37 protein-coding genes (2 of these 37 cut by a window edge) are annotated in these 57,671 nt (G+C 60.1%); 18 read left to right on the top strand and 19 right to left on the bottom strand.

From position 1 onward, the window contains the following. A protein-coding gene (gene sbcB, locus ACZ9BB_RS01940; protein ID WP_476212311.1) for an exodeoxyribonuclease I crosses the window boundary here: on the bottom strand, positions 1-400 show its start. The gene continues 1,031 nt to the left of window position 1, outside the view; 400 of the gene's 1,431 nt are visible here — the first part of the coding sequence; it begins with the start codon at positions 398-400; its stop codon lies off the left edge, out of view. Positions 401-582: 182 nt separating this feature from the next. On the opposite strand from sbcB, the gene ACZ9BB_RS01935 reads away from it, so the two are divergent. The 6 genes from ACZ9BB_RS01935 (at position 583) to ACZ9BB_RS01910 (ending at position 7,472) form a co-directional block, all read left to right on the top strand. Further along, the gene (locus ACZ9BB_RS01935) at positions 583-1,308 is read left to right on the top strand and encodes an RDD family protein (RefSeq protein ID WP_476212310.1); all 726 of its coding nucleotides are present in this window, start codon (positions 583-585) and stop codon (positions 1,306-1,308) included. Then, the gene (locus tag ACZ9BB_RS01930; protein ID WP_476212309.1) at positions 1,305-2,282 is read left to right on the top strand and encodes a stage II sporulation protein M; all 978 of its coding nucleotides are present in this window, start codon (positions 1,305-1,307) and stop codon (positions 2,280-2,282) included. Before ACZ9BB_RS01935 ends, ACZ9BB_RS01930 begins: the two co-directional genes overlap by 4 nt. After that, positions 2,269-3,813, top strand: coding sequence for a DUF4129 domain-containing protein (locus ACZ9BB_RS01925; RefSeq protein WP_476212308.1), 1,545 nt, complete (start codon positions 2,269-2,271; stop codon positions 3,811-3,813). The genes ACZ9BB_RS01930 and ACZ9BB_RS01925 overlap by 14 nt, the downstream gene beginning before the upstream one ends. Continuing rightward, complete coding sequence (locus ACZ9BB_RS01920) at positions 3,810-4,973, top strand: DUF4350 domain-containing protein (RefSeq protein ID WP_476212307.1); 1,164 nt, start codon at positions 3,810-3,812, stop codon at positions 4,971-4,973. Before ACZ9BB_RS01925 ends, ACZ9BB_RS01920 begins: the two co-directional genes overlap by 4 nt. Continuing rightward, on the top strand, positions 4,970-5,971 hold the full coding sequence (locus tag ACZ9BB_RS01915; protein WP_476212306.1) for an AAA family ATPase: 1,002 nt from the start codon (positions 4,970-4,972) through the stop codon (positions 5,969-5,971). The genes ACZ9BB_RS01920 and ACZ9BB_RS01915 overlap by 4 nt, the downstream gene beginning before the upstream one ends. A 169-nt stretch (positions 5,972-6,140) precedes the next feature. After that, complete coding sequence (locus tag ACZ9BB_RS01910) at positions 6,141-7,472, top strand: DUF58 domain-containing protein (RefSeq protein ID WP_476212305.1); 1,332 nt, start codon at positions 6,141-6,143, stop codon at positions 7,470-7,472. Between the two features lie 75 nt (positions 7,473-7,547). Here the strand turns inward: ACZ9BB_RS01910 and ACZ9BB_RS01905 are convergent, their stop codons facing one another. The 4 genes from ACZ9BB_RS01905 to ACZ9BB_RS01890 all read right to left on the bottom strand — a co-directional run bounded on the left by ACZ9BB_RS01905 (position 7,548) and on the right by ACZ9BB_RS01890 (position 21,850). Then, positions 7,548-11,891, bottom strand: coding sequence for an Ig-like domain-containing protein (locus tag ACZ9BB_RS01905; protein WP_476212304.1), 4,344 nt, complete (start codon positions 11,889-11,891; stop codon positions 7,548-7,550). Beyond that, entirely contained in the window at positions 11,888-13,036 is a 1,149-nt protein-coding gene (locus ACZ9BB_RS01900) for a Tc toxin subunit A-related protein (RefSeq protein ID WP_476218169.1), read from the bottom strand. The genes ACZ9BB_RS01905 and ACZ9BB_RS01900 overlap by 4 nt, the downstream gene beginning before the upstream one ends. A gap of 1,303 nt (positions 13,037-14,339) precedes the next feature. Then, positions 14,340-17,597 carry a Tc toxin subunit A gene (locus tag ACZ9BB_RS01895; protein WP_476212303.1) on the bottom strand — a complete coding sequence of 1,086 codons (3,258 nt, stop codon included), beginning with the start codon at positions 17,595-17,597 and terminating at the stop codon, positions 14,340-14,342. 152 nt (positions 17,598-17,749) lie between these two features. Beyond that, positions 17,750-21,850 (bottom strand): hypothetical protein, encoded by a 4,101-nt coding sequence (locus ACZ9BB_RS01890; RefSeq protein ID WP_476212302.1) that lies wholly within the window; start codon positions 21,848-21,850, stop codon positions 17,750-17,752. Between the two features lie 463 nt (positions 21,851-22,313). Here ACZ9BB_RS01890 and ACZ9BB_RS01885 point away from each other — a divergent pair, with 463 nt between their 5' ends. Then, a complete protein-coding gene (locus tag ACZ9BB_RS01885; RefSeq protein ID WP_476212301.1) occupies positions 22,314-22,685 on the top strand; it encodes a DUF6124 family protein in 372 nt (123 codons plus the stop codon). Positions 22,686-22,761: 76 nt separating this feature from the next. Here ACZ9BB_RS01885 and ACZ9BB_RS01880 read toward each other — a convergent pair whose 3' ends face one another. Together ACZ9BB_RS01880 and ACZ9BB_RS01875 are read right to left on the bottom strand one after the other, a co-directional pair. Then, positions 22,762-23,121, bottom strand: coding sequence for a PilZ domain-containing protein (locus ACZ9BB_RS01880; RefSeq protein WP_192343845.1), 360 nt, complete (start codon positions 23,119-23,121; stop codon positions 22,762-22,764). 222 nt (positions 23,122-23,343) lie between these two features. Further along, positions 23,344-23,733 (bottom strand): tetratricopeptide repeat protein, encoded by a 390-nt coding sequence (locus tag ACZ9BB_RS01875; RefSeq protein WP_476212300.1) that lies wholly within the window; start codon positions 23,731-23,733, stop codon positions 23,344-23,346. A 170-nt stretch (positions 23,734-23,903) separates the two neighbouring features. Here ACZ9BB_RS01875 and pyk point away from each other — a divergent pair, with 170 nt between their 5' ends. Beyond that, entirely contained in the window at positions 23,904-25,355 is a 1,452-nt protein-coding gene (gene pyk, locus ACZ9BB_RS01870) for a pyruvate kinase (protein ID WP_476212299.1), read from the top strand. Between the two features lie 124 nt (positions 25,356-25,479). Here the strand turns inward: pyk and ACZ9BB_RS01865 are convergent, their stop codons facing one another. From ACZ9BB_RS01865 to ACZ9BB_RS01855, 3 genes are all read right to left on the bottom strand, one after another. Beyond that, positions 25,480-26,229, bottom strand: coding sequence for an enoyl-CoA hydratase-related protein (locus tag ACZ9BB_RS01865; protein ID WP_476212298.1), 750 nt, complete (start codon positions 26,227-26,229; stop codon positions 25,480-25,482). Between the two features lie 195 nt (positions 26,230-26,424). After that, complete coding sequence (locus tag ACZ9BB_RS01860) at positions 26,425-27,360, bottom strand: iron-sulfur-binding ferredoxin reductase (RefSeq protein WP_476212297.1); 936 nt, start codon at positions 27,358-27,360, stop codon at positions 26,425-26,427. After that, positions 27,353-28,459, bottom strand: coding sequence for a GGDEF domain-containing protein (locus tag ACZ9BB_RS01855; protein ID WP_476212296.1), 1,107 nt, complete (start codon positions 28,457-28,459; stop codon positions 27,353-27,355). The genes ACZ9BB_RS01860 and ACZ9BB_RS01855 overlap by 8 nt, the downstream gene beginning before the upstream one ends. Before the next feature lie 488 nt (positions 28,460-28,947). Here ACZ9BB_RS01855 and ACZ9BB_RS01850 point away from each other — a divergent pair, with 488 nt between their 5' ends. From ACZ9BB_RS01850 to ACZ9BB_RS01820, 7 genes are all read left to right on the top strand, one after another. Next, positions 28,948-30,471, top strand: a complete 1,524-nt coding sequence (locus ACZ9BB_RS01850; RefSeq protein WP_095632211.1) for a fumarate hydratase — start codon at positions 28,948-28,950, stop codon at positions 30,469-30,471. A gap of 329 nt (positions 30,472-30,800) precedes the next feature. Then, positions 30,801-35,336 (top strand): SpvB/TcaC N-terminal domain-containing protein, encoded by a 4,536-nt coding sequence (locus ACZ9BB_RS01845; protein ID WP_476212295.1) that lies wholly within the window; start codon positions 30,801-30,803, stop codon positions 35,334-35,336. After that, positions 35,333-38,116: an RHS repeat-associated core domain-containing protein gene (locus ACZ9BB_RS01840; protein WP_476212294.1), complete on the top strand. Its 2,784-nt coding sequence runs from the start codon at positions 35,333-35,335 to the stop codon at positions 38,114-38,116. The genes ACZ9BB_RS01845 and ACZ9BB_RS01840 overlap by 4 nt, the downstream gene beginning before the upstream one ends. 94 nt (positions 38,117-38,210) lie before the next feature. Continuing rightward, a complete protein-coding gene (locus tag ACZ9BB_RS01835) occupies positions 38,211-40,976 on the top strand; it encodes an RHS repeat domain-containing protein (protein WP_476212293.1) in 2,766 nt (921 codons plus the stop codon). An 85-nt stretch (positions 40,977-41,061) separates the two neighbouring features. Then, complete coding sequence (locus ACZ9BB_RS01830) at positions 41,062-42,822, top strand: sensor histidine kinase (RefSeq protein WP_476212292.1); 1,761 nt, start codon at positions 41,062-41,064, stop codon at positions 42,820-42,822. Continuing rightward, positions 42,822-44,156 (top strand): sigma-54-dependent transcriptional regulator, encoded by a 1,335-nt coding sequence (locus tag ACZ9BB_RS01825; RefSeq protein ID WP_476212291.1) that lies wholly within the window; start codon positions 42,822-42,824, stop codon positions 44,154-44,156. Before ACZ9BB_RS01830 ends, ACZ9BB_RS01825 begins: the two co-directional genes overlap by 1 nt. A gap of 191 nt (positions 44,157-44,347) precedes the next feature. Further along, on the top strand, positions 44,348-45,667 hold the full coding sequence (locus ACZ9BB_RS01820) for an MFS transporter (protein ID WP_476212290.1): 1,320 nt from the start codon (positions 44,348-44,350) through the stop codon (positions 45,665-45,667). Between the two features lie 77 nt (positions 45,668-45,744). Here ACZ9BB_RS01820 and ACZ9BB_RS01815 read toward each other — a convergent pair whose 3' ends face one another. Further along, complete coding sequence (locus tag ACZ9BB_RS01815) at positions 45,745-46,500, bottom strand: COG4705 family protein (protein ID WP_476212289.1); 756 nt, start codon at positions 46,498-46,500, stop codon at positions 45,745-45,747. A gap of 214 nt (positions 46,501-46,714) precedes the next feature. On the opposite strand from ACZ9BB_RS01815, the gene ACZ9BB_RS01810 reads away from it, so the two are divergent. Beyond that, entirely contained in the window at positions 46,715-47,344 is a 630-nt protein-coding gene (locus ACZ9BB_RS01810; RefSeq protein ID WP_476212288.1) for a flavin reductase family protein, read from the top strand. On the opposite strand, the gene ACZ9BB_RS01805 is transcribed toward ACZ9BB_RS01810, so the two are convergent. Beyond that, positions 47,345-47,575: a hypothetical protein gene (locus ACZ9BB_RS01805; protein WP_007938844.1), complete on the bottom strand. Its 231-nt coding sequence runs from the start codon at positions 47,573-47,575 to the stop codon at positions 47,345-47,347. 41 nt (positions 47,576-47,616) lie between these two features. Beyond that, positions 47,617-47,970: a putative quinol monooxygenase gene (locus ACZ9BB_RS01800; protein WP_476212287.1), complete on the bottom strand. Its 354-nt coding sequence runs from the start codon at positions 47,968-47,970 to the stop codon at positions 47,617-47,619. Positions 47,971-48,306: 336 nt separating this feature from the next. Between ACZ9BB_RS01800 and ACZ9BB_RS01795 the strand changes: the two genes are divergently transcribed. After that, a complete protein-coding gene (locus ACZ9BB_RS01795) occupies positions 48,307-49,236 on the top strand; it encodes an AraC family transcriptional regulator (protein ID WP_476212286.1) in 930 nt (309 codons plus the stop codon). 49 nt (positions 49,237-49,285) lie between these two features. Here ACZ9BB_RS01795 and ACZ9BB_RS01790 read toward each other — a convergent pair whose 3' ends face one another. The 6 genes from ACZ9BB_RS01790 to ACZ9BB_RS01765 all read right to left on the bottom strand — a co-directional run bounded on the left by ACZ9BB_RS01790 (position 49,286) and on the right by ACZ9BB_RS01765 (position 56,720). After that, complete coding sequence (locus ACZ9BB_RS01790) at positions 49,286-50,341, bottom strand: ABC transporter ATP-binding protein (protein ID WP_476212285.1); 1,056 nt, start codon at positions 50,339-50,341, stop codon at positions 49,286-49,288. Positions 50,342-50,358: 17 nt separating this feature from the next. Next, complete coding sequence (locus tag ACZ9BB_RS01785; protein WP_476212284.1) at positions 50,359-51,207, bottom strand: ABC transporter permease; 849 nt, start codon at positions 51,205-51,207, stop codon at positions 50,359-50,361. Then, on the bottom strand, positions 51,204-52,112 hold the full coding sequence (locus ACZ9BB_RS01780; protein ID WP_476212283.1) for an ABC transporter permease: 909 nt from the start codon (positions 52,110-52,112) through the stop codon (positions 51,204-51,206). Before ACZ9BB_RS01780 ends, ACZ9BB_RS01785 begins: the two co-directional genes overlap by 4 nt. A 203-nt stretch (positions 52,113-52,315) precedes the next feature. Then, the gene (locus ACZ9BB_RS01775) at positions 52,316-53,419 is read right to left on the bottom strand and encodes an extracellular solute-binding protein (RefSeq protein WP_476212282.1); all 1,104 of its coding nucleotides are present in this window, start codon (positions 53,417-53,419) and stop codon (positions 52,316-52,318) included. Positions 53,420-53,637: 218 nt separating this feature from the next. Next, positions 53,638-55,086 (bottom strand): aldehyde dehydrogenase family protein, encoded by a 1,449-nt coding sequence (locus tag ACZ9BB_RS01770; RefSeq protein ID WP_476212281.1) that lies wholly within the window; start codon positions 55,084-55,086, stop codon positions 53,638-53,640. Then, complete coding sequence (locus tag ACZ9BB_RS01765; RefSeq protein WP_476212280.1) at positions 55,083-56,720, bottom strand: 5-guanidino-2-oxopentanoate decarboxylase; 1,638 nt, start codon at positions 56,718-56,720, stop codon at positions 55,083-55,085. The genes ACZ9BB_RS01770 and ACZ9BB_RS01765 overlap by 4 nt, the downstream gene beginning before the upstream one ends. A 159-nt stretch (positions 56,721-56,879) precedes the next feature. Here ACZ9BB_RS01765 and ACZ9BB_RS01760 point away from each other — a divergent pair, with 159 nt between their 5' ends. Continuing rightward, positions 56,880-57,671 carry the 5' portion of a LysR substrate-binding domain-containing protein gene (locus ACZ9BB_RS01760; RefSeq protein ID WP_476212279.1) on the top strand. Its footprint extends 90 nt past the window's final position, so the window shows 792 of its 882 coding nt (coding positions 1-792); its start codon is at positions 56,880-56,882; its stop codon lies beyond the right edge, outside the window.

Here is a 57,671-nt window from a genome sequence, read left to right as displayed (position 1 = left end):
CCACATCGATCAGGTCCCAGCGGCTGTTGCCGCCCTGCCACTCCCGCGCATAAGGGTCGAAAAAGTTTCGATACAGGCTGTAACGGGTCATCTCGTCGTCGAAACGCAACGTGTTGTACCCCGCCCCACAGGTGCCAGGCGCAGCGAGTTGGGCATGCACCCGGGTCATGAAGTCGGCTTCGCTCAAACCTTGCTCGGCCAGACGGCCGGGCGTAATACCGGTGATCGCGCAGGCCGCCGGATGAGGCAGGATGTCGTCACTGGGCTGGCAGTAGAGGTTGACCGGCTCGTCGATTTCATTGAGCTCGAAGTCGGTGCGAATCCCCGCCACTTGCAGCGGGCGGTCGCAACGCGGGTTGATGCCAGTGGTTTCGTAGTCGTACCAGAAGATCGAGGTCACGGGTTGTTCCTGAACTGAAGACCGGCGAAGTCTAGGCGCACACACGCTGCCCCGACCAGAAATCTTGTCATTCAATCATCTCTGGTCGCACACCGTGCAATACATAGTTATGTCGTTTTTCCCCAAGAGGCTGCTAGCATCGGGCGGACATCGAATCCGGACCAGGTCAATCAAGGTTGCCCATGCTCGAGACCACAGCACTGCCAGGGAAAGCAACGCTGGACCCGCCACTGGACACGCGGTATCACGTCGAAACGCCCGAAGGCATCGACTTGCCATTGCGCCCGGCCGGGTTGCTGGTACGTGCGTTGGCGTTCGCCATCGACCTGGGCTTGCGCGGGTTGATCCTGGGCCTGCTGTTTATGGTGTTGGCGTTTCTCGGAAAACTCGGCGCAGGGCTTGGCTCGATTCTGCTATTCGTGGTGAGCTGGTGGTACATGGTGCTGTTCGAGCTGCTCAATCAGGGCCGCTCACCGGGTAAGCAATGGATGGGGTTACGCGTGGTACATGACGATGGCACGCCAGTCGGCTGGTCCGCGTCCTTGCTGCGCAACCTGCTGCGATTTGTCGACATGCTGCCATTCGGCTACTTCCTCGGTGCCATCAGTTGCCTGCAACACCCCACCTTCAAGCGCCTCGGCGACCTGGCCGCCGGCACACTGGTGATCTATCGCGAACAACCGCTCACCCGGCCGCAACTGCCCGACGTCCCGCCGCGGCGCGCTGCCTTCGCGCTGACGCTGACCGAGCAACGCGCCATCCTCGGGTTTGCCGAGCGCCAGGGTGAACTCTCCGAGGCGCGCGTCGAAGAACTCGCCTCGATACTCGCGCAACCGTTGCAGGTATCGAAGCCGCAGGCGGTGGCCGAACTCAACGGCATCGCCCGTGGACTGTTGGGCCCGATATGAAGCAAAGCCTTTTCGAAAATCGCCACAGCGCCGAATGGGAGCAGTTTGCACGCCTGCTTGAACGGCTGGAGCGCGGTCGGGATATCTCACCCAGCGCCAGTTTCCCCAGCGAATATCGACGGCTCTGCCAGCATCTGGCCCTGGCTCGGGAACGTGGTTACAGCAGTTTCCTGATCGACTCATTGCAGCAACAAGTGTTGCGCGGGCATCAACAGCTTTATCGACATCGCAGTCGACTGGGGGCCAACATGCTGGGGTTCATCCTGGCCGGCTTCCCGCGACTGGTGCGCGAGCAATGGTGTTTCGTACTCGCTGCCAGCCTGATGTTTTTTGCCAGCCTGATCGGCTTCGGGTTGCTGGTGTATCTGTTCCCGGACCTGGTCTACAACCTGATCCCGGCCGAGCAAGTCAGTGAGATGCAAAGCATGTACGACCCCGTCGCCGGTCATTTGGGACGTTCGGCAGAACGAGCAGCCAGTGAAGACTGGGTGATGTTCAGCTACTACATCATGCACAACATCGGCATCGCCTTTCAGACCTTCGCCAGCGGTTTGCTGTTTGGCCTGGGCAGCGCGTTTTTCCTGTTCTTCAACGGCTTTATGATCGGTGCGGTGGCCGGGCATCTGACGCATATCGGCTATGGGCAAACCTTCTGGTCGTTCGTGATCGGCCACGGCGCCTTCGAACTGAGCGCCATTGCCCTGGCCGGTGCCGCTGGCCTGAAACTGGGCTGGGCCCTGATCGCGCCCGGACGTCTGCCCCGCGCCGAGGCCCTGCTACTGGCGGCGCGCAAAAGCGTATTGCTGATTTGTGGCGTCATGCTGTTTCTGCTGATTGCCGCGTTTATCGAAGCCTACTGGTCATCACGGACCGGGCTCACGCCGCTGACCAAATACCTGGTTGGCGCGGCGCTCTGGGTGTTGATGGCGACTTACCTGCTGTTTGCCGGACGGGCTCGCCATGCGCCTGAGTGACGCCAGTGTGGTGATTCGCCCGCGCACAAGTTGGGAAGCCATGGACCTGGGGGTGCTGCTGAGCCAGCGCCATCGGCGCTTGCTGATGACCAGTTGGGCCATTGTGACCTTGCCGATCTTCGCCCTGCTCACCCTGATGCTGTGGGATTCGCCATCCCTCGCCCTGTTCCTGTTCTGGTGGCTCAAACCGGCATTCGACCGGCTGCCGCTGTACATCCTGTCCAAAGCCATGTTCGGCGAAACGCCCACGCTCAAACAGGCCCTGCGCCAATGGCCGCGCCTGCTCAAGCCGCAACTGCTGGCCAGCCTGACCTGGCGTCGCCTGAGTCTGAGCCGCAGTTTTCTGATGCCGGTGGTGCAACTCGAAGGCCTGGAAGGTGACGCACGACAGCAACGCCTGCGGGTGCTGTTGCAGCGCAATGCCGGTGCCGCGCAGTGGCTGACGATCATCGGCGTGCATCTGGAAAGCGCGTTGTGGATCGGCTTGATGGTGCTGTTCTACGTGCTTTTGCCGCAACAGGTCGAACTCGACTGGAGCTGGCAGACCTTGATTGCGGCTGCCGTGCAGGACTGGCGCTGGCTGGAACACCTGACCAATGCTTTTTACGCTTTGGTGCTGGTGGCCTGGGAACCGATCTATGTGGCCTGCGGTTTCAGCCTGTACCTGAACCGGCGCACGCAGCTGGAGGCATGGGACATCGAGCTGGTCTTTCGTCGATTGCGCCAACGCTTGAGCAACACAGTCGTCACACTGCTGCTGGCCGCGATCCTGCTGGTGCCAACGGCGCAAAGCGTCTGGGCCGCCGAACCGGTCATGTCACCGGACAGTCCACGTCTGTTGGAGCAACCCCTGACCAGCCAGGCCTCCCGGGACAGCATCAAGGCCATCCTCGAGCAACCGCCGTTCAAGAACAAGGAAACGGTGACCCGCTATCGGTTTGGCGAAGACCAACCCGCCGCCAATAGCGCGGACGATGGTAAAACGCCCGCATGGTTGAAGGCGTTGTTCGGCTTGCTGGACAACCAACGTTTCAGCGTTCTGGCCAGCCTGATCGAAGTGTTGCTGTGGGGCACGGTGATCGGCGCAATTGGATTGTTGATCTGGCATTACCGCGACTGGCTGCAGACCTTCGTCAGCCGCCGCCCAGGGTTAAAGCGCAAAGTTGCGCGGCCGTTGCCGCAGCAGGCGTTTGGCCTGGACCTCAACCGCGAAACCCTGCCCGCCGACATCGCGGCCAGCGCCGAGAGCCTCTGGCAGACCAACCCGCGCGAAGCCCTCGGGTTGCTCTATCGCGCCCTGCTCAGCCACTTGCTGCACGACTTCAACATGGCGCTCAAGCCCGCCGACACCGAAGGCGAGGTTCTTCAGCGCGTCGAACAATTGCAGCAACCGGCCTTGCTGGCCTTCAGTAGAAACCTCACGGGGCACTGGCAAAACATGGCCTACGGGCATCGCCTGCCTCCCGCGCATTTGCAACAGGAACTCTGTGACGGCTGGCGCGCGTTGTTCGGCCCGGGAGCAGCCCGTTGAACCGCAGGGCATGGCTGGCGGCCGGCGTGTTCATCGTCGTGTTCCTGGGCGCGTTGGGTGTTTACCTGTACGTCAAGACCGCGCCCTATCAGGTAGAAATCGATCACGGCCCGTCCCCCGAAGCCCAGGCCAACCCCTATCTGGCAGCCGAGCATTTTCTGCGCAAACAGGGCCTGACTGTCAGCCACGCCAACAGCCTCGATATCCTGCCGACGCTCGAGCCTCATCAGCACAGTCTGTTGTTGCTCGGCGACCGCTCGAACATGTCGCCGCGACAGGTGGATCAGGTGTTGAACTGGACCCGGGCCGGTGGACGTCTTTTGTTCGTCGCCGAAGCCCTGTGGGATGAAAAGACCGGCCAGAGCAATGACCTGCTGCTCGACCGGGTGCAGTTGCACCAGTCCCTGAGCAAAGACCTCAAGGATCCGCCACCCGATCTCATCGACGACCCCTACCCCAAACTGACCAAGCTCTATCTGGAAAATGAAGAGGCACCGGCCTACGCCAGCTTCGATACCGAGTTCCATCTCGACGACCCGAAAAACCTCGCCCAGGCCTGGGCCAACAGCGGCAAGGCCACGCACATGATGCAACTGAGTCACGGGCTCGGTTCAATCACTGTGGTCACCGACGCCGACCTCTGGAAAACCCCGGCCATCGACCAGTACGACAACGCCTGGCTGCTGTGGTACCTGACCGCCGACACGGACGTGACCCTGCTGTTCAATACCGATCACGACAGCCTGCTGACCTTGCTGTGGCGCAACTTTCCACAAGCACTGGTTGCCCTGATCGCCTTGATCGCCTTGGGGTTCTGGCACGTCGGCGTGCGCAACGGCCCATTGCTCGAACCTGCCCCAAGAGCGCGTCGTCAACTTCAGGAACACCTGCGTGCCAGCGCCGATTTCATGCTACGTCGCAACGGCCAGCACAGCCTGTTGCAAGCCTTGCAGCAAGACATCCTGCGTCGTGTCCGCCACCGTCATCCCGGTTTTGAACAACTCGGCGTTGCCGAACAATGGCTGGTGCTCGCACGCCTGAGTGGCCAACCCACACGCGCCATCAGCCAGGCCATGAGCCCGAGGCCGAAACAGCGGCTGTCCAGCGCTGAATTCAGCCGTCAGGTCGCCCACCTGCAAACCTTGAGGAACGCCTTATGAGTGAACAGATCGAGCCCGGCATACAAACCCATGCCGCCCAGCAGCGCCAGCGTGCCAGCCAGTTGGCCCAGGCGGTAAGGACAGAATTGCAAAAAGCGTTGATCGGCCAGAACAGCGTGATCGACGACGTTCTCACCGCCCTGATCGCCGGTGGCCACGTGCTGCTCGAAGGCGTGCCGGGGTTGGGCAAGACGTTGCTGGTGCGCGCCCTCGCTCGCTGCTTCGGCGGTGAGTTCGCGCGCATCCAGTTCACCCCGGACCTGATGCCCAGCGATGTCACCGGGCACGCGGTGTACGACTTGCAAACCGAGCAATTCAAACTGCGCAAAGGCCCGCTGTTCACCAACCTGCTGCTGGCCGACGAGATCAACCGCGCCCCGGCGAAAACCCAGGCGGCGCTGCTCGAAGCCATGCAGGAACGCCAGGTCACCCTCGAAGGCCGCGCCCTGCCCATCGCGCAACCGTTCATGGTGCTCGCCACGCAAAACCCCATCGAACAGGAAGGCACTTACCCGTTGCCGGAAGCCGAGCTCGACCGCTTCATGCTCAAGGTGCGCATGGACTACCCCGATGCCGAGCAGGAACTGAACATGGTGCGCCAGGTTAGCCGCTCGACCCGCGCCGACATGCTCGACGTGCAACCGTTGCGCACCGTGTTGCAAGCCAAGGACGTGCTGGCCTTGCAACGCATTGCCAGTGATCTGCCCATGGACGATCAGGTACTCGATTACGCCGTGCGCCTGGCCCGCACCACCCGAACCTGGCCGGGGTTGACCCTCGGCGCCGGGCCACGCGCTTCAATCGCGCTGGTACGTTGCGCCCGCGCCCGGGCCTTGTTGCGCGGTGGCGAATTTGTGATTCCCGATGACATCAAGGGTTGCGCGCTGTCGGTGTTGCGCCACCGTGTGCGAATTGCCCCGGAACTGGACATCGAAGGGCTGGAAGTCGATCAGGTACTCAAACAACTGCTCGATCAAGTGCCGGCGCCGCGGCTGTGACCGATACTCCCGTGGCGAGGGGGCTTGCCCCCGTTGGAGTGCGAAGCACTCCCAAAAACCTTCAAGCCGTTTTACGACTGCTTCGCAGCCGAACGCGGGCAAGCCCGCTCGCCACAGAGGTACTGTTCCAGACTTTTGAATGCAATCCTTGCCAGAGAGCCGCGACACGATGAAACCCACGCGCCTGCTACTGATCTGGCTCGCGGCCCTGCTGGCCATCGGCATCGTGCTGGGCACGTTGCGAGCCTTGGACATCGCCATTCCATCCAGCCTGTTATCGATCAACTGGGGATTGCTCCTGGCGCTGCTGGCCCTGGCGATACTCGACGCCGTCCGCCTCAAACGACTGCCCTCGCCTCGTGTGCAACGGCAGATGCCCGGCAGTCTGGCGCTTGGTCGATGGGGCGAAGTACGGCTGGAGGTCGAGCATGATCTTGCCCAGCCCTTGAGCATTCAGCTCTTCGACCACGTGCCGGGCGGCCTGAGTTTCGAAAACCTGCCACTGCCAGTCGAGCTGCAACCCGGCCAGCGCAGCCACATAGGCTATCGGCTACGCCCCCTCAAACGCGGCCATTTCACCTTTGCACACTGCGAAATCCGCCTGCCAAGTCCGTTGGGTCTGTGGCTCGACAAACGCATTCTGAACCTGACTCACCACACCCGCGTCTACCCCGACTTCGCCCACCTCTACGGCGGCCAACTGTTGGCGGTGGACAACTGGCTCAGTCAACTCGGCGTACGTCAGCGTCAACGTCGTGGTCTGGGTCTGGAATTTCACCAGTTACGGGAATTCAGAGAAGGCGACAGCCTGCGTCAGATCGACTGGAAAGCCACCGCGCGCCAACGCACGCCAATTGCCCGGGAGTACCAGGACGAACGCGATCAACAGATCATGTTCCTGCTCGACTGCGGCCGGCGCATGCGCAGCCAGGACGGTGAACTGTCGCATTTCGACCATGCACTCAACGCCTGCCTGCTGCTCAGTTACGTCGCGCTACGTCAAGGTGACGCGGTGGGCCTGTGTACCTTCGCCGGCGACTCGCCACGCTACCTCGCTCCGGTCAAGGGCACAGACCAGCTCAACGTGTTGCTCAACACCGTCTACGACCTGGCCAGCACACAACGCCCTGTCGATTACCCAGCCGCCATCAACCAGCTGCTGGCCCGACAAAAACGCCGGGCACTGGTGGTACTGGTCACCAACCTGCGAGACGAAGACGACGAAGAACTGCTCACCGCCGTCAAACGCCTGGGCCGTCAACATCGAGTGCTGGTGGTCAGCCTGCGCGAAGAGGTGCTCGACCACTTGCGCCACGCCCCCGTGCAAACCTTGCCTGAAGCCCTGACGTATTGCGGCACGGTGGATTATTTGAACGCGCGAGCCGAACTCCATGAGCAGTTGAGCGCTCATGGAGTGCCGGTGCTGGATGCCCAGCCCAGTGAACTGGGCACGGCGTTGGTGACGCAGTATTTGAGTTGGAAGCGGGCTGGGGTGTTTTAGAGAGACTTCATGACAAAACACCAGAGACTCAGCTCATCACCGCCATCTTCGATCACAGCCTCATTCACGAAACCATCATTGACTCACTGGCCAAGGGCGATTCATAGCGATCAGGTCACAGTATTTTTCACTGAGAACATTGCCCTGCGGATCCCTCACCTGAGCACGAATACGTGTCTCTCCAGCGGCGAGAGGCCCAAAGTTTTTGCTAGTCAAACCATCCAGATTGGTGTGTGTCGCCGGTGCCGCCGAATTTCCATTTCTAAACCAAAACACTTCTATTCCTTGCGCAGGCTGCTGAGTAAATTTGGAAGCAACAATGGCTCGAACCGTTGGATAACCCCCAATAGGGTAATAATTTCCGCCCGAAGGATTTAGCTCCGTTATCTCGCCATGCCACGCTTCCATGATGGTGACCCGTGCAACGGAACTCGGGTTACTGCTCTCCAGCGTGGCAGTAAGGTCGTAGGTTCCAAGCTTGTCAGGCTTGAACGTGACGCTTGCGATTCCATTTTTATCGGATGACGAAGGCAGCAACACCTGATCTGGAAAACGCCAGGTAACCTCAACATTCTCCATTTCAGCACCGCCATTGCGGCCCACCACTTTCACCCATGCGATCACGTCGTCACCCAGACGAATCGTCGGGGTATCACTGTTGATGTATTCAAGAACAGGCTCATCCGCCAACACCGTAATCAACAACTGCGCCACATCCCACCCGCCAACGCCCCCCCGCACACTGGCCATCAACGCATCGCTGTTCATGGGAAGCTTGAACCAGACCGTCGCCACGCCATCAGTGCCTGTCATCGTCGGTGCAAGTGATACGCCTGCGAGCTTCCACATCACTTCCACGCCCGACAGCGGTTCGCCTGTCCTGGCAGAAACCACGGTCGCCGTCGCCGAGACCTCCTTCCCTGGATAACCGCTTGACTGCGGGCTGACCAGCGCCTGTATTTTCCGAGGTTCGTTCACGGTAAACGGCAGCGAAATTGCCTCCGAGTACCACTCATCCCCCGCCGTCACCGTCAGCTCGGCCGCCCCAGGGGTCAGCGGTGTGAAGCGAATTTTCGCCACACCATAGTAATCGGTTCGGGAGATCACTATCCCCAGATCGGGGCTGCGCCAGGTCACGGTCAAATGGCGCATCGGCTTGCCGCTGATGACCGAGACCACCGTCACCTGTTCATAAAGTTCCTGCTCCCAGTCAAGCACCAGGTGAGCACGATTGCTCGCTATGATTTTCACCACCTGCGAACCTTCACCCAGTGACATCGCATTGGCCGGCGACAACTTGGCCAGCCTGGAAGCCGATAGGCGCAACGCAAAACTCCCATCCTTCAGATCACCGCCCTTGACCGTGTAACGCAACCCCACGCTGGAGAACCATTGCGGTATCCCAAGGGCGGCCGGTACAAAACTGACACCCAGTTCGCCAGGTCCCGTGCCTGTCAGCCCGAGCGTCAAGTCCTGATCAAACAGCGGACTGCCCTCCTGCGCCGACAGCTCGATCAGGTGCTCACCCTTGCGTCGAGGGAAATACGTCTTCGCACCCCAGGGCTGAGGCGATTGCTGATCAAAACTCACCATCAGCCCCTCCCACGGATCACTCGCCAGTGCGGTGACTGCCGTGGAGCGTGTGTCCTGATAGCCGTCATAGGGGCTGACGACGAGCGCATCGACGTCATACTGCTGTGCGACTGACGGCGCAAAGCCATAACCGGCCCACCCATCTGCATCAGTTTCCACGATGCTTGCCGCCCCCGTGGCCGTCCAAGACACGGGGGCGTGCTGGACCGGTTGCCCGGTGAAAGCGGAAAACACTTGCACCCACATCCAGGCAAGATCCTGCCCGGCGACCGGGTCCACCGCCGCCCCGCGCAACGCCTCGATCCTGAGTTTATAGTGCCCCAGCTCCATCTCGTTGACCGTGGACGTCCACCCCAGTTGAGGCAGCTCCACAGCCAGAGAAAACCGACCATTTTGTTCACTGAATTTGAAGTCCAGGCACCAGAGTGCGCCACCGTCGCTGATGACCTGAGGAGCGTTCAACTCAGGGTCGACGGTTGCCCCCAACTCTGCGGGCGGCGTCCCTGACCAGTGCAGAATGACCTGCAGTCCGCTCAATGGACTCAGTGCATGGGGCAAGACATAGAAACGGTGAAGCGCCCCCAGGCATGGATAGAGCGTCTGATTGCCTATCGTTGCCGGTATCTGATCCAGCACCACGCTCATTTCGTCGGCCAGATCCGGGGAGATCAATCGCCCGAACAACTCCCGAGGGGAGGAAAGCGCATCACTGTGCAGTTCAAGCTCGAACAGGCTGCTGACACTGGTAGCCATCTGTGAACTGAACGTCCATTCCAGACCACCTGACGGTAGTGGCCTCGGCACGCCAAGGTCACTCGGCACCAGCCCGATAGCCGGGGCAGTACCGCGCCAGTTCAGAATCATGGACTTTCCGATCAACTGGCTGCCAGCTACAGGCTCGACCTTCAAGGTATGGAGTTGGCCACGCCAACAGAGCACGCCCAGCGCAACCCGGTCGACCTCGACATCATCGAGAAAGATTTTGACCTCGGTTCTCCAGGGACTGTTTGCCAGAGCCTTCACATTGAAAGACCGCTCAACCGCAAGTGCGTCTGGGTGGGCCTTGACGCTGGCGATGATGACCTGATCCCCAGCGTTGCGCGGGGTATACCAACCGTTGGCCCAGCCACCGGCACCGGTGACGGTGGACACTGTTCCATCAGGCCCCACCCAATCGACCAACGCATTGATCACCGGGTCGCCTGACCCGACGTGCACCACCTGTACCCGCAACAGCACACTTTCGTTTTCATCGACGATCGGAAATTTGTTCGCTTCCTGCACCCCGCCGATCCTGACCTCGTTGCGCGCCAGTGACATTGGTTTTTTGCCCGAAGCCAGCAACAGTTTCGAGCAGCCCAGCGACAGGTCGAACCTGCCGTCGAGGTGATCCTCACACTCCAGCATCCAGACCGGGGCGCTATCAATAACCGGCACCGGCTCGTCAAGCGCGGGACTCACTGTCACCCCCAGTTGATCCAGGGAATCGCCCTCCGACTGCAGCCACAAATCAGAGCCTCGCAACGGGCTGTCATCAGGAAACTTCAGAACAACGGGATACCGGGAACCACGATTGGGATAGCCGGTCATCTCGGCCCACAGCGCTTCGATGCCATCGACAACGGCCATCACGTCCTTCCAGGGATCTGTCGCCAGCACCCAGACGTTCAGCGCTTGAGTAAGCCTGCCGCTGGCGTAATACAGACTCTGGACCGATGCTTCTATAACAAACAGATCAGCACTCGCTGGCTGAAAATCGAACCAGGCCCAACCTTCGTTATCGGTGACCACGAATTTTTTCGGCTGCTGGCCCTGAAGTCCCCAGTTCACGGTCAGTCCGCTGAGCGCCTGACCGGTGTAGTGCGACACCACCTGAACACCCAGCCGGACACCTTGTCCGTACTCGAAAACCGGGTAGTAGGCGGCCTCTCGGACTTCACGGAACGCCAGCCGGTGATGTCCCAGCGAAACAGGGACCGGATAGGCCTCGGCAGTGTACTGGTTGAACAGCGTCAGCGAGAACAGATGAGGGCCGTCCCCGTCGATCAGCGGGCAATCCATCAACCATTCGCTGTCCAGCGGATGGTCCTCACCCAGCCTTGGCGTCGTGACAATGGCATCCAGCGGATTGTCTTCGCTGGTCAGTGCGGCCTGGGTGTCCAGCCAGGCATTGTCCGGAACAGGTTCGAATCCAAGGCTGTGCTGAAGACTTCCGGAAGCCCCCAGACACAGGTACAACGGACGCGCTGGTGGCAGTAATTGGCCGTCCAGGATCAGCTGCTGCAGTGCCAACGGCCCCAGATGCAGAAGAACCTGGATGCGGGTGATACACACCATCGACACATAGTCATTGGGATCATTTTGTGGGCTGAACACACTGACGCGGATCTTGTGGTGTCTTTCGAGTGGCAGTGTCAGTTCGACTTCGTGCCTGATTGGCCTGAATTCCAATGGAAGCCCCGCCGCAAGACGCGCCTGATCCTCCCGACTATCGCGCCGATTGCCAGGCGGAAGCGCGATCACTAACTCCTCCGTTTCCCCTTCAATGTTGATCACCAGCCTGCCAGCATCGGGGTGCCTCGTTTCGTAGAGAAAACTGAGAACATAACGAGCGTCTGGGCGAAAGTCTTTGGGTACGTCGATCAGTTGGCTCACCGATGATTCATTCCCGGCGACCAAATACCGAATCGTTGTGCCCTCATAGCTATCGCTTTCAGTACCGAGCCAACTCGGATTGATCGGTCCCTTGATCCATTGAGTAAGCCCCTCACGAAAATCGCCATTGCGTACCAGGCTCGTATTGGCCTGAATAACCGGTGCACTCATGACTGCCTGCTCCCTTGTCCGTCCGTTTTGCCCGCGCGTGTCGGCGATTCATCCAACGCGGAGGGCTCATCCGGAACGACACTCTTGACCAACTCCTCGACTTTTCGCGTGAACGTTGGATCGCCGACCCTGGCCGTGTAGCGAACACGCACGATGATGTCCGTCAGCGACGCCAGCATGGCCTTTTGCGGTTGCCTGCCCGGCCACGGGAAATTCAACGTCCAGCGCGACACCGCCCCCGTGCATTCGAAGGGGTTGAGCAAACCTTCATCAGGCTTCATTGCCGCCATACCGGTGTCTGCGATCCCCATCGACAAAGCGATTTGCTGGCCACTGCGCAAGTTGAATCGCACATCGACCGGTGCTACCGCGTTGCCAGGAGCGTACAGGTACTCCACCGAACGAGCCGTTGCCTTGGTGGCCGTCGTACTGCTGACTTGCAGCAGGGTGGCCTTCACATTCTCGTACGGGCCTGTCAGCACTGGCAGGTCCACTTCCACCGAACTGATCTGTCGGCAGTAGTGCCCCGGGTGGTCGCGGTCAAAGAGCAGTTGGGTGAGCCCGAACTCCAGAGTGCCGGTGTCCTGAAGCGAATCGAGCGCCCCCTGCCAGCTGTCGAACCCCACTTGCCGGCCGTCATCGAACAACTGCCGCAGGGAGATGGGCTTGACCAGTTCCAGGCGCCGCTCATGACGATGCAGGTACTCCCGCTCCATGCGCAACAAGTAGCCCCGCAAGTGCTCGCCTGCCGTCAGACCATGGCGATTGTCCAGCCAGACCTGTGGCAGTGGAATCTGCGAATCGTACTCACCGGTTTCCGCGCTCAGTGCGGCCTGGGCACTGATGCACAAACCGACGACCGCGTCATAGGCCTGATAATGGAGCGCCTTGAGTTGCCCCAGCAACCAGCCGAACAGCTCGGCGTTGGTCGCACGCTTCTTCATGAAGGTGTAGAGCGTCAGCGCCTGGCTATTGGCCCGCAACGTTTGCGCCAGGCTGGCGTTGGCCGCGTCTACCGCGTAACGCTGCGCAATGAGTTGCTCGTCGATCACGCGAACCTCGGCCAGGGCCTGATCGCGTTGCAATGCCCATTCTTCGCGACGCCGACGGTAGGCTTCAGTGGTCGAGCTTTTTTCCGCGTCCATCAGCAGCGCCGATGACGCGAGTTCCAACCCATACACAATCGCGTATGCCAGTTCCGCCAAATCATGGCCACCGGTAGCCATACCAAAGATGTTAGGCGCCGCGGCAACCGCCGCGCCACCGGTCTTGATGCCTTGGGAGGCAAGGCTCATTTGTTTTGCCTGAAGTATTTGTTCCAACACGTCGTATTCAACGTCGCTGACATTGCGCTCATACCTGAGCGCATACGCCTCGGCCCGCTCCTGCGCCGCCAACTTGCTCTGCTCCAGGGCGGTCACGCTTGCTTGCATCTGCGCGATGGTCTGTTCGTGTACAGTCTGGGCATACGCCCCCAACTCCACCAAATGATTGTGTTGCAGCTCCTCCACCTCGGCCCGATCCCGCTGTTCGAGCAGGCGCAAGACCTGATTGCCATACTCTTGCAACGTCTGCACCGCACGCAGCGCAGCCTCGAACATGACCCTCCAGCGAAACGCCACCACCACCAACTGCCCACCCATCGGGCGTGGCGAGCCGGTGCCACCGGCTGCCAGATCACGCAGTAGCTGATTGGGATCCGTCGGCGGGCTGAACAATGGAATGTCCATCGGTTTACCGTCGAGGGTCAGATTATTGCGCAGGTTTTGCAGACGCCGACCGGGCAACGCGTACAGGTCTAGCAACTGTTCATTGATCGGAAAATTGAACTGTTGGACGGCGAGCATGCCCAGCGCGGGCATGGTCGGGGCGCTGGCAGGGAAGTCCGCCAGGGTGAAATCAAGATTTTTTTCGAACTGCTCCAACGCGGGCCGGGTTGAAGCCGCCCCCAGCAGTTCACCGAGGGTGGTCGTCTGCCAGTCGTTGATGGCTCTGCCGGTGGGCGCCTTGCCCATTAAAAACTCGGCTTGCACATAACACAACTTGGCCGCCACCAGGCTGTCACGGGTGAGCTGGCGATAGTACCAATCGCCCCAGGCCATCAGGTTTTTCACATACTCGATGTAGGCAACGATCCGGAAATGCCGGGGGACCGAGTAACCGATGGCATCCGGGTCGGTCGGCGTTTGCGTCTCGCACCCCAGGTTACCGGCACTCATCAACGGCCGGCACCGCCAGTAACGGGGTTTGGGCGGATTCTCGGGACCAGGGGGATTCGGAACGACCTCCGGGGCCTGGGGATCGAAAAGATAGTGCAGCCACTGTTGCGCCTCCAGAAAACGGTTTTCCGCGCTCAGGCGCGAAGCCACCAGGTGCGGCAGGTGGAAAAACAGTTCCCAGAAGAACAGCCCGTTGGCGCCATTGAACGCGCCGTTCGGTTCGTCGATGTCACCCGTCGTTGGCCCCGGCTCTTCCAGAAACTGGGTACTCCAGTCCAGCACGGCGTCGACCGAAATATTGGCGCGCTGCACCAGTTCTGGCCCGAACAACGAGTTCAGGCGCACGTATTTGAGGTCCAGTTCGAGCTGATTGAGCGTGAGAAATTGCGCGCCCTGAGGCATTTTTGACGGTCACCGTGAATGTGGCTTTTTCTCCCGCTTTTTTAGCCACCAACTCGGTGCGATTCACTGCGATGGTGACCTGCGTCGATTGTTTCAGGGCTTCATCGCCAGCCGGTATAAGTGGCACTCGCGATTCGTAAAGGCTCAGCACCGCATGCTCGGCCGCCGTGCGGTAAACCGCTCTGTCGAGCGTCGCCGGGAGCGTCCCCATCAGGAACAGGGTTTCAGCATCCATGTGGGTACGGGCGGCCAGCACCCGAACCCGAAGCATCAGATCCAGCTCCTTGAGGTTTCGAATAACGTGCTGCGCGTTGATCCGACTGGCGCATTCGCGTACTTCCTGGACGCTCCAGTTGAAAAAAGTGGCCAGCCTGATCGCCGCTGTTTCCCGGACCAGTTCCAAAGCATCCCCTGTCAGGGACTCTGGCAGTGCGTTGACCTCACGCAGGTAGTCGAGCAATTGTGTCGATGACTGTTCGCTCAACCTGAACGCGCGGGTGAGCACCGTCAGGTAATACAGAATCGGCAATGAGAAGGCGTGTTTGTCGATGCCGTCAAACCAGTCGAGATGACCGTAGGCCAAGTAGTCCTCCAGCAGTTCCACACTCAGGTCCAGCTTCAGCACCACGGCACTGCGTCGCCGCACATCCGCCAGCAGCGCGAGGAACCGCTCGTCGTTCTCCCCGTTCCGCCAACGCCCGTTCGCGGTGTCATCGGCTCGCTCGAGCGCCTGTTTGAGCACGCTATAAACCGTACCGTTCGCCCACGTGAGTACGGGTATCGCCAGCTCGGACGTGACACCGGCATAGATCGCCAGGCTCTCCTTGACCACCGACACCTGGCCCGCTCTGATCTGCAGGAGAACGGCGAGCATTTTCTCAACGACAGGCGCACGCAACGCCTCGTCATCTTCACCAAGCCCCTCCCTGACTGCCGTATGGAGTCGTTCACGCGCGAATACCGGGTAGTCGAGCTCGTCCTGTGGCCACTGCGTGATCACCAAGCCGTTGCTGTCAACCAGCGATGTCAGAAGGTCCAGCCAGGCCGCCCCGCCTGCCAGCGGTGGAACACCGGCCATCAGCAATGCGTTATCGGAAAACAGCGTCGCCGGCAGCAAGCTTCGCAGTTTTTCGAACAACTGTTGCTCATTCGTCGACGCCGTGGCTGACGCCACGATCGGCGACACCTGCTGCACCATCCACAGCACCGGCAATTCACGCTCACGGCACCAACTCACGCAGGACTCCATGGCGTGGATGATGTTCAGCACATCCGGCTGCACTACAGGAGTGATGTAGTTCTGCCCGATTATCGGGACACCGGCCAACGCCTTGAGCCAGGTTTCACCTCCCAGCGTCGTGAGCAGCACAAGCCCCTCTATCGGCGTCATGCCCAGCATGCGGGGCAGTTTCACCAGGCGGTAAAAGCTCGAAACAATGGCCAGGTTACGAAGCAGGGTATCTTCCCGGCCATGGGCCTGGGCAATCGTCAGTGCCAGATAACTGTAAGTCTTCAGGTCAATACCCAACCCGCTGCACAGTTGCTTGATGGTCAGTTCTTCTGCACTGGCGACCGGGAACACCGGGAATTCACCTCCATCCAGTATCAACGGGGGCTGAAAGGTCGTCTGGGCATTGAAGACCCGGTCAAACTGTGAGGGCATATCACCGCGTCCGAAAATCGACAGCGCATCGACAAACACCGAGAAGTCCTCAGCCGTGCAGTCATAGCGCTCGCGCAACTCTTGAAACAAACCGAGCGCTTGTACGGTGTGGTCCGAGATCCACCACGGATGGTCGGGTATCTGAGCCCGCACCTGGGCATGGATCGCCGCGACCAGCAACCCGTCCACCTGCTCGGGTGGCAGTCCCATCCACTGGTCCAGCCGCAGTTTGCGGTTCATTCGGTCGTATTGGGCGGCCTCTTCGGGAAACACTGACAACCGACGCAGGTTCTCGTCAGTAAGGTAATCAATGTCGACAGCGGGCGTGCTGCCCGCATTCAGGTAGACAGAACCGGACTGCGCACCGCTTGGTGCGCCATCGACGGGAAGCGCATTGGCAGACCGCACCGGAGCGAAGCTTCGAAGCGACAGCAACGCCTCAAGCTGCAAGGCATCAAGTTTTGTTCGTTCGCAGAAGAACGGCACTTGACTGATGTTCTGCCAGTCCAGACCTTCAGCGTCGGTGCCAAAATTCAGCCAATAGAACCCTTCCCTGTCATCACTATCAAATGGATCCTCAGTCAACAACTCCCGTTGATAAGGCCCCAACCGGGAGGCATGGAGCATCGCCCGCCCCCCCTCGGCGGCCCAGGCCTCGGGTTGCAGAAAATAGGGAAAGGCCTGATCCACGGCCCGCGTCACATCCCCCACCGACAGCGTGTTTTGCCGGGCCACGTAATCCAGCGTCACCCAAGCCTGGTAATAGGGAAGCCCGTTGGGGTATCGAGCAGTGCTCATGGCCTCGTTGACGTCGAAGTCGTCAGGCTCATCGCTGTGGTCCTTGATGAACGTTTCCAGCTTCGCAAGGATGATGTCCACCGCAGACACCGCTTGATGCACGGCATTGAAGTCGATGGGGAGCCGCGCAAGGTCTGTACGGCGTGCGTTCAGCGGCATTTTCGGTTTTACGCCGTCACCCGGAACTGACTCGATCCGGTCGCTTATCCACTTCATCAGGTCCACCAGATAAGCCACCGGTGAAGCCACTGACTCCAGTGCATCGGGGGGGCATAGTCTGCCGAATAGAACGTTGAACAAGCCCTCGAAACTCGGCCCTTCGACGATTGACAAAAGCCCGCTGGAAGGCTTGGCAGCCTCTGTATCAGCGCCGTATAGCCGCTGTTCGATAAACTGACGGCGCACATAGATCGCCAGCGCATTCGCACGCTGCAAAAAGCGCTGTGCGTCGGCGGGGGTCAGGCCGAAATCAGCCACCAGCCCCGGCACACCTTTTTCCACCAGAGGGAAAACCGATCTGCCGTCCTCCAGGTAGTGCTTCAACGATGAATACTCTTTACTCCGCTGCGCTGGGAACACTTGCTCGAACATTTGCAGGGAAGGTCGATTCTGGTTGGCCGCCATGCTGGAGCTCCTTCTGGCAGTTACGCATCGTTGAACAGCCAGGAGGCGCCTGATCTGTACAACCCGTCGCTCGGATTTGACGCTGCCTCAGGGCCGGCGTCTACTGTCATAAATGACAGTAGCGCCGACCGTTTGTCGGAAGCGCAAGAAGGCTATTTACGGGAAGGTTCAGGTGGGCCGACCTCAAAGCGCTTGGTTTCGGCCCAGACCGATTTCCCACCCGCAAGAAGGTTCTGATGAAACCGGACCCATTGGCCGCCCGGTCGCAGCGCATATCGGGACGTCGCCCGCCAAACGCCGTTAGCGATCCCCACGGCATCGGCCAACACCTGATCAGGATTGAACCAAACCGTCACTTCACCCACGCCGGGCTGGCCTTGCCCCTCGAACAGCACCGGGTCAGTGACCCGGGCACCCTCGGCCGGTACGTCAATCTGCGGCAGGTAGGCGCCCACCCGAATCGATCGCTCAGGTGACCGGGCGGAGTCGAAGCCGTCGCGCGATTGCACGGCAATCAATCGATGACTGCCGCCGGGGCGATCGATCATGACCGACACTGACCAGCTCCGGTCTTCAAGCACCGTGGCCTGCCCAAGAACCAAGTCCGGCGCATCCTCAAGCCTGACCGTTACCGTATCCCCTGCGTAGCCAAACCCTGACACCACCACTTGCTGCCCTGCGCTTTCGTCTTCAGCCGGGGTTTCGATAAACGGTGCAGCGGGGACAATGTTGTAGGTCAGCGGAGGGCTTTCTGTGGATTGATGGTCGGCAAAGGTTTGCGTGGCCCAGATGAATTTCACCCCCACCGGTAAGGTTATCGCGCCCTCCCAGTAACCACTGTCGTCAACCAAAAGATCGCTCAGCAAAGGCTCGGAGCTGCCCTGTAGCCAGACGTTGACCCTGCCACCCGGCATGGCAGAACCTGAAATGATCGAGGTCCGCGGCTGATCACTTCCCGGCTGTGGCACCTCGATCTGCGGTGGTAACAGCACTACTTTAAAAGTGCGAGGGTCGCTACGGTCGGATTCCCGCCCATCGAGCACCTGCACCGCGTCAATGGTATAGGTGTCCCCGGTTTCCGGACGAAACGCCAGCCCCTTGAGTTCCACTGACCAGGCGCCGTAACGGGACAGCAGCACGGGCTCGCCCAGAGGACTGCCAAATTGGGCGTCCCACAGCTGCACTGTTGCACCCGCGATGCCGTCCTTTCCTTGAACAATCAAGTCGCGCCCCACTTCCTCGTCTGACAAAGGGCGAGTAATCACCGGTTTGAGGAGTGGCTTTTGCACCGTGAATGTTTCGGATGCCGACAGTGAAGTTTGCTGCGCGGTGGTCTGGGTTACGGTGACTGTATGGATAACACCTTGTGAAAAGTCAGTTTCACGGCGAAAGTCCCAACTGCCAGTGGCACCAGAAGGATGATGCACGATGTCGCTATCGCTGTACTTGAGGTTAACGACAGCCCCAGGCCAGCAAGTGCCGAAAATACGAGGTGAGAATCCGTTATCTTCAAGACGGGTGATGACCGGCGCCAATGGTGCGATGGTCACCGTCATGTCAACGGGGTCCGATGTTAAATCACCCCTCTGCTGCACGACGCGGACAAGGCGCTGCCAGGTCGGCCCCCACTCGCTCGACGCACGGCTCGACCATACCCCGTTGCGGACCGCAACAGGGGGCGCAATCGGAGTTTGCTCCTCGCGATCCGTCACGAGAACAGTCGCCCCGGTAGAGCCCTTGCCGGAGAAGGTGGGTGTATAGTCCGCGGTATGGACCACTTCGGTAGGCGGTAATAGCGAGACAGTGACGGGAAACCGATACTCGTGCGACGCAATCCTGCCACCGGCAAGGTCGACAACACTTTGTACGACGCTCAGGATGTAGTCGCCAAAAAACCAGTCCGTTGCGGTCGTTTCCCAACCGCCGTTGACCACATCGACAACAGGGGGCGGCGTCGCTCCACTCGGGCCGCTGACGATAGTGATCTCGACCTTGGCGCCGGGATAGCCGCTGCCCAGGAACGTCACGGTGCTATCGGCTGGAAAGGCTATGATGATGCTTGTCAGCGCGGGTGGCCGCACTTTGAGCATCACCGGCTCACAACGCGGCGAAGTGCCGCCCACCATGTTTGTCTGTTTAGCCGTAAGGGTGAAATTGCCAGCGGGAAGATTGGAGAGTTGCATCCTCCAGCGATCAGGGGCCGGGCCGGGATCACTTCCGACATAGCCCACGACGGAACTGCCTAAAGACTCCTCCGCTCCATCCCGATAGGCCCGCACAGTGGCCAAATACCTCCCGTCACCTCCAATCAGAACATTCATGTCGACATAATCGCCACTCTCATGAGTGTCGATGGTGGGCGGGTCGCCCGAGATTGGATCGTACTCATACGTAAAGGTATGGCGACCACTTTCGAGCTCAGAGTTGGTATATTTTACAATGAAGGTCTTCTCTCCACTGCTCTGACTAAAGTTACATCTCGCACTCCAAAGCGCCGCGTTGGTCATCCCCCACCCCACCAGCACCCGATTGCCGTTGACTATTTCAATGACCTCCACCATTGCATTGATGCCATAGACTCCGGTTCCACCGACATAAACCGGAGGACCTTTGATTTCCTGACCATATGCCGGATAGATAACCAACGGGACATTTTGTATGGGGTCCCGTTCCTTGGGATCATCCGTGGCAGCGCTTTGTGCTCCATCCGTCCTGATCGGTACCTCAACAAGAACATCATCGGACCATTCGGAGGAGATCCAGCCACCGCTGCCATCGGAGACTTTCTGCAATACCGACATCACATAACCGCCCGATGCCCAACTTGTGACTTCGATCCTCCATTCACCGTTCTTGCTGACTCTGCCCGTCCACTGAGCGTGGCCGTGACCTATGTCGGCCTTGTACCAAACTTCAATGAGGGCGCCGGGATAGCCGCCACCTGCGAACCTCACGATGTTATCGGTTGGGAAGGTCACACCGATTTCTGTCAACCTGGGGGGGCGGATTTTGAAGGCGTGAGGGCTGCTGCGCGACGTTTCAATCCCACTCATTGTTTGCTTTGTGACTAGCAATACAAACCCCACGGGGAGCGTCACGGATGCGCTCCAGGTTCCGTTCGACTGCACGGTGCCCCGGCCTACCGCAACAACCATCTGGTCTCGAAATACTTCGACCTGCGCATTGGCCAGTCCATTGTTACCGGATAAGGTGAACTGCTGGTCTTGTACAGTATTAGCCGCAGGAGAAGTGATCGCCGGGATGCCTAATACGCGAAAGGTGAGAGGGGGCGAATAACCGGATGGGATTTCCGGATATGTATATTGAGCCGCAACGGTCAGTGGACCACTCGGCAGTACAACGCTTGTTTTTAATGGGGCCTCCCAAGTGTTTGTTGTCAATTCAACTGGAGCCGTCAGACCAACCGAGTGATCGTCTGCTCTTACTACATTGAGGGAGGAGCCGGGCATACCATCCCCCTTAAAGACTACCTCATGGCTCGGTACTACAGCGTTCGCGATCGGCGAAGTGATAACGGTCGTATGCACTCGAAAATGACGATTCTCGGCACGAGCCCATCCTCCCCGCCCCGTTACCGTCTCCCAAACCGAGATAGTATGTTCTGTTCCCTCCAATGGACGAGTAAACCTTAGCGCCCATTCACCAGATGCAGGCACAGTGCCTTCCGCACTTAGCGCAACATCGTCACTGGCACGAATGAGTTTTACCTTGGCACCAGGCTCTCCCCTGCCCTTAATCAAGGGATCAGGAGAAGGCACCTCATTATAAGTTGCTGAGGGATAAGTAATAACCGGCGGTTGTATTACATAAAACCATCCCGTGTCGTACCACCCGGTCCACCAAGTATTAACCCGGTACCTGTAATGGATGGCGTTCCTGCCTAACCGCAGAGGTGGATCAAAGTTCGGCATGAATCGGAGAGGATTGTCGGGTGTAGTTGTTAGTCGTAGATACATATAACTGTTTGCATCGTAGAAGTGCACCTCTGCGAGATTAGCGCTTTGGTTAAATGTTCGCGCCACAAACTCCCTTCCAGTACGAGCAACAACATGCCCCTCTCCAGGTGTAACAAAAGGCAAGTAGTCAAGCCTTGGCTGATCTGGTTGCTCCATTTGATACAGTTGGTCTGCCTGGTCCTGGTCTTGGTCTTGGTCTTGGTCTTGGTCTTGGTCTTGGTCTTGGTCTTGGTCTTGGTCTTGGTCTTGGTCTTGGTCTTGGTCTTGGTCTTCCATGATTGAGCACTCCAGTGAGAAGTATTAGTTGCAAATCAATGGAGTTAATTAACGTCTGAAAAAAGATCGCCGGATACCTGTAAAAACTGACAGTTCAGACGAACGGTAACGCCCCACCCCGGCGTCTTCGGTTCCTACAAAGTTTGGCAAGTGACTACACGACCTTGCGCCGCTGCCTACAGATCCGCCAGAATCCGCCGGCTTGTGCACTTTGGTCATGCCCCGTAACTTGGTCCGCGTCGCTGCCAATCAGCGATCGGGTTTAGTCGCCCGGAGGTTTCACGAATGTGTATAAGCGTCATCCAGTCGGGTATTCCCTATCCCCGCACTTGATGGTGGCTGTTCGCAGGGCGCCCTCGGGCGCGCCGGTTTTTCGTGATTCCTCCGGTCGACTAACCTGCGTCCAGCCGCCACCCCTCGTTTAGTCGCGAGACGGTGGTAGCCCCAATAAGGAATCGCGAATATGTTCAAAGCAACACCCAATCCACCCGAAACCGACCCGGTTTCCCCCTACGCCTCCCTCGATTCAAAAAAGCTCCACGCCGCCGCCGAAAAGGCCCTCGACCACTACCTCAAACCCGCCATCGAATCGCTGTGTTCATCCCAGGACCGTGCCATGAAAATGTTCACCGTCGTACCTGATGCAAACCCCGAAGCCCTCATCATCCAGACCTATGAAACCTTTTCTTCGGTGAGCATTCTGCTGCTGGACCTGGCGGACAGCCTGGAAGACAAACAGCGGCATCTGGCGATGGCGATTTATCAGATGAGCGAGATGGGGTTGATGCTGGCGGAGCGGTCGCTGGATATCGAGCGGGCGATTAAGCCGGCCTAGCCTTTAAGTATTGGCCGTCTGGCCTGACACCATCGCGGGCTTGCCCGCGATGGCAATAGTGAAAGTGCCGCAGCCTTCAAGCAGAGGCAGGCAACGGCTGAAAACTGAAGTACTGCTTCAACGCCTCCACCAATTGCCCATATTCCGGCGGTGCCCGTTGCAGGCTGAAGCCGGCGTCATAGTGGTGGGGGGTTGCGTCTTCGTGGCACCACAGGCAGCAGGCATTGAGGTCGATCACCTGCTGACAATGGCCATCCATGGGGATTTTCAGGCGCAGATTAAAATCGGCGCCCACCATCATCGGCAACTGGCTGATCAACATCAGCCCGTCCTCGGACAGATTACCCAGAAAGCCGATGGGCTTGTCAGTGACGCTGTTGAACACTTTCAGAAAATACGGCAGTTGATGCCGCTCGATCCGGCGGTCAGTGAACATGCTGATTTCGCTACGCAAGGCCCTTAATCAGGGCCGCACCAATACTTCGGAACGGGCCTGCTCTATTGTTTTATAGGCATCAGCCGCGCTCTCCCCGATCCTGGTGCGACAGTCCTTCCAACCGCTGTCGCTTACTGCTGCCGATCACAGGTGTTACCTCGAATTAGAGGCAAGGCTCTAAACCGATCCATTGGACTATAGCTCACCGCTGTCGCATGACAATCAGAACTGAGTCGGACGCACCACCGCCGCACTGCGGGTCGGGTAATGGCCTCCCCCCAGGCTCTGCAAGGTTTCCAGGCGGGCACGGGCGCGGTAGGCGTATTCGCTTTGCGGGTAGGACGCGATGATGAACTGATAAGTCTGCGCCGCATCGATAAACAGCTTTTGGCGCTCCAGGCACTGGCCGCGCATCATCGACACTTCCGGCCAAACATAAGGCCGTGCATGGCTGTCGCGCTCGACCTTGGACAGTTCGAGCATCACCTGCTCGCAGTTGCCGCGTTCGTAGGCGCTGTAGGCATTATTCAAATGATGGTTCATCGACCAACGGGTGCAGCCCGTGACACTGAGGGCACTAATGGCAAGGGCGGCAATGAGCACGAATCGCATGGGGGATCTCCTGTCTTGAGCTCTGTATCGACCCTTGGGCGGAAATCTTCAGGACGGTTTGTGCCGATTGTCGCGTTCAATAAAGAAACTAATAAGTAGTGCAAACGAACAATGACTACACCCAAAGACCATAGTAGCCTCTGCTAGCGCTTGAACTCAGGAGTCTTTGCATGTCCGTCCGTCGTACCAAAATCGTCGCTACCCTTGGCCCGGCCAGTAACTCGCCGGAAGTTCTCGAACAGCTGATTCTGGCTGGCCTGGACGTCGCCCGTCTGAACTTCTCCCACGGCACCCCCGACGAGCACAAGGCTCGCGCGAAGCTGGTGCGTGACCTGGCTGCCAAGCACGGCCGCTTCGTCGCCCTGCTGGGTGACCTGCAAGGCCCGAAAATCCGTATCGCCAAATTCGCCAACAAGAAGATCGAGCTGAAGATCGGTGACCAGTTCACCTTCTCCACCAGCCATCCGTTGACCGAAGGCAACCAGCAAGTGGTCGGCATCGACTACCCGGACCTGGTGAAAGACTGCGGCGTGGGCGACGAGCTGCTGCTCGACGACGGCCGCGTGGTGATGCGCGTCGATACCGCCACCGCCACCGAGCTGCATTGCACCGTGACCATCGGCGGCCCGCTGTCGGACCACAAAGGCATCAACCGTCGCGGTGGCGGCCTGACCGCACCGGCCCTGACCGAGAAAGACAAGGCCGACATCAAGCTCGCTGCGGAAATGGAAGTCGACTACCTTGCGGTGTCCTTCCCGCGTGACGCCGCCGACATGGAATACGCCCGTCAACTGCGCGACGAGGCCGGCGGTACTGCCTGGCTGGTGGCGAAGATTGAACGCGCCGAAGCCGTAGCCGACGACGAAACCCTCGACGGCCTGATCAAGGCCTCCGACGCGGTGATGGTTGCCCGTGGTGACTTGGGTGTGGAAATCGGCGACGCCGAGCTGGTGGGCATCCAGAAGAAAATCATTCTGCATGCGCGCCGCCACAACAAAGCGGTGATCGTTGCGACCCAGATGATGGAGTCGATGATCCAGAACCCGATGCCGACCCGCGCCGAAGTCTCCGACGTAGCCAACGCCGTACTCGACTACACCGACGCCGTGATGCTCTCGGCCGAAAGTGCCGCCGGTCTGTATCCGCTCGAAGCCGTGCAAGCCATGGCGCGCATCTGCATCGGCGCTGAAAAGCACCCGACCAGCAAGACCTCCAGCCACCGCATTGGCAAGGTCTTCGAAAGCTGTGACCAGAGCATCGCGCTGGCGGCCATGTACACCGCCAACCACTTCCCGGGCGTGAAGGCGATTATCGCGTTGACCGAAAGTGGCTACACGCCGTTGATCATGTCGCGCATCCGTTCCTCGGTGCCGATCTACGCGTTCACCCCGCACCGCGAAGCCCAGGCTCGCGCGGCAATGTTCCGTGGCGTGTACACCATCCCGTTCGATCCGGCTTCGCTGGCGCCGAACGAAGTCAGCCAAAAGGCGATCGACGAGCTGGTCAAGCGCGGCGTGGTCGAGAAAGGCGACTGGGTCATCCTGACCAAGGGCGATAGCTACCACACCACCGGCGGCACCAACGGCATGAAGATCCTGCACGTGGGCGACCCGCAGGTCTGAGTGATCGCTCGCTGAAAAACAAAAGCCCCGCCATGTGAATGGCGGGGCTTTTTGGTTTCTGAGCCGAAAGTTGTGTTGCCTGGGCGGGCCTGCTCGCGATTGCGTCAGCCCGATCTCCACACATTTAGTTCCTATTGATAAACCCCGACAACGCCATCATCGCTTCCGGCGAACGCAGCCGCTGGGTGAACAACGCGCCCTCTTCTTCTATCACTTTGCGTATCTGTTCCCGATCCGGCGCTTTCATCAATTGCTTGCTGATGCGCACCGCCTCCGCCGGCAACGACTCGAAACGCAACGCCATCTCCCGCGCCTTGGCCAACACCGCTTCGCCACTGCCCAGCGCTTCGGTCGCTATCCCCCACGCGGCAGCCTGTTCACCACTGAACCCTTCGCCCAGCAACAACAGCTCCGCCGCTTTGGCATGCCCGAGCATTCGCGGCAGGATCAGGCTGGAGCCGAACTCAGGGCATAACCCGAGGTTGACGAATGGCATGCGCAACCGGGCGTCGGTGCTGACGTAAACCAGATCGCAATGCAGCAGCATCGTCGTGCCGATCCCCACCGCCGCGCCGGCCACGGCGGCGATGACCGGTTTGCGGCACTCGAGCAAATTGAGCATGAAGTGGTACACCGGGCTGTCGAGGATGCTCGGGGGTTGCTGGAGGAAATCAAAGATGTCGTTGCCAGCGGTGAAGCACTCAACGCTACCGGTGATCAGCACCGCATTGATTTCGGGGTCGCTGTCGGCAAGACGCAAACCCTCCGCCAGTTGGCTGTACATGGCACGCGTCAGGGCGTTTTTCTTCTCGGGGCGATTGATGCGCAGGGTCAGCAGGCCGCGCTCGCGTTCAAACTGGATGGTATCGGGCATGGTGAGTCCTGATCTGAGAGAGGATCAACTGTGGCGAGGGGGCTTGCCCCCGTTCGGCTGCGAAGCAGTCGTAAAACCGGCACGCTCGGTTTGTCTGATACACCGAGGTGGCGTCTGTTTTTAGGGGCCGCTTCGCAGCCCAACGGGGGCAAGCCCTCTCGCCACAGCAAGCTCGCTCGCCACAGATATCAGCGCTCAACCACGGGGTAGAAAGACATCCGCCAGCAGTTGATTGCGCGGCAAACCCGCCAGGTACAGGCGCCGGGCAAAGGCGTCGACGCTGTCGGGGGCCCCGCAGACTAAGGCCAGGGTTTGCCGCGAAACAAGGCGCAGTTGTGCCAAAGCCGCGGGCAACTCGGCCGCCGTCCACAGCTCGACGCTAAGGTTTTCACGGCTGGCGGCCATGGCTTGCAGGGGTTTGGCCAGATAATGCTCACCCGCATCATGGGCCAGGTGAATGACACGGATGGCGCCCTGGTGATCCTGACGCAACGCTTCGCGCAAGATACCGAACAACGGCCCCAGACCGGTGCCGGCCGCCAATAACCACAACGGTCGGGTGTGCCAGTCCGGGTCGTAATGCAACGCCCCGCCGCGCAGCTCGCCGAGGCGGATCGGATCGCCGATTTTCAACTGGCGTGCCGAATCACTGAACTCCCCGGGCTGACGGCAATCGAGGTGGAACTCCAGAAATCGATCTTCTTGCGGCAGGCTGGCCAGGGAATACGGCCGCGCAATCTGGCCCGCCCACAACACCAGATGCTGCCCCGCCTGATAGCGCAACGGTCGCTCACTCGTCAGGCGTAAACGCAAAACGCTGGCGCTCAGCCAATCGCTGGCGGCCACTTGAGCGGCAAGCCCATCACGCAGCGGGTCAAAGGTTTCGACTTGCAGATCATCGACCACCTGGCACTGACAGGCCAGCCGCCAACCCTGCTGACGCTGCTCATGGCTCAAGGCATCGGGACGGCTGTCGCTGGGCAAGCCCTCGACACATTTAACCAGGCACGCATGGCAACTACCGGCGCGGCAGCTATAGGGCACCGACACGCCGTTCTGATTCAAGGCATCGAGCAGGTTACTCCCCGCCGCCACCGTCCATTGGCGTTCGCCGACCCGTAACTCAGGCATCGACATTCTCCCAGGCCGCCGCGCAACGGTTGCGGCCATCACGCTTGGCGCGGTACAGCGCCTGATCGGCGCGGTGCAAGGCATCGTCCAGATCGTCGCCAAGTTCCAACAAGGTCATACCCGCCGACAGGCTGAGGTGGGCCACATCCAGGCCGACCAATTCAACGTCCATGAAGGCAATGCGCAACCGCTCACAACACGCCGTCAGGCGTTCGGCATCGCAATCGGGCAACAGCACCACAAACTCTTCACCGCCATAGCGGGCCAGAATATCGCCATCGCGCAGGCAGGCGGTGGCCACTCCGGCAAACGCTTGCAGCACCTGATCGCCGGCGGCGTGACCGTGAACATCGTTGATGCGTTTGAAGTGGTCGAGGTCGATCAGCGCCAGCCCATGTATCACACCAACTTCCATGGCGTTCAATTCGCGGGAGGCCAGGCGCAGGAAATGCCGGCGGTTGAACAGCCCGGTGAGTTCATCGGTCGCCACCAAACCTTCGAGCTGGCGCATCATCCCGCGCAGGGTGTCCTGATGCGCCTGCAAGGCAAACCGCCGCTGACGCATACGCTGGCGCGACATCTGGACGTAACGGGCGTAAAGCACCAGCCAGCCGAGTACCACAAACAGCACGCACACCTGCAACAGGGCCTGCGTCGGGTCGGCTAGCTGAAAGTGGTAGCCCTCCCACAACGTGATGGCGCTGAAACTGAAAAACACCAGCAACGCGCACCGCACGAAGGCGGTGCACGAAAGATGAAACAGCCCGAACAATAGAATCAGCAGGTAAAAAACCAGAAACGCGCCGCGCGCCTCGTCCAGGTGGGCGATCAACCAGGTTTGCCACCCCAGCCCCAGCAGTATTTGCACTTCGGTCAGGCTGGGGTCGGGAAAACGCAGGTTACGGCCACTGGAAAACACCGCGAACAACGCCGCCTGGCTGATCACCACCAACCCGCTGCCGATGACCATGCCGTCGATGGAGTCATCGTAATGGCCGGTAAAAAACGCCAGCCACAGCAGCAGCAAAGCCAGGGCGTAAGTGCCGGCTGCAAGGGCAAAGCGCTTGAGCAAAAGCCGCTGGATGGCGTTATGGGTCAATCGTTGATTCACCGTGCGTAAGGAGGCTATCAGAGTGTCCCACTCTACAAGCCGAATGCCACTTTAGTGGCGAGCCTGATAAATAACCATTCAATTTTAGGGGCAAAAAACTGGCGTCAAAGCCATGGCCCGGACTCAAGGAAATCCTGTGGTGAGGGGGCTTGCCCCCGTTCGGCTGCGCAGCAGTCGTAAAATCTGCCAATGCGGTATGTGTGTACCTGAAAGAATGCCGGGGAGCGCTTCGCACTCCAACGGGGGCAAGCCCCCTCGCCACAAAAGCCCTGCGCCCATATTCATCTGTGGGCGGTATGCGACCAACGTTTGACTGTCAACGGATGTGCCCGCGTGCGAGGCGCGGTATACTGCCGCGCCTTTTTAGCGTCGCGCCAGCATGCCCGGCGTGCCTTGAAAGGTGCTTGCAACCGACCGATGCACCCAAGCTGCAAGCACCTTATTGAATGTTCCCGTCTTTTAGAGGAGCGCGACTCATGACCGTGATCAAGCAAGACGACCTGATTCAGAGCGTTGCCGACGCCCTGCAGTTCATTTCCTACTACCACCCCGTTGACTTCATCCAGGCGATGCACGAGGCCTACCTGCGTGAAGAATCGCCGGCAGCCCGCGATTCCATGGCGCAGATCCTGATCAACTCGCGCATGTGCGCTACCGGCCACCGCCCGATCTGCCAGGACACCGGTATCGTTACCGTGTTCGTGCGCGTGGGCATGGACGTGCGTTGGGATGGCGCCACTATGGGCCTGGACGACATGATCAACGAAGGCGTACGCCGGGCTTACAACCTGCCGGAAAACGTCCTGCGTGCCTCGATCCTCGCCGACCCGGCGGGCGCTCGCAAAAACACCAAGGACAACACCCCGGCCGTTATCCACTACTCCATCGTTCCGGGTAACACCGTGGAAGTGGACGTGGCAGCCAAGGGTGGCGGTTCCGAGAACAAGTCGAAAATGGCCATGCTCAACCCGTCCGACTCGATCGTTGACTGGGTACTCAAGACCGTTCCGGAAATGGGCGCCGGCTGGTGCCCACCGGGCATGCTCGGCATCGGCATCGGCGGCACCGCCGAGAAAGCCGCCGTCATGGCCAAGGAAGTGTTGATGGAATCCATCGACATTCACGAGCTTAAAGCACGGGGCCCGCAGAACCGTATCGAAGAGATGCGCCTGGAGCTGTTCGAGAAGGTCAACCAACTGGGCATCGGCGCCCAGGGCCTGGGTGGCCTGACCACCGTGCTCGACGTGAAGATCATGGATTACCCGACCCACGCCGCATCCCTGCCGGTGTGCATGATCCCGAACTGCGCCGCCACCCGTCACGCGCACTTCGTGCTCGACGGTTCCGGCCCGGCCTCGCTGGAAGCGCCACCACTGGACGCTTACCCGGAAATCGTCTGGGAAGCCGGCCCATCGGCCCGTCGCGTCAACCTCGACACGCTGACCCCGGAAGAAGTGCAGAGCTGGAAGCCGGGCGAAACCGTCCTGCTCAACGGCAAAATGCTCACCGGTCGCGACGCGGCGCACAAGCGCATGGTCGAGATGCTGAACAAGGGTGAAACCCTGCCGGTGGACCTCAAGGGTCGCTTCATCTACTACGTTGGCCCGGTTGATCCGGTACGCGAAGAAGTGGTTGGCCCTGCCGGTCCGACCACCGCGACGCGGATGGACAAGTTCACCCGTCAGATCCTCGAGCAAACCGGCCTGTTGGGCATGATCGGCAAATCCGAGCGCGGGCCTACCGCGATCGAAGCGATCAAGGACCACAAAGCCGTTTACCTGATGGCTGTCGGCGGCGCGGCTTACCTGGTGGCGCAAGCCATCAAGAAATCCCGCGTGGTGGCGTTCGCCGAACTGGGCATGGAAGCGATCTACGAGTTCGACGTCAAAGACATGCCTGTGACCGTTGCGGTCGACAGCAAGGGCGAGTCGGTACACATCACCGGTCCTGCCATCTGGCAGAAAAAGATCAGTGAAAGCCTGGCGGTGGAAGTGCAGTAAGCACAACCCTCTCCAGACACGGCCGGGTCATCCCCCAGATGACCCGGCCGTTTTTTTTCCAACACCACAAAACCCATTGTGGGAGCGGGCTTGCTCGCGAAAGCGGTATACCAGCCGCAAAATATTTATCGGATGCACCGGCTTCTTCGCGAGCAAGCCCGCTCCCACAGGGATTGTGGTGTGTCCTGCAATCGCGATAAAAAGCCACGCCTTGCAACCCAATCATTCTAAAAAAACCACCTTCACCTGTCAGATCTGACAGGTTACGTCTCTCCCCCTTCTTGATAGCGTTAGTCCACCCACGCCCACCGTGCGCATTGGATGAAACCATGGCAGATCAAGACCTCAGCATCACGACGCCGTCCATCGCAAAAAGCGCATCGATCGCCACCATCGGCAAAAGCTGGGTCGCCGTGGGCCCGACCGGGGCGGCATCTTTCGAACTGCCGATACCGGCTTCCGCAGGGCGGGGTTGGGATCCGCAACTGTCCCTGACTTACAGCAGCCAGGCGGGTAACGGGCCGTTCGGCATCGGCTGGAACCTGGGGGTCGGCCAGATCAGCCGCCGCACCCACAAAGGTGTGCCGCGCTATACCGATCATGACGAAATCATCGGTGACGACGGCAAAATCTGGGAGCCCGCACGCAACTCAGACAAAACACTCAAGTCCCGCCTCGAAAGTAGCTACAACGGCGTCGACATCGGCCCGCACAGCGTGGTGCGTTATCGGCCACAGGGCGAAAAGGGCTTTGCCCTGCGAGAACGCTGGCAACGGGTGAGCCGGTCAAGAGAGGCGAATCCACCAACATTCTGGCTGGTGCACAACGCCGATGGCTCACTGCACGTGTACGGCAAAACCACGTCTTCGCGCCGGGCCGATCCCGACGATCCGCTACGCGTGGGCACCTGGCTGCTGTGCGAAAGCATGAACGCCCACGGCGAACATATTTGCTTTGATTACAAAGCCGATGATCAAGACGCCGACCCCGTCCATGACTACCGCGCCCAGCGTTACCTGCATCGGGTGTTCTACGGCAACTTCACGGCCAGCAAGGATTTGTATGCCTGGACGATGGAAAACCCGGCGGATCTGGACTGGCATTTTCATCTGCTGTTCGACTACGGCGAGCGCAGCACGTCGCTGACCGAAAAACCCGTATATGACGGCGGCACACTGCAACCCTGGCTGACGCGCGCGGACGCCTTCTCGACTTATGGGCAGGGCTTTGAAACGGGCACGCGCCGACTCTGCCGGCAAGTGTTGATGTTTCACTACTTCCCTACCGAACTAGGCGTCGAGCCAGTGCTGGTGCGGCGTCTGTTGCTGGAGTACTCGAAAAACACACCGGCATGGACCTTCAGCCAGGTAACCGCCGCCCACTATCAGGCCTACGACGCCAGCGGTGCCGTGGAAAACAGCCCACCGGTGGAGTTCGACTACTCGCCATTCGAGATCAATCAAACGCCCACACGATGGCTTGAAGCGGACAACATGCCAGGCCTCGAGGATGGCCAGTACTACCAGAGTGTCGACCTGTACGGTGAAGGCGTGCCAGGCGTTCTCTGCCGCTATGACCAGAGCTGGTACTACCGAGAACCGCTGCGCGCCCCGTCGGGGCCCGATGACATCGGCTACGGGCCCTGGACAGCGCTGGACAATATTCCGGTCGCCGATCGCAACAAACCCGTGCATCAGGTGCTGACCGACCTGACCGGTGACGGGCGTCTGGACTGGATCACGGCCGAACCGGGCATGAGTGGTTTTCGCACATTGAATGCGGATCGCAGCTGGGCAGAGCTCATCGCCTTTGACGCGTTGCCGGTAGAGTTTTTTCACACCCTTGTACAGCTGGGCGATTTTACGGGCGACGGGCTCAGCTCCCTGGGTTTGATCGGCCCCAAATGCGTACGTATTTACGCCAACCGTCGCGAGGAAGGTTTCGCCCGTGCCGAAGAGGTCGCACATGAGCCGCCTGACGACCGGCTGCCCCTGTTCAGCAACTCCCCCAGCGAACTGGTGCTGCTGGGCAACCTGCTGGGCAGCGACATGACCGAGCTGTGCCGCATCCGACATAACGAAATCAAGTGCTGGCCAAATCTGGGGCACGGCAAATTCGGCCAGGGACGGGTGATCAGCGCCTTGCCGTTCGAGTACGGCGAATTCGATTCCGCACGGGTGCGAATCGCCGATCTCGACGGGTCCGGCGCACCGGCACTGATCTATCTGAAATCCACTGCGTTCGAGATTTACCTGAACCGTGGCGGCAACGGGCTGGAGCAGACGCCGATCGTTGTGCCCTGGCCGCAGGACGTGCGTTACGACCCTTTGTGCCAGGTCACCTTCGCCGACCTGCAAGGCCTTGGCTGTGCCAGCCTGATCCTGACGGTGCCGCACATGAAACCGCAGCATTGGCGCTACGACTTTGTCGCCGCCAAACCGTACCTGCTGACGGCCAGCAACAACAACATGGGCTGCAGCGCCCGGGCGGTCTATCGCAGCTGCGCGCAGGAATGGCTGGACGAAAAGCAAGAACGGCTCGTGGCCAACCCGACAGAGGTCCCGGCGTGCTTTTTACCCTTCCCCGTCCAGGTCGTGCATCAACAGCGCCAGCTGGATGAAGTCACGGGCAATTGCCTGACCCAATCGTTTGCCTATCGCCAGGGTGTTTACGACGGCAAGGAGCGCGAGTTCCGCGGCTTTGGCCAACTGCGACAAACCGACAGCGAGACCGCCACGGGCGACGACGATATTGGCTTCACGGCACCGGTACGGGTGTGCACCTGGTTCCATACCGGGCAGTCTATGGACAGGCCACGCGAGGGTTATTTCGATCGCGACACCGAGGCCTTCCCCTTGGGCGACACGCTGTTCAGCCGTTATCACGCCAATGATGAGTGTGATGAGCCCGTGACACCGCCCGACGATACCACCCGCTACGAAATCGCCCGGGCACTGGTTGGCTCGGTCGCCAGAATCGAAACCTATGCCGCTCAGGATGACCCGGCCACGGCGCAGCCTTACTCGGTGCAAGAGCACCGCTACCTGGTTCGCGAAGTACGGCCCCGCGGTGAACTGTATGCCGCGGCGGTGCTGCTGCCCCTGGCGCTGGAGACGATCAGCTACCAATACGAACGCTGTGTCGACGACCCGCTGTGCCGTCATGACGTGACCCTGCGGTGGAACGCCTACGGCCTGCCCACCCACGCGCTGACCATCAGCTATGCGCGGCGCCGGACCGCAGCGGACACGCCGCCCTTTACTGATCCCGATGAACAGCAGTGGTGGCGGGACGCTCATGACGAGGCTCAGCAGTTCTTTTATCTGAGCGAAACCCGCGCCCGGTTCATCAACCTGGACGAGGACCCCCAGCACTGGCGGCTCGGGTTACCCTGGGAGCAACGCAGCAATGCGCTGGTATTACCCAAAGGCACACTACCGTCGAGGCTCAACCCAAAGGAAGTGTCGTACAAGACACTGGCAGAGCATCACAACTCGCCCGAATGGAACGAGCTAAGGGTGTTGACCGGGCAATCGATACAACGCTACCTCAAGACTGAAGACGGCACTGTATGGCCCGATGACCCGGACAAAGGCTCAGCCGATTTCGAAGCCTTGGCCGGCCCGGTGGAAGTGGCGCAAATGGACAAGACGGCGCTGGACGCTTACAGCATTCTCCCACCGCCCTTCAATATCCTGGCCGAACTGGACATCATTGGTTATAAGCCCATGCCATTGCTGTTCGAAACACCTTCCCCGACAGACGACCTGTGGTCGGCCTGCTACGGTTACGCCGAGTACGACAGGCTCGATGGTTTTTACAAGGTGCGAAAATACCATGAGACTCCCAGCCACGGCGTGACCAAGGCTCAATACGATCCCTATTGTCTGGCGATCATCAGCGTCGAATTGCCCGACGGTTGCACCACCCGGATCGAATACGACTATCACGCGCTGCAACCCCTGCGCATCATCGATGCCAACGACAACGTTCAGGAGGCCCTTTACGAACCTTCCGGACAGCCGCTGGCCATCAGTTTTTACGGCACCGAAAATGGCAGTACCGCCGGCTTCGGGCAGCTGAGCGATTACGATCGACCAGAGGATTATCGGCCGGACCCGGCCATCGACAACCCGCCGGCCGCCGTGCAAGACGCCGCCAGCACGTTGCGCAAAGACTTGTTCAGCTGGATGGGACAGCTTCCTCCTTTCGCCAGCGAAACCGCCGAATGGCGCGATGCCTGGATCGCGGACGGTTATGTCCTGCCCAGCGGGCACATCCGCGCCAGCGCGCGCCAGCGGTTGCGGCAACGCAGCCCGCTGACGACGGCGGAACAGGCGTTGAGCCGACTCATCGACACGGTTCACCGCGAGCCGGTGCACAGCGTCATCCTCAGCGCCGACCGTTATCCCTACGACAGCGAACCTGCACAGATTCAAATCGTTAAAGCCTGCGTGGACGGTTTTGGCCGGGCGCTGCAAACCCAGCAACGGGTCGAGCCCGGCCTGGCGTATGCGGTGGCTGCCGACGGTTCATTGATTGTCGACCGTGGCGAGTTGCGCGAGGAATTCGCTGACCCGCGCTGGCGCATCAGCGAACGGGTGGACTACAACAACAAAGGTCAGGCCGTCCGGCAGTATCGGCCGTTTTTTGCCAACACCCATCACTACGTCAACGACCAGTCCCTGCGCGAGCTCGGCCATTTCGATCAACTGTTCTATGACGTAACGGGCCGGCCGATCAAGCTGATCAACGCCAAAGGCTATTTTTCCCGCGAGACCTATCATCCCTGGTACCACGTCAGCGAAGACTTCAACGACACCGATGAGACGCTGTCAACGCCACCGCCGGGCGCATCGTCATGACGACCAGTGTCCATTGGCGCACGCCCGCGCTCACGGTGAGTGATGGCCGTGGCCTGCCGGTCCGCCAGGTCGCCTATCTGCGTACGGTTGCCAGTGACACGGCAACTGCCCTGGTGACCCGCCAGCATTACGATGCGGCCGGCCGCCTGGTGGCGCAATGGGATCCGCGACTGTTTGGCACGGCGCCCAAACCCAACCTTGCCACCGTCTATGGTCTTGCGGGCGAGTCGCTCAGCGTCGACAGTGTGGATGCCGGCTGGCGCCTGAGCCTGCCAGGGCTGGCAGGGGAAGCGCTGCACCGTTGGGACGCGCGCGGCAATCACTGGCGCAGCACTTACGATAACCAGTTGCGGGTGGTGGCGGTGGAGGAAAACGCGCAGCCGGACGTCGAAACCTTCACCTATGCCACAGCCGCGGCCGACGCCGGCCACAACCTGCGCGGGCAGTTGCTCGAGCAGGTGGATCCATCGGGCAGCGTGCGCCTCGACAGCTACGGTCTGAACGGTGAGCCGCTGCGCGAAACCCGTACCTTCCACGACCCCCAGACGTTTGTCAGCCGCCGCAGCTACAGCCCCTTGGGCACCGTGCTCGAGCAGGTTGATGCCGGCGATCATCGGCAGCAATCGCGTTACGACCTCGCCGGGCAGCTCAAACAGGTGCAGCTACAGCTCAACGGGCAAACGGGCTGGCAACCGGTGTTGCTGGACGCGCAGTACAACGCCGCCGGACAAATCATTGAGCAACACGCGGGTAACGGGGTGATCAGCCGTTGGCGCTACGACTCGGCCGACGCGCGCCTGCTACGGCAATACTCACAGAAAAACCAGGCGCCGGCCTTTCAGGACTTCGAGTATGTCTATGACCCGGCAGGCCACCTCACGCGCCTGCTCGACCATGTTTTCACGCCCCGGCATTTCGCCAACCAGCGCATCGATGGCCACCGCGAGTTCAGCTATGACTCGTTGTATCGACTGCACAGCGCCAGCGGTTACGACGACAGCCCGCCCTCGGACACTCCGGGCCGCCCACAACCCACCGATCCCGCCAACCGGCTCAACTACACGCAGACTTACCAGTACGACGACGGCGGCAACCTGATCAAACTCTGCCATGTGCGCGAGGGTGCCAGCCATACCCGCGAGATGTTCATCGACCCCGCCAGCAACCGTGGCGTGCGCTGGGTCACGGGCGATCCCGCGCCGGTGTTCGACCGCCTGTTCGACCGCCACGGCAACCTCCAGGCCTTGCAGCCCGGGCAAAGCCTGCAGTGGAACACGCGTGATCAATTGCAATCGGTGACACTGGTCGATCGCGACAATGGCCCCGACGACGTAGAGCATTACCGCTACAGCCAGGGGGTGCGGGTCCACAAGCGCCTGGAAACCCATACCGCCACGACCAGCCATTTTCACGATGTGCGCTACCTGCCGGGACTGGAGATCCGCACCCGGGACAACCGTGAAGAATTGCACCTCATTACCCTCGCCATCGGGCTCGGCAACGTACGGTGCCTGCATTGGGTGACCGGTAAACCGCCGGGTATCGACGCCGATCAACTGCGCTACACCCTGGATGACCACTTGGGTTCTTGCCTGATGGAGCTGGACCAACAGGCCCGGCTAATCAGCCACGAAGGCTACTACCCGTTCGGCGCCACCGCATGGATGGCGGCATCGTCGGCGGTGGAGGCCGATTACAAGACCGTGCGCTATTCGGGCAAGGAAATGGATGTCAGCGGGCTGTACTACTACGGCGCCCGATACTACGCACCGTGGCTTCAGCGCTGGGTGAGTGCCGATCCGGCGGGGGATGTGGATGGGCTGAATCTGTATGGGTTTGTGGGAAACAACCCGCTGCGCTATGTGGATCCTGACGGGGCAAACAAAGCAGAAAGCGTGATTTTCAATTACTCGAAATTTATTTCCGTTCTCGGTGGTTATGCCGATCAGACACTCCAGCAACTGGACAACGTCATCCATCAAAAGAACAACCTGCCCGAACTGGGCAAGAACCTGCTGGGCGAGACTATCAATGGGATCATCGGCTATGAGGGTGGAGTTTTTGGTAGTTCGCAAGCCAGCACATTCCTTCCGCAATTCCCTCATTACGCCGCCTTTAAACCGCAGATGGCAGTGCCTTTCCTCGAAGGATTAACCGGCGGCAACGCCGGTGGAGACATGGCCGGAGGAATGACCGCTCCCTTTACCAATAACTTGGGCCTGATCCGCCCACTGATACCGCAAACCTCGACCATTTCAGTTGCAGCAATTGATAAACAATTAGGTCTCGCTAAAGATGAAGGCATTAACTGGCGAGAGCTTCCCGGTAAGGTGCTCAACCCTGGTTTTTTAATGAACAGGGTGATCGCATCGGTCATATCAATCATCGGTGGTGCTCTTAATATGGGCTCTCGGGTTCAGGAAGCCGAGGACATCAACAACCGGCTCGACCCGGTCAAGATCAATAAAATCGAGACGATGCTCAGCGACTGGAAAGCCGCTACCGAGCAACGTTGGACGCACGCCGAAGCCGCCTTCAATGCGTTGGGTGCCAACGTTATCGATCCGGCCAACCTGCTCTCTAACGTCAACCACATGACGCCCAAAGAAATGCTCGCACCGATTCACCGCTCGGTATTGCAACAGCAAACCAGAACCACCCTTGACTACATAGATCGCGCTCAAAAAGGAATGGCTTACTACAAAGAGATGGGCACCACGGACAATCAGTTTCTATTGCGCCAAGCGCGAACCGCCTCACGAACGTCCTCTAGACGATGACTGACTCTCGGAGTGCCAACGCGTGAACCGATCACTGCATTTGCATACGCCTACCCTGCTTATCCATGACCCTCGAACGCTAACGGTGAGGCAAGTGGACTATTTGCGCACGACAACCACTATTGAAAGTCTTGTCACTCGCCAACACCACGATCCCGCCGGACGATTGATCGCGCAATCGGATCCGCGCCTGTCCGGCACCGCGCCCAAGGCCAATCTGGCCACGGTCTACAACCTGACCGGCGGGCCGCTGAAAGTCGACAGCGTCGATTCCGGCTGGCGCTTAAGCCTGCCGGGGTTGGCGGGCGAAGTGCTGCAGCGTTGGGATCAGCGCGGCCATCACTGGCAGACCCGCTACGACGACCAGTTACGCCCGGTCGCCATCGAAGAAGATGCGCAGCCGGACGTCGAACGATTCAGCTATGCCGACGGTGGCGCGGATGCCGATCACAACCTGCGCGGCCAGTTGCTCGAACAGATAGATCCGTCGGGCATCCTGAGTATCAGCAGCTATGGCCTGCTCGGCCAGCCATTGACTGAAACCCGCACCTTTGCCGGCAACGGCGACACCTTCACCAGTCGTCACCTCTTCAGCCCGCTCGGCAGCCTGCTCGCCCACACCGATGCCGGCGGCCATCAACAACTGTCGCACTATGACCTCGCCGGGCAGCTCAACCAGGTGTCGTTACAGCTGGCCGGTGCCACTTCGTCGGAACCGCTTTTGCGCGAAGCCCACTACAACGCCGCTGGTCAGCTGAGCGATCAACTCGCCGGCAACGGTGTACGCAGCAGCTGGTTCTACGACCCGGCCGACGGTCGTCTGCTTCGTTTGCTGGCACAGAAGGACCAGGAAGATCCCCTGCAGGATATGCGCTACAGCTACGACCCGATGGGTAACGTGTTGCGCATCGACGACCCCACCCTCACCACCGTGTATTTCGCCAACCAACGGGTTGAGGGCCATCGCACTTTCACCTATGACTCGCTGTACCGCCTGACCGAAAGCAGCGGCTTCGAGGGCGATATCCCCCACCTGCAACCGGGCCTGCCCTCGCCAATCCAGCCGATCGACCCCGGGCGTCGCTTCAACTACACCGAGCATTATCAGTACGACGCCGGTAACAATCTGGTCGAGTTGCGGCACATACGCAAAGGCAACATGTTCACGCAAGAGATGCGCATCGACCCACACAGCAACCGTGGCGTGCGCTGGAAACCAGGCGACGCCGAACCGGTTTTCAGCGATCACTTCGACCCGCACGGCAATCAGCTGAATCGGCAACCCGGCACCCTGCCGCTTGAATGGAACAGCCGCGATCAATTGACTAAAGTGACGTTGCTCGAGCACAGCAACGGTCTGCCCGATGACGAAGAAACCTACCGCTATAGCCAGGGCGAGCGCGTCTACAAAAGCTCGTTGACCCACACCTCAACCGTCACCCACCGGCGCGAAGTGCGCTATTTGCCCGGGCTGGAAATCCATGACCGCAGCGACGGCCAGCAGTTGCACGTCATCGTCCTGCCGGGCGCCCGCTGCCTGCACTGGGTCAGCGGCCAGCCCGCCGGCATCGAAGCCGATCAACTGCGCTACAGCCTCGACGACCACCTGGGCTCATGCGCGCTGGAACTCGACCGTCGTGCTGGCGTGATCAGTCAGGAGTTCTACTACGCCTTCGGCGGTACCGCATGGTGGGCGACGCGTTCGGTGCTGGAAGCCAGTTACAAGACCATTCGCTATTCGGGCAAGGAAATGGACGCCAGCGGGTTGTATTACTACGGGGCCCGTTATTACGCACCGTGGTTGCAGCGCTGGATCAGTGCAGACCCGGCGGGGGATGTGGATGGGCTGAATCTGTATGCATTCGTTGGCAACAATCCAGTCGGTTACGTCGACATCAATGGCGAAGTCAAAATGCCAACCATGGCCGATTTCCACGCGGGTATCGCCAGGATCATTGCCTCGGAAAACGCCAGCTATGCCAAGAATAGGCAAGCCATTGCAACACGCCATATGAAAGATCAAATGAACAAGCAAGTGACGCGTCATATCGAAATACTGGGGATCACTAAAGGCCGCGTGCGCGATGCCGGCGAGCAGCTTAGCAATATGGGCTCAGGCTCGAACGTTGCACGTGCGACGACGCGCAGAACGTTGGTGCTGGCGGGAGGAAAGGCCATCAGCTATGGCATCGGCTTTCTCGTCGGTCTTGGCAGCCAGCTCTTGGGCGCCGCGGCGCCGGGGATCGGTAACGTGGTAGGCGCGGGGCTGGGGTTCGCCGCCAAAATTGCCGTCAGCAATCTCGTGGACTATGTGGCCGAAAGAACAGGTTTGAGCGCTTCGGTCAATTTGAAAACCACAAAGCTGACGGCCGATAAAATTATAAAAAAAGCCGAACACAAACAAATGGATCCCCTTGAATACATAAAAGCCAAATATCAGAACATGAATTTCAGCTCTCAGAAGGCGCAGTTAAAGCTGGGCAAAGAAGGCACTGCTCAGGTTTCCAGCCAACTATTGAAGACAACACTCACCGGACTACCCTCGGAAGCCGTGAGCGCAATCAGCAGTGGCATTAACATCTTGGTGGGGCTACCGGAAATAGTTGATGAAGCGATAGGGGCCAGTCGGGGAAAATCAGACGAAAAAATGGCCCAATTCGAAAGCGGCATTCTCAATCTCATAGGCGCGATTGACTCAAGCATGCGAGGCATTCACGAATATGCCGACGCGCTTTCCATAGACAATATAGGCGGGATCGATATTCAAGCGCTGGATCAGGAAACGGGAAAAATCAACGGTATTCTCAACAATCTCCTGGGCTCCGTGCGGGACCACAGGAACAGTCGTAAGGCCGCCTGAATCGACAAGTTTTACCCGGGGCACACGGGCCACGCCCGGCAACATGTTATGGTGCGCGCCCGTATTGCTGACTGTTTTCAACGCCATGCTTGCGACTTCCCGAACGTTACGCCTGACGCTGTACACCCTGCTGATCGTCGCCGGTGCGGTTCTGGCTGCCACCTTTGCCATCCGCCACGCCGAGCGCCAGGCGCTGGAAGAAGACGCCGCCCGCGCCAGTCAGCAATTGGCGTTGTACGCCAACTCCCTGCACACGCTGATTGAACGCTATCGCGCCCTGCCCGCCGTGCTGGCGCTGGACCCGCAATTACGCGCCGCGCTAAACGGTGAAGTGAGCCCCGAAGAGCAGCTTGCATTGAATCGCAAACTGGAGAAAATCAACGGCGCCGCGCAGTCCTCGACCCTGGAACTGCTCGACCGTACCGGCCTCGCCGTGGCCGCCAGCAACTGGCGCCTGCCCAGCAGTTACGTCGGCCACAATTACGGTTTTCGCCCCTACTTCAGCCAGACCCGCACCCAGGGCACCGGACGTTTTTATGCGGTGGGCGTCACCAGCGGCATTCCCGGTTACTTCCTGTCCAGCGCGGTGACCGGCGACGATGGCGAGTTCCTCGGTGCCATGGTGGTCAAACTCGAATTTCCGGAACTGGAGCGTGAATGGCGCCAGGGCAGCGACACGTTGCTGGTCAGCGATGCGCGCGGAATCATCTTCATCGCCAATCAACCCGGCTGGCGCTATCGCCTGCTGCGGCCCCTGAACGCCAGCGATCACACCGAACTCAAGGCCACGCGCCAATACGACAAACAACCGCTGACCCCGCTTGAGTATCGTTCGGTGCGGCGCTTCGACGACAACAGTGATTTGACCCGGGTCAATGGCCCCGAGGGGACGGCGGATTACCTCTGGGAATCCCTGCCGCTGGCCACCGAAGGCTGGACGCTGCACTTGCTGCGCCGCCCGCAGGTAGCCTTCGAAGACCTGCGCAACGCCGGGCTCGCGGCTGCCGGGGTGTGGCTGGCCGTGGTGTTTCTGTTGCTGTTCCTCAATCAGCGTTGGCGGCTGGCGAAATTGCGCCAGCGCAGCCGCGAAGAACTCGAGCGACTGGTAGAAGAACGCACCCGGGATTTGCGCACCGCCCAGGACGGCTTGGTGCAATCGGCCAAACTCGCCGCCCTCGGCCAGATGTCTGCGGCGCTGGCCCATGAAATCAACCAGCCGCTGACCGCCCAGCGCATGCAATTGGCGACCTTGCGCCTGCTGCTCGATCATGGCCGGGTCGACGACGCTTACAAGGCGCTGAAACCGGTGGACGATATGCTCACCCGCATGGCCGCGCTCACCGGCCACCTGAAAACCTTCGCCCGCAAAAGCCCCAGCGGCCTGCGTGAACGGCTGGACCTGGCGACAGTGGTCGATCAATCCTTGCAGTTGCTGGATACGCGCTTGCGGGATGAAAACGTCAGTATCGTGCTGCACCTGACGCGTCCGGCCTGGGTGCGTGGCGATGCGATTCGCCTGGAACAGGTGCTGATCAACCTGCTGCGCAATGCCCTGGATGCGATGCACGACAAACCCTGCAAACGTCTGGAAATCCGTCTTGAAGCCGACGAACAGCTCTGGCGCCTGACCGTCGCCGATAACGGTGGCGGCATTGCCGAAGAACATCTGGCACAAGTCTTCGATCCGTTCTTCACCACCAAACCGGTGGGCGATGGCCTGGGGCTGGGGCTCGCCGTATCCTTCGCGATCGTTCACGAAGCGGGTGGGCGCCTGAGTGCCGACAACGGCGAAAACGGCGCGGTGTTCACCCTGGCGTTGCCCATTGATCTGGAGGTGCCTGCCTGATGCTCAATTCGGTGATGGTGGTCGATGATGAAAGCAGCATCCGCAGTGCTGTCGAACAATGGCTGAGCCTGTCGGGGTTCGAGGTGCAGCTGTTCAGTCGCGCCGACGAATGCCTGGCGCAACTGCCCAGGCATTTCCCCGGGGTGATTCTCAGCGATGTGCGCATGCCCGGCATGACGGGGCTGGAGCTGCTGGCCGAAGTCCAGCGCCGCGATGCCGATTTGCCGGTGATCCTGCTGACCGGTCACGGCGATGTGCCGATGGCGGTCGAAGCGATGCGCGATGGCGCCTACGACTTCCTTGAGAAACCCTTCAGCCCGGAAACCCTGATGAGCAGTCTGCGTCGAGCGCTGGACAAGCGTCGACTGGTGCTGGAAAACCGTGCCCTGCATGAGCAGGCGGACAATCGCGCCAAACTCGATGCCACCCTGCTGGGGGTGTCCCGTGGCTTGCAGACGTTGCGTCGGCAGGTGCTGGACCTGGCGACGTTGCCGGTCAACGTGCTGATCCGTGGCGAAACCGGCAGCGGCAAGGAATTGGTCGCCCGTTGCCTGCACGACTTCGGTCCGCGCGCTGACAAAGCCTTCGTGGCGCTGAATTGCGCGGCGATTCCGGAGCAGTTGTTCGAGGCCGAACTGTTCGGTCATGAGAGCGGTGCGTTCACGGGCGCCCAAGGCAAACGTATCGGCAAACTCGAATACGCCGATGGCGGCACGTTGTTTCTCGATGAAATCGAAAGCATGCCGCTGGCCCAGCAGGTGAAATTATTGCGGGTGTTGCAGGAGCAGAAGCTTGAACGATTGGGTTCCAACCAGAGCATCCACGTGGACTTGCGGATCATCGCCGCGACCAAACCCGATTTGCTGGATGAAGCCCGGGCCGGACGTTTTCGCGAAGATTTGGCCTATCGCTTGAACGTCGCCGAGTTGCGTTTGCCGCCATTGCGCGATCGGCGTGAAGACATTCCTCTGTTGTTCGAGTTCTTCGCGCAGAATGCCGCCGAGCGTTTGGGGCGCACCTTCGCGCCCTTGAGCGGGCCGCAATTGAGCCATCTGCTGAGCCACGACTGGCCGGGCAATGTGCGCGAACTGGCGAACGTCGCCGAACGCCAAGTACTGGGCCTCGGCGAACCGGAACCGGTGGGGATCGATCCCGGCCAGTCGCTGGCGGCGCAGCAAGAAGCCTTCGAAGCCCATTGCCTGCGCGCGGCACTGACCCGGCATAAAGGCGATGTGAAAGCGGTGCTTGAAGAACTGCAACTGCCGCGTCGTACCTTCAATGAAAAGATGCAGCGCCATGGGCTGACACGCGAGATGTTCATATCCGACACATGACCTGTGGCCTCACCACAAATAATCGGCGGAAATCCGCTCATACTCACGCACACCTTGAGCGACTATCCGCTCAACAAAACCTCCTACCCCCTCTAAACCGGCCCTCCTCCTCTTGGCACAGCTCCTGCTATAGCCCTGGCAGGCTGCGTTTACACGCGCTCCACAAAAACAATTAAATGAAGGATCCTTCAATGGATAACTCCAACGCCCTGCCTCTTGGGTCGGCTGCCGCGCCGGCTAAAGAAAGAACCACCGCCAGCCGGATCAAATCGATCTTCAGCGGCTCTGTCGGCAACATGGTCGAGTGGTACGACTGGTACGTCTATGCCGCCTTCTCCCTGTACTTCGCCAAAACCTTCTTCCCCGCCGGTTCCTCCACCGCACAGCTGATGAACACCGCTGCGATCTTCGCCGTGGGCTTCCTGATGCGTCCGATCGGTGGCTGGCTGATGGGCCTCTACGCGGACCGCGCCGGTCGTAAACGTGCGTTGATGGCCTCGGTGTATCTGATGTGTTTCGGCTCACTGCTGATCGCTTTGAGCCCCAATTATGAAACCATCGGTATCGGTGCGCCGATCCTGCTGGTGTTCGCTCGCCTGCTGCAGGGTTTGTCGGTTGGGGGTGAGTACGGCACCTCGGCGACGTATCTCAGCGAGATGGCGACCAAGGAGCGTCGCGGCTTCTATTCCAGCTTCCAGTACGTGACCCTGATCTCCGGCCAACTCATCGCCCTGGCGGTGCTGATTGTGCTGCAACAGACCCTGACCACCGAGCAACTCTACGCCTGGGGCTGGCGCATCCCGTTCGCCATCGGCGCGCTGTGTGCCGTGGTCGCGCTCTATCTGCGTCGTGGCATGGAAGAAACCGAGTCGTTCACCAAGAAGGAAAAGGCCAAGGAAAGCGCCATGCGTACCTTGCTGCGCCATCCCAAGGAACTGATGACCGTGGTCGGCCTGACCATGGGCGGTACGCTGGCGTTCTACACCTACACCACGTACATGCAGAAATACCTGGTGAACACCGTCGGCATGAGCATTTCCGACTCCACGACGATTTCCGCGGCCACGCTGTTCCTGTTCATGTGCCTGCAACCGATCATCGGTGGGCTGTCGGATAAAATCGGTCGTCGGCCGATCCTGATCGCCTTCGGCATCCTCGGGACACTGTTCACCGTTCCGATCCTGACCACCCTGCACACCATCCAGACCTGGTGGGGTGCGTTCTTCCTGATCATGGCGGCGCTGATCATCGTCAGCGGCTACACCTCGATCAACGCGGTGGTCAAAGCCGAATTGTTCCCCACCGAAATCCGTGCACTGGGCGTTGGCCTGCCGTACGCACTGACGGTGTCGATCTTCGGCGGTACCGCTGAATACATCGCGCTGTGGTTCAAGAGCATTGGTATGGAAACCGGTTACTACTGGTATGTCACGGCGTGCATCGCGGTGTCGTTGCTGGTGTACGTGACCATGAAAGACACCCGCAAGCATTCGCGGATCGAGACCGACTGACAGTTACATTGATGCTGGCTGTGACGGCCTCTTCGCGGGCGGCGATCCGACTTGCCCGCGAAGGCCGCACCTCGGTCTTAAGACAACTCGGCCGCCGTCTGCTTCGCGTACTTGCCCTGCACGTAAGAAGCCCCCGCAATCATCACCACCAGAATCCCCGCCAACACCAGCGACGAGCCGACGGTGCCGAAATCCAGGCCACCCTTTGCATGGGGTTTGGTCAGGAAGTCACCCAGCGTTGCGCCGAATGGCCGCGTCAGCACAAACGCCCCCCAGAACAGCAGCACCGACGAAATCTTCGTGAAGTGTTTCAACAGCACCACCAGCGCAATGGTCGAGCCGATCAGCAGTGCGCCGCCGGCAAAACCCAGGCCCGAGTCGTCGGCCAGGTAATCGCCGAGAGCCGTACCCAAGGTGTTGGAAAACAGAATCGCCATCCAATAGAACATCTCGCCACGGAAGGTCTGCACCTTGGTGACGTTCAGCGAATCGCCGCTCAAGCGCCAGGCTGCGAAAATCCCCAGCAAAATTGCAATCAGGATCATCGATCCCGTGGCGTAGCCCAACTCAAGCGTGCGGTCCATGAAGTCGGACATGGTGGTGCCGGCCGTGCTGGTCGACAGAATCACGATCCAGTACAGCACCGGTTTGTAGGTTTTGGACATCAACTGCGTGACCAGCGTCAGCACAAAGACGCTGATCAGGATCAGCGAGCTGATGGCGTAACCGACATTAAGGGTCATCGATAACAAATCCCCTGCGGTTTCACCCAGGGTCGTCGCGCAGATTTTCATGACCCAGAACGCCAGGGTGATCTGAGGAAGTTTATTCATTCAAGGCAAGCTCCAGTTCGTGGCGGTCGTTTCTTCGGGTTATTGACCGGTGCGCAGACTGGCGGTGGAGCGGTGAAAAATAGGTAAGTGCAGGATGAAAATTCTGTCACTCAAGCAAAAGAGCGCGATTTTTGCAGTAACAAAATCCCGAGCTGGAATTTGTACGATACGGCCTGCACTATTTGCCATCCCGAACGCCCCAGGAATTCACTCCATGCCCGACGACATCCATTTCTACGAACCCGCCAACGGCCACGGCCTGCCCCATGACCCGTTCAACGCCATCGTCGGCCCGCGCCCCATTGGCTGGATTTCTTCCCAGGATGCCAATGGCCGTTTGAACCTGGCGCCCTACAGCTTCTTCAACGCCTTCAACTACATCCCGCCGATCATTGGGTTTTCCAGTGTCGGGCGCAAAGACAGCCTGAACAACATCGAGCAGACCGGCGAATTCGTCTGGAACCTGGCGACTCGTCCACTGGCTGAGCAGATGAACCAGAGCTGCGCCACGGTCGGGCCTGAGGTCAATGAGTTCGAGCTGTCCGGGCTGACCACCGTCGCGTCGAAAATCATTCAGGTGCCACGGGTCGCCGAAAGCCCGGTGTCCTTCGAGTGCAAGGTCACGCAGATCATTCAGTTGCAACGCGCCAACCAGGAAGTGGTGCCGAGCTGGCTGATTCTCGGCGAAGTAGTCGCCGTGCATATCGCCAAATGGCTATTGAAGGATGGGGTATACGACACCGCCGCGGCAGAACCGATTCTGCGCGGCGGCGGGCCAGCGGATTATTTTCAGCTGGGGCCAGAGGCACTGTTCAAGATGTATCGCCCGGGGGCGGTCAAGTGATTACCAGAGCAGGTCTGCGTCTTCTTTAACGTCTTTGAGGCGGGTCAGCTCTTTGGCCGCGGCCTCGTCGGCTTCATGAGCGGTCTTGAAAGTCTGGCCTTCCAGCACTTTATGAAAAACCGGGGCACCGGAACCACCGAGGGCTTTGACGGCAATCGCGGCGTGGTAACCGCCCTCGCCCGGTACTACTGCTGAAACGGCTTCGAAGTGTTCAAAGGCTTTACGTGCCATGTCGCGGATCCTGGCTAATGGAGAGTTGCGCCATTAAACCCTCAACCGGCCAGTTTGTGTACCGCTGCCTGGGACTGGCCGAGGGCCTGGGCCGCCGAGACATCCTTGAACGTATGGAAATCCAGGCTGTTGACCACCAGATCCTGCACCAGCTCGGCAAAAATCTGCATCGCCGGGCTGCCGAAGTAAGCGGTCATGGCCTGTTGGCTGGCCCAGAAACCGGACACCAGCCACAGCTCGGGATCGCATTGCGAGTGCTGCAGGGCAAAACTCAGGCAACCCGGTGCGCTGCGCGACGGCTCGATCAGTGCGCTCAGGCGCGCACCGAGTTCTGCCGAGCGCCCGGCGCGGGCGCGAACGAAGGCCATATGACTGACGGGGATCTGCGTAGACATGTTCAACCCTCCCAGGGAGTCGAGTGGCAGCCGTGGGACGGGCTGCGACAGGATCCAAGATTAGGCGGCGCATCACAGTCAGCGTTAGTCGATTTCTGCCGGCTTATTGCACAATCCTGCGCAACTGCAAAAAGCCTCTGTAACAGCGCGCAAAGTACTGCCACACCGCTGTCACACCACTTTTAAGCAAGTTTCATCCACATTGCCCTGCTATGGCAGCCTCGTGTATTCACCCCGCGCAGAATCAGGCAAGCTTTTGACAGGATGTGTCTACCGCTGTCCCTTGCACAAATTTAAGCTCGGCCCATGACCAACACTTCACGGAGGATTCCCTGCATGTCGTCGCTCGATCACTTTCAGGCTCCGCTTCCCGCTGACATGGAAAAACAGCGCGCGGAACTGGCCGACCTCATCCGTCGCAACACGCTGGACGATGGTTCCTATGCCACCGCCGTCGGTTCGCTGTTCATGTCGCGTCACAGCAAATCCCATGATTTCGCCCCGGGGCTGGCCCAACCGGCCCTGTGCATCATGGCCCAGGGACGCAAGGAAGTTCGATTGGCGGACGAACACTTCAATTACGACCCGCTGAATTACCTGGTGGTATCGGTCTCGATGCCCCTGAGCGGGCGGGTGGTGAATGCCTCGCCCGAAGAACCGATCCTCGCGGTGCGGCTGGACATCGACCCGGCGGAAATCACCGCGCTGATTGCCGACGCAGGCCCCATCGGCCTGCCCACACGGCCCACGGGCCGAGGCCTGTATGTCGAGCGGATCGACGCGGCCATGCTCGACGCCGTGCTGCGCCTGGCGCGTTTGCTGGACACACCGAAAGACATCGCCATGCTGGCGCCGCTGATTCGTCGGGAGATTCTGTATCGGCTGTTACGCAGCCAGCAGGGGCATCGGCTGTATGAGATTGCCATCGCCAACAGCCAGAGCCATCGCATCGGCCAGGCGATCAAATGGCTCAACGGCAATTATGAGCAACCGCTGCGCATCGATGATCTGGCGCGGGAAGTGAACCTGAGCGTGTCGACGCTGCATCACCGGTTCAAGGCGATGACGGCGATGAGTCCGTTGCAGTATCAGAAACAGCTGCGCCTGCAAGAGGCGCGGCGGTTGATGCTTGCTGAAGGCCTGGAAGCTTCGGCGGCGGGTTATCGGGTGGGCTATGAAAGCCCCTCGCAGTTCAGCCGTGAGTACAGCCGATTGTTCGGGGCACCGCCGCTGCGGGATTTGGCGCGGTTGCGGTTGAGTGTTTAGCCGAGTTTGATGTTGATTGTTCCGGCCTGCTCGCGATGAGGCCAGTAAGTCAGGCGCTCAACACTCGGCACGCCTCAGCCGGCAATGTCACCGACACCGGATTGCCAATGCTCAACCCAACCCCCTGACACGGCGTACTCAACGCCGTAAACGACACCCCGGAACACTCGACAGTCGTTTCAATCGTCGCACCGATATCCCGCACAAAGGTCACCTTCCCGAGCAAGCGATTGCCCGCCGTGGCCTGGGGTTGCGACAGTTGCAGGTCTTCGGGGCGAATCAGCATTTTGACTTTCTCCCCCACCACAATGCTGCTGCAGATCGGCACTTGCAGCGCATCGCCGCCCGGCAAGCTGACCTTGCCGTTACCCAGCGCCGTGGCCGGGAAAATATTCCCCGAACCGATAAAGTCCGCGACGAACTCATTGGCCGGATGCCGGTAAATTTCAATCGGCGAGCCCACCTGCTGCACCCGATGTTCACCCAGCACCACAACGATGTCGGCCATGGTCATGGCTTCGCGCTGGTCGTGGGTGACCATGATGGTGGTGATATTCAAGCGCTGTTGCAGCTGACGGATTTCCACCTGCATCGACTCGCGCAGCTTGGCGTCCAGCGCCGACAGTGGTTCGTCGAGCAGCAGGATTTTCGGCCGCGAGGCAATCGCCCGGGCAATCGCCACACGCTGACGCTGACCGCCGGAGAGTTTTGCCACCGGGCGATCAATCATCTCCTGCAGCTGAATCAGCTCCAGCAACTCCACCACCCGTGCCTGCTGATCAGCCTTGCTTACACCACGCAGTTTCAGCGGATAGGCAATGTTCTCCCCCACCGTCATGTGCGGGAACAGCGCCAGCGATTGAAACACCATGCCGAAATTGCGCTGATGCGCAGGCGTATGGCCGATGTCTTCACCGTCCAGGCGAATTTCGCCGCCGGTCAGGGTTTCCAGCCCGGCGATCATTCGCAGCAAGGTGGTTTTACCGCAGCCCGACGGACCGAGGAAACACACCAGTTTGCCCTCGGGCAAATGCAGGTTTACATCCTTTACCGCGCAGGCCGAGCCGTAATGTTTCTCGACGCTTTCCAGAATCAGACCAGTCATTTGAATCACCTCAAGAATCAGAACGAAACGCCGCCTTCGCCAACCAACTTTTCCAGCGCCCAAATGAGCACGAAGTCGATCAGCACGATCAGCACGGCAAACGAGAAAACGGTAGGGTCGAGCGAAGACACGGTGCGGCTGTACATCCAGATCGGCACGGTCATGACGTCGATGGTGTAGAGGAAATAGGTCACGGTGAATTCGTTGAACGAGACGATGAACGCCAGCAGCATGCCCGCCAGAATCCCCGACTTCATCAGCGGTACCACCACATCGACAATCGCCCGCAGCGGTGAAGCACCGAGCATCTGCGCGGCCTCTTCGACTTCGCTGCCGATGGAGAGCATCGCCGCGGTACAGTTTTTCACCACGAACGGCAGCGCCAGAATCACATGGGCAATCACCAGCCGCGAGGTGGTGATCTGGAATGGCAGGCTGTCGAACACCAGCAGCAAGGCCAGGCCCAACACCACCATCGGGAATACCAGTGGCAGCGACATCAATTGCAGCGCCACGGCTTTGCCGCGGAACTCGCAACGGGTCAGCGCGTAAGCCGCCGGCACCGCGATGATCGTGGCGAAGATCATGGTCAGGCACGCCACCATCAGGCTGGTGGTCATGGCTTTGCCAAGGCTCAGCACATCGCTGGAGTCCGGCGAGACGAAGGTGTGCCAGGCGGCCTTGTACCATTGCAGGCTGTAGCTGCTGGGCGGAAAGTCGAGGTTCGACGCACCGCTGAACGACATGACGATCATGGTCAGGATCGGCAATACCGCCAGCAGCAGGATGAAGCCCGAGAGGATGCCGGCGAACTTGCCGGTATCGCCCGGCAGCAGCGACTGACGCTTCTTGATCAAAGTGCTCATTGCGAAGCCTCCAGCATGCGCCGACGACGGCCGGTGATGTATTCGGACAAGGTCATGATGGCGAGCGTGGTAACGATCAGCACCACGCCGGCAGCGGACGCGGCGGGCCAGTTCATCAGCGGGGCGATCTGGTCATGGACCATCACCGCCAGCATCGGCACGCGCCGACCGCCGAGCAGCAAAGGCACCACGAAGCTGCTGGCGTTGTAGGCGAACACCAGCGTCGCGCCGGTGATAATCCCCGGCAAACTCATCGGCAACACCACTTGGCGGAACACCTGCAAGCGACTGGCGCCGAGGGTGGCAGCGGCTTCTTCGTAAGTGCGGGCGACGCCGCGCATGGCGCTGGCAATCGGCAGCACGGCCAACGGGAACGCGGTTTGCACCAGGCCCATCAACACGCCGTTCTGGTTGTACAGCAGCATGATCGGCCGCTTGATCAGGCCCAGGCCCATCAGCGCCTGATTGAGCATCCCGCCGGGGCCGAGAATCACCAGCCAGCCGTAGCTTTGCAGCAGCAGGTTGACCAGCAAGGGCAGCAGCACCGCCGCGAGGAAGATCCGCCGCACAAACGGTGAGGTCAGTCGCGACATGGTGTAGGCCACCGGGATCGCCAGCAACACCGCAATCACCGCACTGATCAGCGCCAGGCGCAACGTCAGCAGCAAGGATTTGAGGTAATAGGGTTCCAGCAATTGGGCGTAACTGGCCAGGCTGAAGCCGGACCACTCCGCGCCTTTGGTGCCGACGCTCATGCGCAGTACCAAAAGGCTCGCGGCAATCAGCACGCCGAGAAACAGCATCGACGGCGAGAGGAAAAACCAGGCGCGCGCCGTCGGTGAGACACCCCGGTTGACGCGCACGGGTGCGGCGCTTACCGGATGGGTCAGAGGTTGGTGTTCCATAGCAAGGGTCTCGTCAATGGAAAGCAGCAAGACTGAGATTCGGCAAAACCTGTGGCGAGGGAGCTTGCTCCCGCTCGGCTGCGTAGCAGCCGCAAAACCAGGCACCGCGTTCTATCTGAAAAGGCGCGGTGATTGATTGGGGTCGCTGCGCGACCCAGCGGGAGCAAGCTCCCTCGCCACAATGAATCTTCAAACCGCAGAAATCAGGAAGAAAAGATTTCCGTGTAGCGACGAATCCATTGGTCATGCACGGTGGCCAGGAAGGCGTTGTCGTGCATGATCGCCTTCTCGGCAATCTGCTCCGGCGTGAGGATGTAGGGGCTCTTGCGCGCTTCGGCGGAGATGATCGCCTTGGCGTTGACCGGGCCGTTGTAGATGTCTTCAGCCATCTTGCCCTGCACCAGCGGGTCCAGAGAGTGGTTGATGAAGGCATAGGCCAGGTCGGTATCGCCCGGACGGTTCTTCGGCATTACCGAGAGCATCAGGTCGGTGTAGAAGCCTTCCTTCATGCCGAAAGTAGCCCCCAGGCCGTAGGCCGGGTCGCGGATCTGTTTCGGGAAAAATGCCGGCGCGTACAAGCCGCCCATGTCCAGAGAGCCGGTGCGGAACAGCTCGGCGATCTGGTTCGGGTTTTCGCCCAGGGTCACCACACGGCTCTTGAGCTCGGCGAGTTTCTTGAAGCCCGGTTCGATGTTGTGTTCGTCACCACCGGCCAGTTTGGCGGCGATGATGATCAGGTCCATGGCCTCGGTCCAGTTCGGCGGAGGCAGGAAAATGTTCGGCGCCAGGTCAGCGTCCCACATCGCGGCGTAGCTGTCCGGGGCTTCTTTCTGGGTGCGGGTGCTGTAGACCAGGCTGTTGCACCACAACAGATAACCGATACCGTGGCCATTGGCGCCGGTGCGGTACTTCTCCGGTACATCCACCAGGTTGGGAATGCGGTTGAGGTCGGGTTTTTCCAGCAGGTTGGCGGCGGCCAAGCCTTCGGCACCGACGCCGGCCAGGGTGATGATGTCGTACTGCGGACGATCACCGCCGGCCTTGAGTTTGGCGACCATTTCCGAGGTGCTGCCGGTGCGGTCAGCAATGACCTTGCAGCCGTACTTGTCTTCGAAGGTGGCCGCGATGTTGCGCAGTGCTGCCAGGCCAGTATCATCGGACCAGGTCAGCAGGCGCAGGGTCTTGCCCGCAAAGCGCGTATCGCTGGCATTGGCCTTGATGAACGGCATGCTCATGGCTGCGGCGGCTACCGACGCCACACCCACGGTTTTGATGAATTGACGTCTGTTCAGATCATGCTTGCCCATGAAGGACTCCCTTTGTTTTTTTAAGTATGAGGTTGGTCGCAACCGTTGCATCCGCGCGGCCAGATCGGCTTGAAGTCCCCGGTTTCAAAGGACTTGAGCTTGACCTGCGGGTTCATCCTGAGGTCGTGCAAAACACCTGACTATCGATAAAAACTCATTGAAGCCATGACACTGGCGCATGCCTCCTTTCGAGGCATGCGCTCACCTTTTTCGTGCTGTCAGACGGCCCGAATCACATGCTTGATTTCCTGGAACGCCTGCAAACCCCACGGCCCCAATTCGCGGCCGATGCTGCTCTGTTTGTAGCCACCCCAGGCGGTCTGCGGGAAGATCACTTGCGGCGCGTTGACCCACACAAGCCCCGCCTGCAAAGCGTTGGCGACCCGATCGGCGGCCTCGCTGTCGCGCGTGACCACACTGGCGACCAGGCCGAACGGGCTGTCGTTGGCCAGGGCAATCGCCTCAGCCTCGGAGGTGAAACTGCGCACGCAGATCACCGGGCCGAAAATCTCTTCGCACCACAGCGCACTGTCGAGGGGCGCGTCGATGAAAATGGTCGGCTGCAAAAAATAGCCGCGCGACAGGTCTGCCGGACGATTGCCGCCGCAGATCAACTTCGCGCCAGTGCTCAAACCGCGATCGATGTGGCCCAGCACCCGCTGGTATTGCGCCTGATTGACCAGCGCGCCCATTTCCACGTTCGGGTCGAACGGGTCGGCCACGCGAATGGCTTCGGCGCGCGCCTTCAATCGCGCGACAAACTCATCCGCCAACTCATCGGCGACCAGCACGCGACTGGTGGCCGAACACATCTGCCCGGCGTTGAAGAAACCGCCGCCACAGGCCACTTCAACCGCCAGTTCGAGGTCGGCATCGGCGAGCACCAGCAGCGAGGATTTACCACCCAACTCCAGGCTCACACCTTTCACCGTTTCAGCCGCTCGCTGCATCACCTGCACGCCCACCGAATTGCTGCCGGTGAAGGAAATTTTGGCGATGTGCGGGTCAGCCGACAGCGGCGCACCAACCGCCAGGCCGGTGCCGCAGACCAGATTGAACACACCGTTTGGCAGACCTGCTTCGGCAATGATCGTCGCCAATTCCAGCTCTGGCAGCGGCGTCACTTCCGACGGTTTGAGCACCACGCAGCAACCGGCGGCCAGGGCCGGGGCAAGTTTCCAGGCGGTGGTGACCATCGGGAAATTCCACGGCACGATCAGCCCCACCACACCGCACGGTTCGCGGCGCAAACGGGCACTGAAATCGTCGCTCGGCAACGCCACGGCGCTGTCTTGTTTCGCGTCCAGGCCTTCGGCCAGCTCAGCGTAATACTCGAAGGTCGCAATCACATCGTCGACATCGATGGCCGCTTCGAACAGCGGTTTGCCGTTGTTGCTCGACTGCAACTTCATCAACTGTTCGCGCCCGGCCTGCACGCCTGCGGCGATTCTGCGCAGGATCGCCCCGCGCTCGGTACCGGTGGTTTTCGACCATTGCTTGAACGCGTTGGCCGCTGCGGTGACGGCCTGATCGACAGCGTGTGCATCGCCGCCATTCACGGTGGTCAGCAGGGCTTCGGTCGCCGGGTTGATCACGCGTAAGTGTTCATGGCCGGCGGCCCATTGGCCGTTGATGTACAGGCCATCCAAAGTAGTTGGAAAAGTCATTGCGACACCGCCTTCATCCACTCGGTCTGGTCGATTTCAATCAGGGTCGGGCCCTGGCGATCGGTGGCGAGGCGCAACGCATCACGCAACCCGTCCACACTGCTGACCGCTTCGGCCGCGCAGCCCAGGGCTTTGGCCACACCGATAAAATCGGGGGTGTAGATGTCCACGCCCACCGGCTCGATGGCGCGGTTGACCATGTACTTCTTGATCTCTTCGTAGCCCTGGTTATTCCACAGCAACACGATCACCGGCGTACGCGCTTCCACCGCGCTGGCCAGTTCCGGCAGGGTGAATTGCAGGCCGCCATCGCCGATCAGGCACACCACCGGAGGGCGTGCGCCGCCCTCGATGCGGCCACCGAGCCAGGCGCCAATCGCCGCCGGCAAGGCGTAACCGAGGGTGCCGTAACCGGTGGACGAGTTGAACCAGCGACGCGGGCGTTCCGGGTTGAAGGTCAGGTTGCCGGTGTACACCGGTTGGGTCGAGTCGCCGACGAACACCGCGTTCGGCAATTCATACAGCACAGTCTCCAGGAAACGGGTCTGGGCCAGGGTCGGGGCGTCCCAGGTGGCGGCGAGTTCTTCTCGCAAGCGAGCGGCGCGGACCTGACCCCAATCGTTGCGGCGCTCGGCCAGCGACTTGTGGGACAGCGCGCTCAACAGGGCCTGGGCGGCATTGCGCGAGTCGGCCACCAACGCGACTTTCGGCGGGTAATTACGCACGGTCTGGTCAGGGTCGATGTCCACGCGCAGCAGCACGCCTGGGATTTCGAAGCCGCCGGCGAAGGTGACGTCGTAATCGGTTTCGGCCAGTTCAGTACCGATGGCCAGCACCACGTCGGCCTCGGCCACCAGCGCACGGGTCGCCACCAGGCTTTGGGTCGAACCGATCAGCAGCGGATGGCGGGATTCGAGCAGGCCCTTGGCATTGATGGTCAGGGCCACCGGCGCATCCAATAGCTCGGCCAGTTCAGCCAACTCGGCCGCGGCATCGATGGCGCCGCCACCGGCGAGAATCAATGGGCGCTTGGCACCGGCCAGCAAGTCGGTCATGCGGCTGATCGCACTGGGCGAAGCACCGGCACGATCGATGTTCACCGGCACGCTGGCGAGCAAGTCATCGGCCTCTTCGACCAATACGTCCAACGGGATTTCAATGTGCACCGGACGCGGACGACCGGCCTGGAACAGCGCGAAGGCCCGCGCCAACACGCCCGGCAACTCCGCCGCCGACATCAAGGTATGGGAGAACGCTGCCACGCCGCCGACCAGTGCGCTTTGGTTTGGCAGCTCATGCAGCTTGCCGCGACCGCCGCCCAATTGGCTGCGCGATTGCACGCTGGAAATCACCAGCATCGGTATCGAGTCGGCGTAAGCCTGACCCATGGCGGTGGTGATGTTGGTCATGCCGGGGCCGGTGATGATGAAGCACACACCCGGTTTACCGCTGGTACGTGCGTAACCGTCGGCCATGAAACCGGCGCCCTGTTCGTGACGCGGAGTGACGTGGTTGATGCTCGAACGGGCCAGCCCGCGATACAGCTCCACGGTATGCACCCCCGGAATGCCGAACACCTGCTCGACCCCGTAACCTTCGAGTAACTTGACCAATACTTCGCCGCACGTCGCCATGTGTTTGCCCTTTTTGTTCGTTTGAGACGCCGGGCCTGCGCAGTGTTTATGATGGCTTGGCAGGTCCAGGGATGGCCTCATTGGAACGGGCGACACGTAGCCGCAACAATGGATAAAAAGTCATACTAGCCATGTCTTCACGTCATACCTTGGATCCCAATGAAACGACTGCCTCCCCTGCCGGCGCTGCACACTTTTCTGATCACCGCGCAGTGCTGCAACTTCACCCGGGCCGCCGAACAGCTGCACATCACCCAAGGCGCGGTGAGCCGGCAGATCGCCGGGCTGGAAGATCATCTGGGTTATGAACTATTCATTCGCCAGGCGCGGGGCTTGAGCCTGACTGCCGAAGGACGGGAATGGCTGCCACGGGTGCAGCAGATTTTCGGGCTGATTGATGAGGCGGTGGATCAGATCGGCGAGAGTCGTGAAACCCTGCAACTGAAAGCGCCAACCTGCGTGATGCGCTGGCTGTTGCCGCGGCTGTTGCAGTGGCAAAAGGAGCGCCCGGACGTGCCGGTTGAATTGACCACTACAGTGAAACATGGCGTGGATTTTCATCGCGAACAGTTCGATGCGGCGGTGATGTATGGCGCGCCTCCGGACAGCTCACTGGCCTCTCGTCATCTGTTCGATGAACAACTGACGCCCGTGTGTTCCCGGCCGCTGCTTGAAGGGCCAATGGCCTTGCAGACACCGGCCGATCTGCAACAGCACCTGTTGCTGCATCCCACCCGCGATGAACGGGACTGGAACGCCTGGCTCAAAGCCGCGGATACTCGCCTGAGCAATGTCGGCAAGGGCCAGCATTTCGAAACCCTGGACCTGGCGATGTCGATGGCCTCACAAGGAACGGGCGTGGCGATTGGCGATTGGTCGTTGATCGGCGATGACCTGAGCGCCGGGCGGCTGGTCATGCCCTTCGAATTGAAGGTGAAAACCGGGTTGGCG

The sequence above is a fragment of the Pseudomonas sp. TE3552 genome (assembly GCF_056278945.1).
Note: the sequence above shows the minus strand (reverse complement) of the source record. Positions and strands in the feature narration are given on the sequence as shown.

Coding starts and splice junctions, on each gene's coding strand:
- ACZ9BB_RS01935 (WP_476212310.1), top strand. CDS start 583: ATGCTCGAGACCACAGCACTGCCAGGGAAAGCAACGCTGGACCCGCCA.
- ACZ9BB_RS01930 (WP_476212309.1), top strand. CDS start 1,305: ATGAAGCAAAGCCTTTTCGAAAATCGCCACAGCGCCGAATGGGAGCAG.
- ACZ9BB_RS01925 (WP_476212308.1), top strand. CDS start 2,269: ATGCGCCTGAGTGACGCCAGTGTGGTGATTCGCCCGCGCACAAGTTGG.
- ACZ9BB_RS01915 (WP_476212306.1), top strand. CDS start 4,970: ATGAGTGAACAGATCGAGCCCGGCATACAAACCCATGCCGCCCAGCAG.
- ACZ9BB_RS01910 (WP_476212305.1), top strand. CDS start 6,141: ATGAAACCCACGCGCCTGCTACTGATCTGGCTCGCGGCCCTGCTGGCC.
- ACZ9BB_RS01905 (WP_476212304.1), bottom strand. CDS start 11,891: ATGAGTGCACCGGTTATTCAGGCCAATACGAGCCTGGTACGCAATGGC.
- ACZ9BB_RS01900 (WP_476218169.1), bottom strand. CDS start 13,036: ATGGACGCGGAAAAAAGCTCGACCACTGAAGCCTACCGTCGGCGTCGC.
- ACZ9BB_RS01895 (WP_476212303.1), bottom strand. CDS start 17,597: ATGGCGGCCAACCAGAATCGACCTTCCCTGCAAATGTTCGAGCAAGTG.
- ACZ9BB_RS01890 (WP_476212302.1), bottom strand. CDS start 21,850: ATGGAAGACCAAGACCAAGACCAAGACCAAGACCAAGACCAAGACCAA.
- ACZ9BB_RS01885 (WP_476212301.1), top strand. CDS start 22,314: ATGTTCAAAGCAACACCCAATCCACCCGAAACCGACCCGGTTTCCCCC.
- ACZ9BB_RS01880 (WP_192343845.1), bottom strand. CDS start 23,121: ATGTTCACTGACCGCCGGATCGAGCGGCATCAACTGCCGTATTTTCTG.
- ACZ9BB_RS01875 (WP_476212300.1), bottom strand. CDS start 23,733: ATGCGATTCGTGCTCATTGCCGCCCTTGCCATTAGTGCCCTCAGTGTC.
- pyk (WP_476212299.1), top strand. CDS start 23,904: ATGTCCGTCCGTCGTACCAAAATCGTCGCTACCCTTGGCCCGGCCAGT.
- ACZ9BB_RS01865 (WP_476212298.1), bottom strand. CDS start 26,229: ATGCCCGATACCATCCAGTTTGAACGCGAGCGCGGCCTGCTGACCCTG.
- ACZ9BB_RS01860 (WP_476212297.1), bottom strand. CDS start 27,360: ATGCCTGAGTTACGGGTCGGCGAACGCCAATGGACGGTGGCGGCGGGG.
- ACZ9BB_RS01850 (WP_095632211.1), top strand. CDS start 28,948: ATGACCGTGATCAAGCAAGACGACCTGATTCAGAGCGTTGCCGACGCC.
- ACZ9BB_RS01845 (WP_476212295.1), top strand. CDS start 30,801: ATGGCAGATCAAGACCTCAGCATCACGACGCCGTCCATCGCAAAAAGC.
- ACZ9BB_RS01840 (WP_476212294.1), top strand. CDS start 35,333: ATGACGACCAGTGTCCATTGGCGCACGCCCGCGCTCACGGTGAGTGAT.
- ACZ9BB_RS01830 (WP_476212292.1), top strand. CDS start 41,062: ATGCTTGCGACTTCCCGAACGTTACGCCTGACGCTGTACACCCTGCTG.
- ACZ9BB_RS01825 (WP_476212291.1), top strand. CDS start 42,822: ATGCTCAATTCGGTGATGGTGGTCGATGATGAAAGCAGCATCCGCAGT.
- ACZ9BB_RS01820 (WP_476212290.1), top strand. CDS start 44,348: ATGGATAACTCCAACGCCCTGCCTCTTGGGTCGGCTGCCGCGCCGGCT.
- ACZ9BB_RS01815 (WP_476212289.1), bottom strand. CDS start 46,500: ATGAATAAACTTCCTCAGATCACCCTGGCGTTCTGGGTCATGAAAATC.
- ACZ9BB_RS01810 (WP_476212288.1), top strand. CDS start 46,715: ATGCCCGACGACATCCATTTCTACGAACCCGCCAACGGCCACGGCCTG.
- ACZ9BB_RS01805 (WP_007938844.1), bottom strand. CDS start 47,575: ATGGCACGTAAAGCCTTTGAACACTTCGAAGCCGTTTCAGCAGTAGTA.
- ACZ9BB_RS01800 (WP_476212287.1), bottom strand. CDS start 47,970: ATGTCTACGCAGATCCCCGTCAGTCATATGGCCTTCGTTCGCGCCCGC.
- ACZ9BB_RS01795 (WP_476212286.1), top strand. CDS start 48,307: ATGTCGTCGCTCGATCACTTTCAGGCTCCGCTTCCCGCTGACATGGAA.
- ACZ9BB_RS01790 (WP_476212285.1), bottom strand. CDS start 50,341: ATGACTGGTCTGATTCTGGAAAGCGTCGAGAAACATTACGGCTCGGCC.
- ACZ9BB_RS01785 (WP_476212284.1), bottom strand. CDS start 51,207: ATGAGCACTTTGATCAAGAAGCGTCAGTCGCTGCTGCCGGGCGATACC.
- ACZ9BB_RS01780 (WP_476212283.1), bottom strand. CDS start 52,112: ATGGAACACCAACCTCTGACCCATCCGGTAAGCGCCGCACCCGTGCGC.
- ACZ9BB_RS01775 (WP_476212282.1), bottom strand. CDS start 53,419: ATGGGCAAGCATGATCTGAACAGACGTCAATTCATCAAAACCGTGGGT.
- ACZ9BB_RS01770 (WP_476212281.1), bottom strand. CDS start 55,086: ATGACTTTTCCAACTACTTTGGATGGCCTGTACATCAACGGCCAATGG.
- ACZ9BB_RS01765 (WP_476212280.1), bottom strand. CDS start 56,720: ATGGCGACGTGCGGCGAAGTATTGGTCAAGTTACTCGAAGGTTACGGG.